The sequence below is a fragment of the Fodinicola feengrottensis genome (assembly GCF_039530045.1).
GTDB lineage: Bacteria > Actinomycetota > Actinomycetes > Mycobacteriales > HKI-0501 > Fodinicola > Fodinicola feengrottensis.
The window spans coordinates 1-56991 of sequence record NZ_BAAANY010000003.1 but is presented as its reverse complement, the minus strand read 5'-3'; the positions used below and the strand labels follow the sequence as shown (position 1 = coordinate 56991).

General features: G+C 66.1%; 52 protein-coding genes and 1 pseudogene (1 of these 53 only partly in view). 22 read left to right on the top strand and 31 right to left on the bottom strand.

What is annotated here, in order from left to right; genetic code table 11:
- Positions 1-2385, bottom strand: partial view of a Pls/PosA family non-ribosomal peptide synthetase gene (locus ABD301_RS04765; protein WP_344307768.1) — the 5' portion only. The gene continues 1704 nt to the left of window position 1, outside the view; the window shows 2385 of its 4089 coding nt (coding positions 1-2385); its start codon is at positions 2383-2385; its stop codon lies off the left edge, out of view.
- Between the two features lie 535 nt (positions 2386-2920).
- Between ABD301_RS04765 and ABD301_RS04760 the strand changes: the two genes are divergently transcribed.
- Positions 2921-4672, top strand: a complete 1752-nt coding sequence (locus ABD301_RS04760) for an NHL domain-containing thioredoxin family protein (RefSeq protein ID WP_344307506.1) — start codon at positions 2921-2923, stop codon at positions 4670-4672.
- 128 nt (positions 4673-4800) lie between these two features.
- On the opposite strand, the gene ABD301_RS04755 is transcribed toward ABD301_RS04760, so the two are convergent.
- The 3 genes from ABD301_RS04755 to ABD301_RS04745 form a co-directional block, all read right to left on the bottom strand.
- Positions 4801-5874: a CU044_5270 family protein gene (locus tag ABD301_RS04755; protein WP_344307504.1), complete on the bottom strand. Its 1074-nt coding sequence runs from the start codon at positions 5872-5874 to the stop codon at positions 4801-4803.
- Positions 5871-6482 carry an RNA polymerase sigma factor gene (locus ABD301_RS04750; RefSeq protein ID WP_163573161.1) on the bottom strand — a complete coding sequence of 204 codons (612 nt, stop codon included), beginning with the start codon at positions 6480-6482 and terminating at the stop codon, positions 5871-5873. The genes ABD301_RS04755 and ABD301_RS04750 overlap by 4 nt, the downstream gene beginning before the upstream one ends.
- A gap of 82 nt (positions 6483-6564) precedes the next feature.
- Positions 6565-6720, bottom strand: coding sequence for a hypothetical protein (locus ABD301_RS04745; protein ID WP_163573160.1), 156 nt, complete (start codon positions 6718-6720; stop codon positions 6565-6567).
- A gap of 84 nt (positions 6721-6804) precedes the next feature.
- On the opposite strand from ABD301_RS04745, the gene ABD301_RS04740 reads away from it, so the two are divergent.
- Positions 6805-7767: a GlxA family transcriptional regulator gene (locus tag ABD301_RS04740; RefSeq protein WP_344307499.1), complete on the top strand. Its 963-nt coding sequence runs from the start codon at positions 6805-6807 to the stop codon at positions 7765-7767.
- On the opposite strand, the gene ABD301_RS04735 is transcribed toward ABD301_RS04740, so the two are convergent.
- The 4 genes from ABD301_RS04735 to ABD301_RS04720 all read right to left on the bottom strand — a co-directional run bounded on the left by ABD301_RS04735 (position 7703) and on the right by ABD301_RS04720 (position 11511).
- The gene (locus ABD301_RS04735; protein ID WP_344307497.1) at positions 7703-8161 is read right to left on the bottom strand and encodes a hypothetical protein; all 459 of its coding nucleotides are present in this window, start codon (positions 8159-8161) and stop codon (positions 7703-7705) included. The two genes, ABD301_RS04740 and ABD301_RS04735, sit on opposite strands and share 65 nt — an antisense overlap.
- On the bottom strand, positions 8158-8928 hold the full coding sequence (locus ABD301_RS04730; RefSeq protein ID WP_344307495.1) for an SDR family oxidoreductase: 771 nt from the start codon (positions 8926-8928) through the stop codon (positions 8158-8160). The genes ABD301_RS04735 and ABD301_RS04730 overlap by 4 nt, the downstream gene beginning before the upstream one ends.
- Positions 8929-9006: 78 nt before the next feature.
- Positions 9007-9201: a hypothetical protein gene (locus ABD301_RS04725; protein WP_344307492.1), complete on the bottom strand. Its 195-nt coding sequence runs from the start codon at positions 9199-9201 to the stop codon at positions 9007-9009.
- 252 nt (positions 9202-9453) lie between these two features.
- On the bottom strand, positions 9454-11511 hold the full coding sequence (locus ABD301_RS04720; RefSeq protein WP_344307490.1) for an MDR family MFS transporter: 2058 nt from the start codon (positions 11509-11511) through the stop codon (positions 9454-9456).
- Positions 11512-11730: 219 nt separating this feature from the next.
- Here ABD301_RS04720 and ABD301_RS04715 point away from each other — a divergent pair, with 219 nt between their 5' ends.
- A complete protein-coding gene (locus ABD301_RS04715) occupies positions 11731-12954 on the top strand; it encodes an acyl-CoA dehydrogenase family protein (RefSeq protein ID WP_344307488.1) in 1224 nt (407 codons plus the stop codon).
- A 1-nt stretch (position 12955) separates the two neighbouring features.
- Positions 12956-14062 (top strand): acyl-CoA dehydrogenase family protein, encoded by a 1107-nt coding sequence (locus ABD301_RS04710; RefSeq protein ID WP_344307486.1) that lies wholly within the window; start codon positions 12956-12958, stop codon positions 14060-14062.
- On the opposite strand, the gene ABD301_RS04705 is transcribed toward ABD301_RS04710, so the two are convergent.
- On the bottom strand, positions 14043-14969 hold the full coding sequence (locus ABD301_RS04705; RefSeq protein ID WP_344307484.1) for a DMT family transporter: 927 nt from the start codon (positions 14967-14969) through the stop codon (positions 14043-14045). The two genes, ABD301_RS04710 and ABD301_RS04705, sit on opposite strands and share 20 nt — an antisense overlap.
- A gap of 65 nt (positions 14970-15034) precedes the next feature.
- Here ABD301_RS04705 and ABD301_RS04700 point away from each other — a divergent pair, with 65 nt between their 5' ends.
- Complete coding sequence (locus ABD301_RS04700) at positions 15035-15583, top strand: CGNR zinc finger domain-containing protein (RefSeq protein WP_344307482.1); 549 nt, start codon at positions 15035-15037, stop codon at positions 15581-15583.
- Between the two features lie 19 nt (positions 15584-15602).
- Here ABD301_RS04700 and ABD301_RS04695 read toward each other — a convergent pair whose 3' ends face one another.
- The 3 genes from ABD301_RS04695 to ABD301_RS04685 all read right to left on the bottom strand — a co-directional run bounded on the left by ABD301_RS04695 (position 15603) and on the right by ABD301_RS04685 (position 18870).
- Positions 15603-16595: a phospholipase D-like domain-containing protein gene (locus ABD301_RS04695; protein ID WP_344307480.1), complete on the bottom strand. Its 993-nt coding sequence runs from the start codon at positions 16593-16595 to the stop codon at positions 15603-15605.
- Positions 16596-16864: 269 nt separating this feature from the next.
- Positions 16865-18445 (bottom strand): long-chain-fatty-acid--CoA ligase, encoded by a 1581-nt coding sequence (locus ABD301_RS04690; RefSeq protein WP_344307478.1) that lies wholly within the window; start codon positions 18443-18445, stop codon positions 16865-16867.
- A gap of 221 nt (positions 18446-18666) precedes the next feature.
- The gene (locus tag ABD301_RS04685) at positions 18667-18870 is read right to left on the bottom strand and encodes a cold-shock protein (protein WP_163573150.1); all 204 of its coding nucleotides are present in this window, start codon (positions 18868-18870) and stop codon (positions 18667-18669) included.
- A gap of 338 nt (positions 18871-19208) precedes the next feature.
- On the opposite strand from ABD301_RS04685, the gene ABD301_RS04680 reads away from it, so the two are divergent.
- Positions 19209-20021, top strand: a complete 813-nt coding sequence (locus ABD301_RS04680) for a siderophore-interacting protein (protein ID WP_344307474.1) — start codon at positions 19209-19211, stop codon at positions 20019-20021.
- A 39-nt stretch (positions 20022-20060) separates the two neighbouring features.
- On the opposite strand, the gene ABD301_RS04675 is transcribed toward ABD301_RS04680, so the two are convergent.
- Together ABD301_RS04675 and ABD301_RS04670 are read right to left on the bottom strand one after the other, a co-directional pair.
- Complete coding sequence (locus tag ABD301_RS04675; RefSeq protein ID WP_344307472.1) at positions 20061-22463, bottom strand: hypothetical protein; 2403 nt, start codon at positions 22461-22463, stop codon at positions 20061-20063.
- Complete coding sequence (locus tag ABD301_RS04670) at positions 22418-24016, bottom strand: alpha/beta fold hydrolase (RefSeq protein ID WP_344307470.1); 1599 nt, start codon at positions 24014-24016, stop codon at positions 22418-22420. The genes ABD301_RS04675 and ABD301_RS04670 overlap by 46 nt, the downstream gene beginning before the upstream one ends.
- Positions 24017-24093: 77 nt before the next feature.
- On the opposite strand from ABD301_RS04670, the gene ABD301_RS04665 reads away from it, so the two are divergent.
- Positions 24094-24912: an RraA family protein gene (locus tag ABD301_RS04665; RefSeq protein WP_344307468.1), complete on the top strand. Its 819-nt coding sequence runs from the start codon at positions 24094-24096 to the stop codon at positions 24910-24912.
- A 130-nt stretch (positions 24913-25042) separates the two neighbouring features.
- A complete protein-coding gene (locus tag ABD301_RS04660) occupies positions 25043-26941 on the top strand; it encodes a hypothetical protein (RefSeq protein ID WP_344307466.1) in 1899 nt (632 codons plus the stop codon).
- A gap of 5 nt (positions 26942-26946) precedes the next feature.
- Here ABD301_RS04660 and ABD301_RS04655 read toward each other — a convergent pair whose 3' ends face one another.
- The gene (locus ABD301_RS04655) at positions 26947-28134 is read right to left on the bottom strand and encodes a citrate/2-methylcitrate synthase (RefSeq protein WP_344307464.1); all 1188 of its coding nucleotides are present in this window, start codon (positions 28132-28134) and stop codon (positions 26947-26949) included.
- Between the two features lie 85 nt (positions 28135-28219).
- Between ABD301_RS04655 and ABD301_RS04650 the strand changes: the two genes are divergently transcribed.
- Positions 28220-29365 (top strand): citrate/2-methylcitrate synthase, encoded by a 1146-nt coding sequence (locus tag ABD301_RS04650; RefSeq protein ID WP_344307462.1) that lies wholly within the window; start codon positions 28220-28222, stop codon positions 29363-29365.
- Positions 29366-29445: 80 nt separating this feature from the next.
- On the top strand, positions 29446-31443 hold the full coding sequence (locus tag ABD301_RS04645) for an ArnT family glycosyltransferase (RefSeq protein WP_344307460.1): 1998 nt from the start codon (positions 29446-29448) through the stop codon (positions 31441-31443).
- Here ABD301_RS04645 and ABD301_RS04640 read toward each other — a convergent pair.
- Entirely contained in the window at positions 31385-31912 is a 528-nt protein-coding gene (locus ABD301_RS04640; protein WP_344307458.1) for a gamma carbonic anhydrase family protein, read from the bottom strand. The genes ABD301_RS04645 and ABD301_RS04640 overlap by 59 nt on opposite strands.
- Positions 31913-31994: 82 nt before the next feature.
- Here ABD301_RS04640 and ABD301_RS04635 point away from each other — a divergent pair, with 82 nt between their 5' ends.
- Positions 31995-32756, top strand: a complete 762-nt coding sequence (locus ABD301_RS04635) for a crotonase/enoyl-CoA hydratase family protein (RefSeq protein WP_163572157.1) — start codon at positions 31995-31997, stop codon at positions 32754-32756.
- A gap of 76 nt (positions 32757-32832) precedes the next feature.
- Here ABD301_RS04635 and ABD301_RS04630 read toward each other — a convergent pair whose 3' ends face one another.
- From ABD301_RS04630 to ABD301_RS04610, 5 genes and pseudogenes are all read right to left on the bottom strand, one after another.
- On the bottom strand, positions 32833-33336 hold the full coding sequence (locus tag ABD301_RS04630; RefSeq protein ID WP_163572113.1) for an anthrone oxygenase family protein: 504 nt from the start codon (positions 33334-33336) through the stop codon (positions 32833-32835).
- 105 nt (positions 33337-33441) lie between these two features.
- A complete protein-coding gene (locus tag ABD301_RS04625; protein ID WP_279582261.1) occupies positions 33442-33978 on the bottom strand; it encodes an SDR family oxidoreductase in 537 nt (178 codons plus the stop codon).
- A 43-nt stretch (positions 33979-34021) separates the two neighbouring features.
- Positions 34022-34246, bottom strand: a pseudogene (locus ABD301_RS04620) (SDR family NAD(P)-dependent oxidoreductase); the annotation flags it as partial.
- Between the two features lie 202 nt (positions 34247-34448).
- Complete coding sequence (locus ABD301_RS04615; protein WP_344307454.1) at positions 34449-34661, bottom strand: hypothetical protein; 213 nt, start codon at positions 34659-34661, stop codon at positions 34449-34451.
- 109 nt (positions 34662-34770) lie between these two features.
- On the bottom strand, positions 34771-35457 hold the full coding sequence (locus ABD301_RS04610; RefSeq protein WP_344307452.1) for a VC0807 family protein: 687 nt from the start codon (positions 35455-35457) through the stop codon (positions 34771-34773).
- 49 nt (positions 35458-35506) lie between these two features.
- On the opposite strand from ABD301_RS04610, the gene ABD301_RS04605 reads away from it, so the two are divergent.
- Complete coding sequence (locus ABD301_RS04605; protein ID WP_344307450.1) at positions 35507-36322, top strand: hypothetical protein; 816 nt, start codon at positions 35507-35509, stop codon at positions 36320-36322.
- A 117-nt stretch (positions 36323-36439) separates the two neighbouring features.
- On the top strand, positions 36440-37129 hold the full coding sequence (locus ABD301_RS04600; RefSeq protein ID WP_344307448.1) for a glycoside hydrolase family 75 protein: 690 nt from the start codon (positions 36440-36442) through the stop codon (positions 37127-37129).
- On the opposite strand, the gene ABD301_RS04595 is transcribed toward ABD301_RS04600, so the two are convergent.
- The 3 genes from ABD301_RS04595 to ABD301_RS04585 form a co-directional block, all read right to left on the bottom strand.
- Complete coding sequence (locus ABD301_RS04595; RefSeq protein WP_344307446.1) at positions 37126-37806, bottom strand: YoaK family protein; 681 nt, start codon at positions 37804-37806, stop codon at positions 37126-37128. The two genes, ABD301_RS04600 and ABD301_RS04595, sit on opposite strands and share 4 nt — an antisense overlap.
- On the bottom strand, positions 37803-39536 hold the full coding sequence (locus ABD301_RS04590; RefSeq protein ID WP_344307766.1) for a pyruvate dehydrogenase: 1734 nt from the start codon (positions 39534-39536) through the stop codon (positions 37803-37805). Before ABD301_RS04590 ends, ABD301_RS04595 begins: the two co-directional genes overlap by 4 nt.
- A 65-nt stretch (positions 39537-39601) precedes the next feature.
- Complete coding sequence (locus ABD301_RS04585; RefSeq protein WP_344307444.1) at positions 39602-41056, bottom strand: FAD-dependent monooxygenase; 1455 nt, start codon at positions 41054-41056, stop codon at positions 39602-39604.
- A gap of 67 nt (positions 41057-41123) precedes the next feature.
- On the opposite strand from ABD301_RS04585, the gene ABD301_RS04580 reads away from it, so the two are divergent.
- Both ABD301_RS04580 and ABD301_RS04575 read left to right on the top strand, forming a co-directional pair.
- Entirely contained in the window at positions 41124-41768 is a 645-nt protein-coding gene (locus ABD301_RS04580; RefSeq protein ID WP_344307442.1) for a TetR/AcrR family transcriptional regulator C-terminal domain-containing protein, read from the top strand.
- A gap of 90 nt (positions 41769-41858) precedes the next feature.
- Complete coding sequence (locus ABD301_RS04575) at positions 41859-43508, top strand: glycoside hydrolase family 43 protein (protein ID WP_163572121.1); 1650 nt, start codon at positions 41859-41861, stop codon at positions 43506-43508.
- Here the strand turns inward: ABD301_RS04575 and ABD301_RS04570 are convergent.
- The gene (locus ABD301_RS04570; RefSeq protein WP_344307438.1) at positions 43492-44193 is read right to left on the bottom strand and encodes a class II aldolase/adducin family protein; all 702 of its coding nucleotides are present in this window, start codon (positions 44191-44193) and stop codon (positions 43492-43494) included. The genes ABD301_RS04575 and ABD301_RS04570 overlap by 17 nt on opposite strands.
- Positions 44194-44251: 58 nt before the next feature.
- On the opposite strand from ABD301_RS04570, the gene ABD301_RS04565 reads away from it, so the two are divergent.
- A complete protein-coding gene (locus ABD301_RS04565; RefSeq protein WP_344307436.1) occupies positions 44252-45244 on the top strand; it encodes an endonuclease/exonuclease/phosphatase family protein in 993 nt (330 codons plus the stop codon).
- Here ABD301_RS04565 and ABD301_RS04560 read toward each other — a convergent pair.
- Positions 45231-46085, bottom strand: a complete 855-nt coding sequence (locus ABD301_RS04560) for an HpcH/HpaI aldolase/citrate lyase family protein (protein ID WP_279582245.1) — start codon at positions 46083-46085, stop codon at positions 45231-45233. The two genes, ABD301_RS04565 and ABD301_RS04560, sit on opposite strands and share 14 nt — an antisense overlap.
- Positions 46082-47146 carry an HpcH/HpaI aldolase/citrate lyase family protein gene (locus ABD301_RS04555; RefSeq protein ID WP_163572123.1) on the bottom strand — a complete coding sequence of 355 codons (1065 nt, stop codon included), beginning with the start codon at positions 47144-47146 and terminating at the stop codon, positions 46082-46084. Before ABD301_RS04555 ends, ABD301_RS04560 begins: the two co-directional genes overlap by 4 nt.
- 145 nt (positions 47147-47291) lie before the next feature.
- Between ABD301_RS04555 and ABD301_RS04550 the strand changes: the two genes are divergently transcribed.
- Genes ABD301_RS04550 through ABD301_RS04530 form a run of 5 tightly spaced genes read left to right on the top strand, consistent with a single transcriptional unit; the run spans position 47292 to position 53254 of the window.
- Positions 47292-48737: a fumarylacetoacetate hydrolase family protein gene (locus ABD301_RS04550; protein WP_344307427.1), complete on the top strand. Its 1446-nt coding sequence runs from the start codon at positions 47292-47294 to the stop codon at positions 48735-48737.
- Positions 48734-49669 carry a 4-hydroxy-tetrahydrodipicolinate synthase gene (gene dapA / locus ABD301_RS04545; protein ID WP_344307425.1) on the top strand — a complete coding sequence of 312 codons (936 nt, stop codon included), beginning with the start codon at positions 48734-48736 and terminating at the stop codon, positions 49667-49669. The genes ABD301_RS04550 and dapA overlap by 4 nt, the downstream gene beginning before the upstream one ends.
- A gap of 1 nt (position 49670) precedes the next feature.
- Positions 49671-51155 (top strand): 5-carboxymethyl-2-hydroxymuconate semialdehyde dehydrogenase, encoded by a 1485-nt coding sequence (gene hpaE, locus ABD301_RS04540; protein WP_344307423.1) that lies wholly within the window; start codon positions 49671-49673, stop codon positions 51153-51155.
- A 12-nt stretch (positions 51156-51167) separates the two neighbouring features.
- Positions 51168-52208, top strand: a complete 1041-nt coding sequence (hpaD, locus tag ABD301_RS04535) for a 3,4-dihydroxyphenylacetate 2,3-dioxygenase (RefSeq protein WP_344307421.1) — start codon at positions 51168-51170, stop codon at positions 52206-52208.
- 17 nt (positions 52209-52225) lie between these two features.
- The gene (locus ABD301_RS04530) at positions 52226-53254 is read left to right on the top strand and encodes a hypothetical protein (protein WP_344307419.1); all 1029 of its coding nucleotides are present in this window, start codon (positions 52226-52228) and stop codon (positions 53252-53254) included.
- An 88-nt stretch (positions 53255-53342) separates the two neighbouring features.
- On the opposite strand, the gene ABD301_RS04525 is transcribed toward ABD301_RS04530, so the two are convergent.
- Positions 53343-53939 carry a hypothetical protein gene (locus ABD301_RS04525; RefSeq protein WP_344307417.1) on the bottom strand — a complete coding sequence of 199 codons (597 nt, stop codon included), beginning with the start codon at positions 53937-53939 and terminating at the stop codon, positions 53343-53345.
- 388 nt (positions 53940-54327) lie between these two features.
- On the opposite strand from ABD301_RS04525, the gene ABD301_RS04520 reads away from it, so the two are divergent.
- Positions 54328-55536, top strand: a complete 1209-nt coding sequence (locus ABD301_RS04520) for a sialidase family protein (protein WP_163572127.1) — start codon at positions 54328-54330, stop codon at positions 55534-55536.
- A 47-nt stretch (positions 55537-55583) separates the two neighbouring features.
- Here ABD301_RS04520 and ABD301_RS04515 read toward each other — a convergent pair whose 3' ends face one another.
- The 3 genes from ABD301_RS04515 to ABD301_RS04505 form a co-directional block, all read right to left on the bottom strand.
- On the bottom strand, positions 55584-56012 hold the full coding sequence (locus tag ABD301_RS04515) for a DoxX family protein (RefSeq protein WP_344307413.1): 429 nt from the start codon (positions 56010-56012) through the stop codon (positions 55584-55586).
- A gap of 167 nt (positions 56013-56179) precedes the next feature.
- Positions 56180-56707, bottom strand: coding sequence for a DDE-type integrase/transposase/recombinase (locus tag ABD301_RS42290; protein WP_425551885.1), 528 nt, complete (start codon positions 56705-56707; stop codon positions 56180-56182).
- A 29-nt stretch (positions 56708-56736) separates the two neighbouring features.
- The gene (locus tag ABD301_RS04505) at positions 56737-56868 is read right to left on the bottom strand and encodes a transposase (protein WP_163572128.1); all 132 of its coding nucleotides are present in this window, start codon (positions 56866-56868) and stop codon (positions 56737-56739) included.
- Between the last annotated feature and the right edge of the window lie 123 nt (positions 56869-56991).

The following is a 56991-nucleotide window of genomic DNA, read 5'->3' as shown; positions in this document are numbered from 1 at the left end:
GACCGTCACCAGACCGTCTTCGACCTTCCACGGCCGGATCGTGGCGCCATAGCCAATCGAGGCGTCCCGTCCGACGTAGACCATCCCGGGCAGCGAGACCGTGCTGGTCTCAATAGTCGTACGACGGCCGATATGCGCACCCAGGACCCGCAGATACATCGCCATCAGCGGCGATCCGCTGACCACCGGGAGCGGCCCGATCGCGAGCACCATGTCCAGCGCCCACAGCCGCAGATAAGTGATGCCCCATAACGGATATCGGCCGGGTTTGATTCCCCATGCCAGTGGCCTCGCCACCACCAGCGGGACGGCCCAGCGTACGCCGAGATAGCTGACCAGGATGGCGCAGAGCAGTTGGAGCAGCACCTGCACCGAAACGTCACCGTTGTTGATCGTGTAGACGTACGAAACCGGCAGGGTGATGACCAGCAACAGAAGGTAGATCACCACTGCCTGGGCGAAACCGGCTCGGGCGATCCGGCCGCGGCGGTGCCGCAGGCCCGGCGCCCGCGGTGCGGCCGGCATCGCGCCGCGTTGTTCCTCGGCATCCAGATACCCGGCCATCGAACGGACCGTCGGGTTCGCGTAAAGATCCCGTACGGCTGGGCTGGTGCCGATCTTCTCGGCCCGGAGCAACGAAACGACGGTGGCGGCGAGCAGCGAATGGCCGCCGAGGTCGGTGAAGAAGTTCGCCTCGACCGAGAGTTCCCCTGCGTCCAAGCCAAAAGCCTGGGCCCACGCGCCCCGCAGTCGGGTTTCCATCTCGGTGCCGGCCGCGATGACCGGACCGGAGCTGAGCGCCAGCCGCCGACCGCTCGGCGCCGGCAACAGCTTGCGGTCGACCTTGCCGCTGGGCATCGTCGGCAGTGCCAGCACGATGTCCATAAAGGACGGCACCATGTACGACGGCACCCGGTCGCGGATTTTTTCGTGCAGCCGCCGGACAACCGTCGCTTCGTCTTCGTTGGTGCCGGGCAACAGCACCACGTACGCGGAAAGTTCCGTTGCCGCGTCCGGATCCTGCCCCGCGGCCATCATCGCGGCGACCGCCTCGGCGACGCCGTCGTCCTCCATCAGGACGCTTTCGATCTCGCCCAGGTCGACCCGGTGGCCGCGGATCTTCACCTCGGCGTCGGCGCGGCCCAAATACTCGATGTCGCCGTCTTGGGTGAGCCGCCCGAGATCGCCGGTGCGATAAAGCTTGCTGCCGGCCGGCGCGAAGGCGTGGTCGATGAACTTGTCGGCGGTCAGGTCGGGCCGGCCGACGTACCCGCGGGCCACTCCAGCGCCACCGAGACAGATCTCGCCGACCTCGCCGTCCGGCACGGTGTGGCGGTCGTCATCGAGCAGAACCGCTGTGTACGTCGGCAAAGGCTTGCCGATCACCACCGGACGGCCCGGCAGCAGTTCGCACCAAATCGCCGTCACGGTCGCCTCGGTCGGCCCGTACGTGTTCAGGATCCGCCGCCCCGGCCGGCTCCACCGCTCGACCAGTTGCCCCGGGCACGCCTCGCCGCCGACCAACAGGCTGCGAATCTCCGGCAATTCACGCGGGATGGTGGCGAGCAGCGTCGGCACGCAGTACATCACCGTGACGCCAGCGGAATCCAGGAAGTCGGCCAGTTCGGCACCGAGCCGGCGCGAGTCGGTCGGGCCGACCACCAGCGTCGCGCCCACCGCGAAGGTGGGCCAGATCTCTTCGATGGAGAAGTCGAAAGAGATCGTCATGCCCTGATAGACCCGGTCGCTCGGCCGCACGTCGTACACGGTCGGGACCACGTCGAGGAAGTTGCAGATGCTCGATTGGGCGACCAGCACGCCTTTGGGGCGGCCACTGGACCCGGAGGTATAGATGATGTACGCGTCCGGGTCGCTGTTATACGCGTCTTCGCTGCGCAGATCCGGCCGGGTAGCCGGCAGCGTCCGCAGGTGGCTGGCCGCCGCGTCCAGTTCGACGACCTTGCATTCCAGTCCGACGGCCGCCGCGGCCAGATCCGTAGAGGTCAGAATCACGTCGACGTTGGCATCTTCAACGATGTACGCGACCCGATCGGGCGGTGAACCTGGGTCGATCGGAACGAAGATCGCGCCGGCTTTTCCCACCGCCAAAAGGGAGACATACGTCTGCAGGGACCGCTGGAGCAGGATCGCCACCCGCGAGCCGCCGGCACCCTGTGACCGCAGGTAGTGCGCGAGCTGATTGGCCAATGCGTCCAACTCGGCGTATGTCACGGTCCGGTTGTCTACAACGACGGCAATCGCCTGCGGGGTGCGATCGGCGCTCGCCTCAAAAACGTGATGAAGGCGTCTAACCCGAGAAGCGGAGACCCAATCCTGTGAATTGGCTGAGGAATCGACCGCAAAACTCGTTGTTTCCCCGGCCATGTTGACTGGCATAAGTCTCCCCCGGACCGTCCAGTGGCCCACGTGAAATATTTCGGCGTTGTTACGTAATCACGTTCGCGCCCACGGCAATATCCCCCGATTGTCTGAGTGCCGATAGGAAAACCGGTTTGAGACAGAACGGAAAGCTCTTGTTGGTGAACCGTTCAACAGTCGGTTACGAAGAGCTGTGGGGCGACTGTGTTCATCGCCAGAAGTGGCACCTGCGGAAATATCACCAGGTGCGGCCAAAAACCCGCCGTGAATGTCCATCGTGGACAAAGTCGGCGGCAAAATCCGTTCAACGAACCATAGCGGTGTGAGTGTGGTCACCCGTTGTGCTGGTCGCGTCGACGGCGAGTCGAGGGTCGAGCTTCTCGAGCGCCAACAGTACACAGGCGTGTGCGTACCGTGTCGGCGGGGCTGAAGTCTTAAAAATCCGTTCCGTCCTACGGAAAAGCCGCAGGTGACCGGCCCGTCACGGTGAGCCATTGGTGGCCATGGAACAGTCGGGCCGTCGACTTGGTTGGATACCGATGTGGCGACTGAGAGAGTGGCGCGAGTACGTGCACCGGAGCTGGTTGGCGCCGGCGGGTGGATCAACACCGGTGGCCGGGAGCTGACTCTTGCGGATCTGCGCGGCAAGATCGTGCTGCTGGATTTCTGGACCTTCTGCTGTGTCAACTGCCTGCATGTGATCGACGAGTTGCGGCCGCTGGAAGCGAAGTACGGCGACGTGCTCGTGACGATTGGCGTGCACTCGCCCAAGTTCGAGCACGAGCGCGATCACCTGGCCGTGCTGGCCGCGGTCGAGCGGTACGGCGTACACCATCCGGTGCTCGACGATCCGCGGATGGTGACCTGGCAGCAGTACGCCGTGCGAGCCTGGCCGACGCTGGCGCTGGTCGACCCGGAGGGTTATGTGGTGGCGCAGGCCGCGGGGGAGGGCCATGTCGCGGGGCTGGACCGGGTGATCGGTGAGGTGGTCGCCGAGCACGAGGCGCGCGGCACCCTGCACCGCGGCGACGGCCCGTACGTGCCGCCGCCGGCACCGCCGACCGTGCTGCGGTTTCCCGGCAAGATCGCTGTCACCGCTGACAAAACGTTCCTGGTGTCGGACTCCCAGCAGCATTCGCTGGTCGAGCTGGCCGCCGACGGCGAGACCGTACTGCGGCGGATCGGCAGCGGCGAACGAGGATTCACCGATGGCAGCGCGGAAACCGCGCGGTTCGCCGAGCCGCAAGGGGTGTTGGTGTTGCCAACCGGAGAGCTACTCGTCGCCGACACCGTCAATCACGCCCTGCGTACGGTCGACCTGGTCGACGGTCGCGTACGTACGGTCGCGAAAGCTCCCGACGGCGTGCCGCTCTCGCCGTGGGACCTCGCCTGGTATGACAACGCTGTCATCGTTGCCGCCGCGGGCATTCACCAGCTCTGGCGTTTCGATCCGACCGACGGTTCGTTCCTGCCGTGGGCCGGAACCACGGTCGAGGGCCTCAAAGACGGGCCGCTGGCCGACACCTGGATGGCGCAGCCGTCCGGGCTGGCCGCCGACGGCGACCGGCTGTGGATCGCCGACTCGGAGACGTCTGCCTTGCGGTACGCCGAAAATGGCGAGCTGCACACCGCTGTTGGCGAGGGGCTTTTCGACTTCGGGCATGTCGACGGGCCGGCCGCGAAGGCGCGTTTCCAGCATCCGCTGGGTGTCGCGGTGCTGGCCGACCATTCGGTGGCGGTCCTGGACACGTACAACAACGCTGTCCGGCGGTACGACCCGACGACCCGCGAGGTCAGTACGCTCGCCACCGGCGTCGCCGAGCCATCCGACGCCGTTGAGATGGACGGCCAGCTGGTGGTGGTCGAGTCGGCCACGCATCGGCTCAGCCGGCCGGTTTCGCCCGGAAAGATGCGGAAAATCAACGGACCGGCGATGCGGACCGAGCGGCCGGTCACCGATCTGGCGCCCGGTGCGATCACGCTCGACGTGGTCTTCAGCCCGCCGCCGGGCCAGAAACTTGACGAGCGTTACGGCCCGTCCACTCGTCTGCAAGTGAGCTCGACCCCACCGGAGCTGCTGATCGAAGGCGCTGGCGACACCACTGACCTCAATCGCGAGATTGTGTTGGCGGACAACATAAAAGACGGCGTCCTGCACGTCACCGCGCAGGCCGCGGCTTGCGACGAAGGCGTGGAACACCCGGCCTGCCACCTGATCCGGCAGGACTGGGGAGTGCCGATACGGGTGACCCACGGCTCGGCCACCCACCTCCCGCTGATCCTGCGTGGCTAGTGTCCCGCACTCGACGAAAATCACCTGGAGTTTGGAAAAACGCCAGGGGGGCTGGAAGTGTCACATCGGGTCGTACGAACGCGAAGGACCCTTGCGTGTGAGCGCACGCAAGGGTCCTTCGCAGACAGTTACTTCGTGGTCAGCGTCACCGTCGGGCGCTGGTCGACGATGGACCGGCTGAGCACGGCGGTCATCCCGATGAACGTACCGGCGGTGCCGCTCGGGCCGGTCTTGGCGATGACCGAGGTCGAGCCGAGGTAGCTGAAGGTCTTCTTGTCGAAGATCATCGTGTCGCGGATCGAGCCGGTGTAGACGACGCCGTCGCTGACTACCGCGACACCCACGCCGTGCCGGCCGGCCGCGTCGGTGACATCCGGGACCACCGTCATGCCGGGCAGCTTGGCAGCAGCGCGGTAGAGGCCCGCCGCGACCTTGGGCGGCACGATCGACTCCGCCAGGATGCTTTCGATCGCGTGGAACACCATCTCGGAGACCACCTGGGGCGACTGGTTGCCCTTGTCGGATTTGCGCTCGGCGGTGATCAGCTTCAGCAGCGCGTCCGGATCGGTCGGCAGCGCCGCGATGGCCTGGTAGTTACCTTGTTCGGCCAGGGTGATCGGGTTGCTCGAGCTGCCGTCGATCTCGGTGTAGCCATTTCGGTCATGGATCAGTGGACGGATCGCCGAATGCGGGTCGACTGGCAACCAGACTTCCCGCTGCTGCATGTCGCTGAGCGGCCCGACCGGGCTGGTCTGGGTCCCATCGACCTTTGTCGGGGTCTTCTGCCCAGGGTCGCTGTTCGAGACACGCTTGCCTGGGGCCGGCGGCTGGGTGGCGTCGCGGGATTCGGATTTCACGTACACCCACTGGCCGTTGTGAGCCGACTGCGTGGACGGCAGTTTTTCGCTGTAGGCGGCCATCTGCAACAGCAGACTGGACGCCGAGCCGGCGCGGAACTGCGCGTCGACGGCTGTTGACGACTTGCTGGGGGCCGCCCCGATCGTCTGGGTGGCAACGAAAGCGCCGCCGACCAGCACCGCGGTGGTGCCGGCGATGGCCGCGCTGATCGCGACGCGGGTACGAACAGACCTTTTCTCGGTACGGATTTCGCGCATTAACTGCTCCCTGAACAACCGGTGGCGACCGTTCGGGAGATCCCGCTCGGGTGGCGCCGCGAGCAGGCGATCGAGATCGGAATTCATGACTGTCTCACTCCGTCGGGCCGGGCCGCGCTTTCGCGGTTATCAATGGACTGTCCGCGGGCGACATCCGGTTCCCCGGATTCCTCGACGAGTTTTCGAAGCTTGGCCCTCGCTCGAGAAAGCCGGGATTTGACCGTACCCACCGGAATGCCCAATGCTTCGGCCGCTTCGATGTTGTCCAATCCGGACCACACGCACAACGCGAAGATTTCCCGCTCGTTGCGGCGAAGTTTGTTCACCAAGGAAAGCGCGAAACGCACTTGCTCGGTGTCGTCGAGGCGGCCGGCGAGTTCGTCGGCGAAATCCGGGATCGCCTCCGGCGGCGGAATGCGCGACACTGCGGCCGAATAACGGCGGGAGGCGCGAGTGAAATTCCGGACCATGTTGGTCGCGATGCCCAGCAGCCACGGCCGCAGCGGGCCGCCCTCCAGATCCACCTTGCCGCGCAACCGCCAGGCTTCCAGGAAGGTCAGCGCGACCGCTTCCTCGGCGGTGGACCAGTTCCCGGTCAGCCGGAAGGCATGGTTGTAGACGGCCCGGGCGCACTCATCGAAGAGCTCCCCGAAGGCGTCTGGATCCCCGTCTCGTACGCGGGCACGCGTAGTCATCTCCACAAGGTTGTACTGTCCGGGCCGACATGGCCAGTTCCCGGACTGCCCCCGGCCGCGTCGCCAGGGGCATGACCGCAGGTCAGCTCAGGTGGCGGAGGCGGATGGTGGGTTCTTCGGTGCGCTGCCAGCCGCCGCGCGGCTGCCAGTCCCGGCCGGTACGGCTGTCCGGAGTCCAGCCGAGCAGAGCGGCGATGCCAGTGCCGATGAAAATCGCGAGCAAGATGAGGATTCCCATGAGTAAAAGGATCCTCGCGGATCGGCCAACCCAACAGTGGCAGAATTGCCACCTTCCCTCGATATCCTGCCGTATGCTGGTGCCATGATTCGCTCCATCGCGGTGCCGGTGTTGCCAGGCGTGTCTCCGTTCGAGCTCGGCGTCCTCTGTGACGTGTTCGGGATCGACCGATCCGAGCAGGGCCTGCCCACGTACGACTTCCGGGTCTGCGGGATGCGGCCCGGCGAGCCACTGCCGACCAAGACCGGTTTTGACCTCGTACCGAAATACGGCTTCGACGCGATGGACGACGCCGACGTCATCGCGATGTCCGCGGGCACGGTTCGGCACGAGTATCCGGAGGAGCTGCTGGTGGCGATGCGCGCGGGAGTGGAGCGTGGCGCGCTGGTCATCAGCATGTGTTCGGGGGCGTTCGCGCTCGGCGCGGCCGGGCTGCTGGACGGACGTGCGTGCACGACCCACTGGATGTATGCAGACGATCTGCAGCGCGCTTATCCGAAGACCCGCGTCGACCCCGACGTCCTCTATGTCTGCGACGGACCGGTCTGGACCAGCGCCGGTACGGCCGCCGGCATCGACCTGTGCCTGCACCTCGTACGGGAGCGGCAGGGCACCGCGGTGGCCCGCGCGATCGCCCGCCGGATGGTGATGCCGCCGCAGCGTTCCGGCGGGCAGAAGCAGTACATCGAGACGCCCATTCCGCTGCGCGGCAGCCCCACCCTGGAGCCGCTGCTGACCTGGATGGTGGCGCACCTCGACCAGCAGATGACCGTGCCGTTGCTCGCCGAGCGCGCGCACATGTCGGCGCGTACGTTCGCACGCCGCTTCCAGGCCGAGACCGGCACCACCCCGCACGACTGGATGACCGCGCAGCGGGTGTTGCTGGCCCGGCAGCTGCTGGAGGGCAGTGACCTGACGGTCGACGCCATCTCGGTACGAGCCGGTTTCGGCAACGCCGCCGCGCTGCGCCACCATTTCGGGATCAGAGTGGGGACGACCCCGCAGGCGTATCGGGAGACTTTCCGGGTTTCCCAGCGGTCGGCCTGATCCGTAGGGCTGGGATCAACAGCAGGAGCGGGATCAGCACCGCGCCGAAAAGCAGGATGGTCTGGGCGATCGCGTCACCGGTCTGGAAGTGTTCCAGGTGGGTGGCGTGGAAAATCGCGTGTGGCAACGCGAAAGCCAGATAGCCCAGCAGGCTCCCGATCATCAGTCTGCGCTCCAGATAAATGGCCGCCGCGCCGACGAAAATCGCCAACGACAGGTTGAGCGCGCCCACGTCCCGCATCAGATGTTCGTTGTACGGCGGGAGCATCGACACCCACGGATCGCTCGGCCACGGGAAGTCTTCGTAGAAGACCTTTGGCAGCAGCAGCTGCACTCCACCGACCAGCACCTGGGTGACGGTCAGGAACCAAAGGCCAATTCGCAACCATTTCATCGCTTGCCTCCCACGGGGGTGCTCAACGCCTGCTCGAAGGTGATCCGGCCGACCGCGTGGTCCTCGCTGAGGTGATATCCGTTCTTGAAGGCCCGGAAAGCCTTTCCAGGTAACCGGATCGGTAGCAGCAGCCGGCGTTTTCCTTTTGACCGCAGGTAGATGCGTACGAGCTCGGTCGCGTCGCGGACCTGTGGACCGCCCATGTCTGGCACTGCGCCCGCGGGCGGGCCGGCCGCCAGCTCGACCAGCCGGTCAGCCACCTCGGCGCTGTCGATTGGCTGCACTGGTACGCCGGCCGGCAGCGGCACGATCGGCGAGCGGGAAAGCGCGTCTCCGGCACGAAAGACCAGGTCGTGGAACTGGGTGGTCCGCAGGATCGTCCACGGCAACCCGGATCCGATCACCACCTGCTCGGCGGCGAGCTTGGCTTTGTAGTAGCCGAAGGGAATCCGGTCGATCCCCACGATGGAGATGTAGATCAGGTGCGGCCGGTCGGCCGCGATCGCCACCGGCACCAGCGCATCCTCGACGGACGTGTCGAAGTAGCTGCCGGCGCAGTGCACGATCGCCGATACACCGCTCACCGCGGCCGCCAGCCCGGCGCCGGTCTTGTAGTCAACGGTGGCCCATTCGTACGGCACAGTGTCGCCGGCCGGGCGCTCCCGCCGGCTGGCGATTCGTACCGGCCGGCCGGCCGCGACCAGCTGGCTGACCACCTGCCGGCCGAGTGCGCCGGTGCCGCCGGTCACCAGAATCGGGTTGCTCACGTGTCCTCCCCAGAAGTGCTGTCCACATCACCTCGGACGGGACACCGCTGGCGGATGTGACGGCTTTCTAGGGTGATGTCACCGACGCGGTGGTTCCTCGGTCTCGGCGAGGTCGAGAGTGTCCAGGATGACGCGGAACGCGTGCAACTGCCCCGAGAAGAAGTCGACGGCCCGCTGATCGCCCCTGGTCCGGGCCAACGCGAGCCGACTCTTGATGTCCGTCTGCTGTTGTGCCAGCTGTCGGCGTAAGTCCTTGATCACCGGGTCACTCATTTATTGCCGTCCCCCCAGACGCGTTGGTCAAAACGTTGCTGACCACGCTACTGGGAGTCGCACCAACCGCGCGGAAGTTATCCACAGGTGGCCACTTTGTCAGGCTTGGGGCCGGTGGGGTCGCTGATACGGGTCGTACGAGGCAGACCTGGATCTGGTGCTGCTGGGACTTTGACGAGGGCTTGGTCGACGGCATCGACTCCGGTTGGGGAGCGCCAGGGTGGGCAAACCGAGCCCTGTCGTTACCTTCGCTCAGACGCCGGCGGCGACGAGGGAATGGCGGGCGTGGTAGAGGTCGTGCTCCTCACCCAACAGCCGCTCGGCGACTCGGCGCAGCGCCGCCTGGAGTTCGTCCTTGTTGTCCGGATCCCAGTCGGACAGCTGGTCCGTGACCCAGCCGCGCCAGGCGGTGGCGATCTTCTCGAACTCGGTCTCGCCGAGGGCGGTGAGGTCGTAGCCGGTGGTCGAGGTCGCCAGCAAACCGGCGCCGATCGCGCGCTCGAAGGCCGGCTGGAGGACCTCGTCGGGTGCGTTGATGCCGGTGGTGACCTGGGCGAGCGAGGCGGTGCCGTGCCGTAGACGGGTGAGCGCGACGCGGGTGACGCACCAGGCGTCGGCGATGCCGAGGGTGGACTGGGAACGGGCCAGTACCTCGATGCTCATCCGCCGCGGTCCGGCCCGCAGGATGCCGGCGATGGCGCTTTCGACCCCGCTGTCCTTGCCGCGGTGATCCGGCATCGCGAAGCCGTCGCCCATGTCGGTGGCGGTCGCTCGTACGGTGTCCCGCAGCGGCACCTGCTTGAGGAACAGGGCGAGGACGAAGGCCACGATCGCGATCGGGATGGCGGACAGGAAAACCACCTGTAGCGACTGCGCGTACGCGTGCTCGAACGGTCTGGCGATCGCCGCTGGCAAACTGTGCAGCCCGGTCACGCTTTGCAGGACTTTCGGGTTCACGCCGGCCGGCAGCGGCGTGGTTTTGGCGGTGGTCATGAGGTTTTCGGTCAGTCGGTTGGAATAGACCGTGCCGAAGACGGCCACCCCGAAGGAGCTTCCCATCGTACGAAGGAAAGTCACTCCGGAAGTGGCCACGCCGAGGTCGGCGTAGGCGGCGGTGTTCTGGACGGCGATGGTCAGCACCTGCATGCAGCTGCCGACGCCGAGTCCCAATACGAGCATGTAGACGGCGGACAGCCAGTAGTTGGTGTTTTCGTCCATCAGAGACAACAAAAAGAGCCCGAGGGCCATCCCAATGGAGCCCACGATCGGGAAGATCTTGTACTTGCCGGTTTTGCTGACCACGTTTCCGCTCAGAATGGAAGCGAAAAGTAGGCCGGCCACCATCGGCAACAGCCGGATTCCGGACGCGGTGGCCGAAACACCGTTGACGTACTGCTGAAAGGTCGGCAGGAAGGTGATTCCGCCGAGCATCGCGAAGCCGACGATGAAGCTCATCGGCGCTGAGACGGCGAAAACCGGGTTGCGGAACAGTCGCATCGGCAGCACTGGCTCGGCCGCGCGCAGCTCGACGAAGACGAAGAGGCCGAGCGCGACCACCGATCCGATCGCCATCCAGATGATCGTCGGGGAGTTCCACGCGTACGTCGTGCCGCCCCAGCTGGTGACCAGCGTCAGGCCGGAGGCGGCCAGCGCGATCAGCAGGATGCCCAGGTAGTCGATCAGCGGCCGGGCGGCCGCCTTGATCGCCGGAATGGCCGGGACCGCTACCAACAACACGACGATGCCGACCGGGATGTTGACGTAGAAGGCCCATCGCCAGGTCAGGTGGTCCACGAACAGGCCGCCCAGCAGCGGGCCGACGACCGTGACCACGCCGAAAACCGAACCCAGCAGGCCCTGGTAGCGGCCCCGGTCGCGGAGCGGGATCACGTCCGCGATCAGCGCGGTCGCGGTGACCAGCAGCCCGCCGGCGCCCAGGCCCTGAAAGGCCCGCGAGACGATCAGCCAGGTCATGCTGTTCGCGAAGCCGCAGAAGAACGAGCCGATCAGGAAGACGATGACGCTGATCAGGAACATCTGCTTACGGCCGAACATGTCGCCGAACTTGCCGACCAGTGCCGTCGAGATCGTCTCGGCCAGCAGATACGCGGTGACCACCCAGGACAGGTGGTTGCCGCCGCCGAGGTCCCCGACGATGGTGGGCAGTGCCGTCGACACGATGGTCTGATCCAGCGCGGAGAGCAGGATGCCCAGCAACACGGCCCCGAAAACGAGGTTGATGCGCCGCCGGGTCAAGGGCGCCGGCGCGGCGCTGGGGGCCGCCGAGGCGGGTGCTTCGGTAGTGGCCATGGCCCAACCTTCCGGGATGGATGGGTAAGCCGAGCGTATGCCCTCTCACCGTGAGCGCTGATCGTGCAGATTTGATCAGAGATGATCTCTTTGCGGCAACTTTTCGGCTGGCAACGCAGCTACCAGCAGCGTCTTATGGACCCTGCTCAACCACACCCGGCCCGCTTGACAGTCGCTGGGCGCTGAACGATCGTTCTTTTGAGCTCTGGGGAGGGTGCATTGCCTAACGAGACGGTCGAGCAGTTCGCGGCCCGGGCACGGTCCTGGCTGGCCGAGCAGGTCCAGGTCAGCGGCGGTTCGACAGCCGCGGGGCAGGATCCGGCCGGCGTCGACCTGGCGGAGCAGAAGCGGTTCCAGGCGGCGCTTTACGACGCGGGTTTCGTCGGCATCACCTGGCCGGTCGAGGTCGGCGGGCAGGGGTTGCCGGAGCAATACCAGCAGGCGTGGAACGACGTGGTGAAGGATTTCGACACCCCGACCGGCGCGTTCATCATCGGTATCGGGATGTGCGGCCCGACCGTTGCCGATCTTGGCTCGGACGAACTGAAACAGCGGTATCTGAAGCCGCTGTTGCGCGGCGAGGAAATCTGGTGCCAGCTCTTCTCCGAGCCGGGCGCCGGCTCCGATGTGGCCAGCCTGCAGACCAGGGCCGTGCTCGACGGCGGCGAATGGGTGGTGAACGGCCAGAAAGTCTGGACCTCGGTGGCCGCGTCCGCGAACTTCGGAGCCCTGCTGGCCAGAACCGACCCGACCAAGCCAAAACACGGCGGGATCACCATGTTCGTGGTGGACATGCATGATCCCGGTGTCACCGTACGCCCGTTGGTCGACATGAGCGGCGGCGCCCGTTTCAACGAGGTTTTCTTCGATGACGTAAGGATTTCAGCGGATGCGGTGATCGGCGAGGTGGACGCGGGGTGGGCGGCCGCGGTGACGATGCTCGGCCATGAGCGGGTTTTCATCGGCGGCCGGGTGGGGCCGCGTTCCAGCCCGCTGGATTTCGACTCGCTGGCGCGGGTCGCGCGCGAGAAGGACCGAGCCGACGATCCGGCCGTACGGGATGCGTTGGCCGAGGTTTACCTGCGCCAGCAGTCCCTTCGGCTGTTGAACGCGCTGATGCGCGAACAGGCCGACAGTGGGCACCCGCCGGGCGCCCGCGGCTCGATCAGCAAGCTGGTCGGTGCGCAGGCGGCCGCTTTCGCCGCCGATGTGGCCGCCGAGATCGCCGGTCCTTCCGCGATCGCCTGGGAGGGAGACGACACCGAGGCCACCGAGTTGGCCCGCTACGTGAATTCCGCGCCGGCCAGCGCGATCGCCGGTGGCACCAGCCAGATCCAGCGGAACATCATTGGCGAGCGAGTGCTGGGGCTGCCCAAGGAAACCCAGGTTGATCGGAATATTCCCTTCAACCAGCTCAAAATCGGCACGCAGGGGAGCGTCTGACATGCGGCTGTCGTTGACCGGCGAGCAGGATGAGCTGCGCGCCACGGTTTCCCGCTTCTTCGCGGAAAACTCGCCAATGCGGCGGATCCGTGAGGTGATCGACGGTGACCTGGGCTTCGATCCGGCGCTGTGGAAGCGAATGACCGGCGAGTTGGGGCTCGCGGGTTTGGCGATCCCGGAGCAGTACGGTGGCGCCGGCTATGGCGTGGTCGAGCGGTCGGTCGTCCTCGAAGAAGCCGGCGCCACGCTCGTACCGTCACCGTTTTTCGCCTCGGCTGTGCTGGCCGCGGAGGTTTTGCTGGGTGTCGGGGACGAAGCGGCGTGCGGCCGGTTGCTGCCGGGTATCGCCGCTGGCGAACGGATCGCGACGGTGGCGATCAGCGAGTCGGACGGCGGTTGGGGCACACCCGTACAGACCTCGGCCATTGAGCGGGACGGCGGATGGGCGCTCACTGGCGGGAAAACTCTCGTCGTCGATGGGATGGCCGCCGACTTTTTCCTGGTGTACGCACAGACTTCGGACGGGCCCGGATTCTTCGAGGTCGACGCCAGTGCCGCTGGGCTCGAACGAGTGGCGCTGCGGACCTTCGACCCGACCCGGCGGATGGCGCGGTTGTCGTTTACCGACTGTCCGGCCGTCCGCATTGGCGCCGACGTCACCGAAAAGCTGGCCGCGATCGCCGATCGGGTGGTGACCGCGCTGGCCGCCGAGCAGCTCGGCGGGCTGCGGCAGGCGATGCGGATGGCCGTTGACTACGCGAAACTGCGGGTTCAGTTCGGTCGGGTGATTGGCTCGTACCAAGCGGTGAAACATCTCTGTGTGGACTGTTATGTCGACTGGGAGCTGGCGAACGCGGCCGTACGCCATGCCAGTTGGGTGGCCGACGAGAGCCCGGCTGAGCTGCCGGCGGCGGCCGCTTTCACCGCGTCGCTGGTTGGCCCGGCGTATTTCCGAGTCGCCGAGACCTCCATTGAAATTCACGGCGGCATTGGCTTCACCTGGGAGCACGACCTGCATTTCTACTACAAGCGAGCGAAATCATCGCAACATCTGCTGGGCGGCACGGCCTCGCACCGATCCGCACTTGTCAGCGCGCTGGGCGTCTGACCTTTCTCTTCACCAGAACCAGAGTCACGCCGACCGCGGAAACCGCCATGCCCAGGAAAATGCTCGTCGTCACGGGCTGCCCGAGCAACGGGACCGCGAGCAGGGCCGTCACCGGCGGGACGAGATAGAGCAGGCTGGTCGCCGCTCCGCCCGAACTTCGGCGCAACAGGACGAACAACAGCATTAGCGCACCGATCGAGTTCACGATCGCCAGCCAGGCCAGCGATCCCAGAGCCGGCAGCGTCAACGGCAGGTGGAGTCCGCCGTACGCGGCCGCCAGGGGAAAGCAGGTGACCGTGGCGCCGAGCAGTTGGATCGTCGTCCCGGTCCGCAGGTCGACGGTCTGGCCGAACTTCTTCTGATAGAGCGTGCCGGCGGCGAAAGCGAGGACCGCGAGGCCGGTCGACACGTATCCGATGACGTTCCCGCTGTTGCTGAGTTTTCCAGCCAGCGAGATGCCGACTCCGAGCAGTCCGATGCCGAGACCTAGCCACTGCTGGCCAGCCAGTTTTTCGCCGAAGATGGGAACAGCGGCAGCGGCGACGACGAGCGGTGAGGCGCTGAGCACGAGCGAGGACAGTCCGGCCGGAACGCCGTTCCCCAGACCGACGTAAATGCCGCCGAGCTGCCCGGTCTGCAGCAACGCGCCGGTGAGCAGCAGGTGTGCGTACACCCGCGGATCCGTCGGCCACGGTGCCCGCGTCACCAGGGCGACCACCCCGATGACCACGAAGGCAGCAAGGAATCGCCACGCCGCGAGGGCCAGCGGTGGGCCGCTGTGCGCGCCGATCGTGCCGACCAGGTAGCCGCCGCTCCAGATGAGCACGAACAACACCGACAGGCCGACGGCCGCGAGCCACCCCTGGCTGCCGTTCCGTACCAATGGCGCGGACTCCACCTGAGTCACGATTCCTCCTGTAACAGCCTGGCCCGTTACAAGCACCGTAACACCTCAAGGCGTATCGTGGGGTTGTGGAGCTGGAGGGCGGGCACTGGCTGGAGTGCGAGAGCGGCGGCCTGTGGCTGGACCTGCTGATCACGGTCCGGCGGGCGTACGGGCCCACGCCGCACGACCGGCTCGGGACCGCCGAGCTACTCGGAAAGTGGTTCGCCCGCGAGGGTCTGTCGCCCGTCGCCGATCCGACCGAAGCGGACCTGAGATGGGCCCGCGACCTGCGAGAAGCCCTGCGTAGCCTGGCCCTGGCCACCTTCCACTCACAGTCCTGGCCGGCCGCCGACCTCGCCCTGCTCAACCGGGCACTCGCCGACGATCACCCGCTCGTCCTGGAAGGCGCGGCGGTACGAGCGCCCGCCACCGCCCGAGAAGCGCTGGCCCGGATAGCCCGGCAGGCCGCCGAGCACCTCGGCGGCCCGATGGCCGCTGACCTGGGCCAATGCGGCGATCCCGACTGCGGAATGCTTTTCCTGGACCCCACTGGCCGGCGGAAGTGGTGCCTCGCCCAAGCCTGCGGCGTCCGGCACCGCGTGCGCGCCTACCGCGAACGCCACGTCTCGCCGTGAGGTCTGGGCTGTCGGTCGACTAGCTCCAGGGTGTTCCGTCGGCCAGGTCCAGCTTCAGCGTCGAGTTCACCTGCGAGATGACGGCCGGGTTGGTGATGATGAGGCCGAGCTCGCGGTTGGAATTCAACGAGGTGGGGGTGAAATTCTCCGAGCCGAGGAACACCTTGGCTTTGCTGGTGTTCACGTCCGCGACGATTGCCTTGGCGTGGATGTAAAGGCTGTCGCTGGCGGCGTAGCTGACCACGGTCGCGCCGGCGCTGGCGAGCTTGTCGTAGTTGGAAGCGTACGAAGAGCTGTATTCGGCGACGATGTTTACCGTCACGCCGCGGCTTCTGGCACTGACCAAGGCGTCGACGATTTGGCTGGAACCCATTTCCAGCGAATAGAGGGTGAGACTGGTGGTGGCGCCGTTGATCAGCGTGAGGAGTCGGGACTGCGAGTCCGTCGGGCTCCACACCAGGTCGTCGCCGTCGGTGGGGGTGACCGCTTTTTTCGTGTAGTCGGCGGCGAAAACTTTTTCGTACGCGCTGGCGTCGGCGGTGTCGTTCTCGATCAGATCGAAGTTGCGGTCGGCGGAGTAGTAGGCGGGCGTCCAGTTTTCCGTCATGATCGCCGCGGTCGTACCGTCCACCACCATCGATTTTTCGTGTGTGTAGTAATATTTCGAATTCGAGTAGACGACACCGACGCCGTGGCCGCCAAGATAGCTGTAGGCGCTGGCGTTGGTCGAGCTTTGCCGGCCGTCCAGGATCACCCGCACGGTGACCCCGCGCGCCGCGGCGGCGGCCAGGTCCTGCTCGGCGGTGGTGTCGGTCAGCTCGTACATGGTGAGGTCGATGCTGGTCTTCGCGCTGGTGATCAGGGTGAAGAGCGCGGTGTGGCCGCCGGCGGGCTGGGTCACCAGCGTGTACGTGGTCGCGGCGGTGGCGGGGCTCGCGACCAGGGCACTGGCGAGCACGGCGGTGACCGCCAGGCCGGTGCGGAATCCACGGCGTGGGGCGAAAAATGGCATGACGAACTCCCGAGACGGGACAGCGGCGGGCAGGGCGCGGTCAGCACATCACGCGTGCGTTTCGGTGAAAGGTCTTGCGTACTAACGGACGAAGACACCAAAACATACAACCGGAACAATTGGCAAGGTTGTATTTTCCTGCCATAAAGTGGAAATTTTAACCATTACGGCGGAATTCATGACCGAGCGTCCGTGCATTACCGGCAAATCCGGCACTTTCCCCAGCGATTCACCGTTTCCAGCCCGGAGGTGAGCAAAGGAAGGGCCAATCAGGCGTTAGCCTGCTCGCGCAGCACGAACTTCTGGACTTTGCCGGAGGCGTTGCGGGGGAGCGCCTCGACGACGACGACCTCTTTCGGCCGCTTGTACGACGCGAGTCGCTCACGCAGGTGTTCGAGCACGTTTTCCAACGTGGGTGGGGAAGCCGGGTCGGCGGCCACCACGAAGGCGACTGGCACCTGACCCCAGTGCGAGTCGGCGCGACCGACCACCGAAACGTCGGCGACGCCTGGGTGGCTGTCGATCGCGGCCTCTACCTCGGCGCAGTATATATTCTCTCCGCCGGAGATGATCATGTCCTTTTTCCGGTCCACCACCCAGATGAAGCCGTCTTCGTCCATTCGTACGAGATCGCCGGAATGGAACCAGCCGCCGGCGAACGCTTCCGCGGTCGCCTCCGGCTTGTTCCAGTATTCGCGCATGGTGGTTGGCCCGCGATACACGATTTCGCCGACGTCGCCGGGCGCCACGTCTTTCATGAACTCATCGACGATCCGGACCTCGATGCCCGGCAGCGGCGTACCAACCGAGCCCATTTTCGTGACCGCGTCCTCGCCGCGCAAAACGCAGGTGGTTGGGCTCATTTCGGTCTGACCGAAGGCGCAATACGCCGGCGCTTGGGGAAACACCTCGGCCATCGCGGCCAGTACGGACGGTGCCGCCACCGCTGCGCCCCACGAGATCTTGTCGAGCGTCAGGTCTCGGTCTTTGATCCCCGGTACGGCACAGATCATCGCCCACTGGCTGGGCACGAAAAAGCAGCTGGTGACCCGCTCGGTTTCGAAGAGGTCGACGATCTGGGCCGGAACGAAGGTCGGTGACGAATAGAGCACCACCCGGCTGCCGGTGATCATCGAGCTCAACGACAGCGAAAGGCCGGCGATGTGGAACATCGGCACCGCCAGCAGGCTGGTGGCTGGCTCGCGGGCCACCCCGCCGGTGGCCAGGCCCTGGATGAGATGCGCCATCAGCAGGTTGAAATGCGTCAGCACCGCGCCTTTGGGTCGGCCGGTGGTGCCGGACGTGTAGATGATGAACGCCGCTTCGGACTCCGGCACGTCGATGTCCAGCGGGTCGGTGGAACCGGTGACCACGGTTTGTTCGTACGCCAGTGCATCCGGCCCGAAGTCGGCTTCCCCGCCGTCGGTCACCAGCACGACCTTCAGGCTGTCCACTGTGGACGACGCGGCCGCCGCGGTGCTGGCGAGGCCGCCGTCGACCACCAGTGCGCAGGCCCCTGAGTCGGCCAGGATGTACGAGATTTCCCCAGCTACCAAGCGGAAGTTGACCGGAACGGCGATCGCGCCGAGCCTCAGCGGAGCCAGCAGGGTCTCCGGGAATTCCAGTCTGTTGCGCATCAGGATCGCTACCCGGTCGCCGCGGCCAACGCCTTGCTCGGCCAACGCCGAGGCCAGTTGGGTGACTCGCTCGTCGAGTGCGCCGAAGGTCAGGTCCCGGCCGGCGAAGCTGAACGCCACCCGATCCCCGTACAGTCGCGCGGCCCTGGACAGTTGGGCGGCGAAGGACATCCGGCGGCCGGCGTTCACCGCGCTGAGGTCGGGAGACGTCATCTGCAGCACTCCTGGAAGCCCGGTGTTTGCGCTGCTCAGCGCCACTCCAGCCAGGAACGGCACAGACAACCGATCGATCGATCATTTGTCATCAGCGATCGCGTGTCAAGGCTGGCGTTTATACGGTATTCAATGAAAGCGCGAAGGCCCGGGTTCGCCGCGTGGGCAATCCCGGGCCTTCTGTCATCACAAAAATGTGATGCGCGTCACACTAGTAGTTCTTAGAGAACGTTAACGCCAGTGGCCTGCGGGCCCTTGGCGCCCTGGCCGATCTCGAAGCTGACCCGCTGGTTCTCCTCCAGGCTGCGGAAACCGCTGGCCTGAATCTCCGAGAAGTGCACAAACACGTCCGAGCCGCCGCCGTCCGGCGTGATGAACCCGAAGCCCTTGTCAGCGTTGAACCACTTGACAGTGCCTTCAGCCATTTCCTTGCTTTCCTTCCCAGGAGCTGACGGCCACCGCGGTTTGCGGCGGCCGGGTCTATCAGTCGTCAGACGGGGACTTTTCCGACCGCAACCTGGGGGAAAAACCAACGCCCGCAACATCGTATTGCGTGCGTGAACAACACGAACACAAAACCTCGCGACCGTCCAAGAGTGAACCACAGTCCAGCGTCCAGCGCTAGCGTCGGGGCCCCACCGGATTGCCCCATTACGGCCCCTGGTTCGGCCGTACGATCGCGCCGATGGCGGTGAATTCTCACGATGCCTCGCCAGCACCTTGGCGAGTAGGTAAGGCTTACCTAGCCGTGAGAGGAGCGCGTATGTCTGAGGTGACCGCCGTCCGAGGCCTGACCTCCCGCTCCGGGCGGGCCATGCGGTTGTACCGCGTCAGGGTCGCCGGCCGAGCCGCCCTCAGCCCGCACCTGGTGACGATCAGCCTGGCCGGTGACGACCTGCGGCACTTCGTCAGCGAGGGGCCGGACCAGAGAGTAAAGGTGCTGCTGCCGCAGCCCGGACAGGCAGAGCCAGCGGTGGACGACGACATGACCCCGCGAGGCATCCTCGGCCTGCCGGAGGACGTACGGCCGGTGATGCGGACTTACACCGTACGCCGGCACCGGCCGGCTGAGCGGCAGGTCGACATCGACTTCGTGCTGCACGAGGACGGCGGGCCGGCATCGCGGTGGGCGGCCACCGCGGCGATGGGGGACGCGCTGGCGCTCTGGGGACCGGTCAGCGCCTACCAGCCGGCGCCGGGGTGCCGCTGGCAGCTGCTGGTGGGCGATGAGACCGCGCTGCCGGCGATCGGGGCGATCGTCGAGGCGTTGCCGGCGGGCGTACGAGCGGAGGTCATTGTCGAGGTCTCCGACGCGGCTGACGAGCAGCGGTGGGCGACGGCCGGGGACGTGCGGGTGACCTGGCTGCATCGAGACGGCTCCGAAGACGCGGTGCTCGCGGCGGTGTCCAGTGTGGACATTCCGGCCGACGCCCCCCGGTGCTACGCCTGGATCGCCGGCGAGCAGTCGATGGCCCGGGCCGTACGGGCGCACCTGGTCCAGGACCGGCGGTTCGACCGGGAGGACGTCTACTTCTCCGGCTACTGGCGCCGGGGCAAGAGCGAGAACGAGGATTGAGCGCCACCGGGCCGCCGCGGTTAGTGCCCACTGTGGACGCTATGCCGTGACAGTGAACGTGTTGCTCTCTACGTTCGCATTCGCGTCATGGGCGGTGAAGCTGACTTTTTCGCCGGGCCAGGCACCGTAGAGATAGGTGCCATAGCTTTCGACATAAATCGGCGGGACGGCCGTTTTCGGGTCGACGCGGGCGCTGAGGTTCCCCGTCGCATCCGCTGTGCATTGCACCAAAGGACTGCTGTATCGCAGATCGTAAAGACTGTTGCCAGGGATCCAGCCGGCAATCGCCACGAAGACGTAGACGGTGCCGCTCGGTTTGAATCCGGTGCCCTTCAGTGTCAGGGTGTTCACGTCGTACCCCGTGAGCACCGGCGGCGGCGGGGGCGGTGGCGTGGGTTTTGGCCCGGTGTCGAACAGGGCCTGTTGGGACGTGACACCGTCGCCGCTGGAGTTTTTCCCTTTTACGGTCCACCAGTAGGTGGTCTTTTCCAGGAGGTCCGTGTCCGGACTGTACGAGGTGCTGGTAACCTCCTTGCTGAAAGCGGCTGCCCCACCGTTCACCGCAGCCGTGATGATGAAGCTGCTAGCTCGCCGCGAGTCGCCGGCGTACGGGTCATGCCAACGAAAACTGGGACGCAGTGGCTGGTTGCCGATATTGACCGGTGTGTCCAGCACCGGAATACCAGGCTTCCCGCGGATGATCTTGACGGCTGCTCCGAACTCGGTCTGCATTCCGCAGACGGCTTGCCTGGCCTTGACCAGACCGTCCAAGGGAAGCCGTACGTTGACTGGTACGCCCAGCAACCAGTTGGCGTCCTCGTCCATCCCCACCGCGGATCCGATGAACTGCCATGGGGCATTCGCGCTTTCCTGGAGAAATACCTCAACAAGCGCACCGGACACGACGTTGATGACTGTGACCACGGTGCTTTCGGCCGTCGGCGTCGGCGGGATCTGCGGCGGCCCAGGACTGTCCGGTCCGAGTACTGTGAGCGCGGCGGAGTCCAGTTTCTGGGTGGAACAAGCCCATTCTCGGACCACCACCTGGTCGCCCTGTCGAAGGTAGGGCGTGACGGGAATGAACTGCTGGGCGGGCTCTCGCGCCACGATGACTTCGGAAATGGGCGCGAACGACGTCCCGTGCTGGGCCCAGGCCTGCACCAGCGAGTTCTGGTGGAAATCGGCGATCCAGATACCACGGCCGCAGGCATGCAGTTTGGGATGGATCGTCGCGGCCTTGGTGACATCCTGGTGGCTGTCCACCCCCAGCGGTGGCTCCGACAATTTCCCGATGACACCGCAGATCTCCTGACGGACCTGGACATTCGCGCCGGCCGGCAGTGGGTCGACCTGGAAGTCGTACGAACCAGCGGCCGGCGGCATGCCGCGATAGACCGTCGAATCGATTTGCAGGCTGATGGTCGCCCCGGGGGCGTAATTGGCGACCCGTACCTTGTTGGAGCCCGCACACAACGGGCCGATGATCGACGGTGGGTCGACCTTGTCCGGCGCCACCACCCGCACCGACGGGTTGGTCGGGCTCGTTTTGTTGCAAGGTTGGGGAAACACTTGAGTAGCGGCGATGGTGTCGCCCTCGACCAGCGGTTGCACACCCATCCACAATGCCGAGCGGTCGAATCCGGCGGTCTGGGTGACGCCGGATTTGTGGGTGAGGGTCACTTGGGCGCCGTCGAGCACATCTGTCACCAGGACGGCCGTTTGGCAGCTCACCAGCGGTGCTTGGACGGTGGGCGCGGACAGCGTCGCTGGCAGCTGATCAGGCATGATCGGGACCGTGGGACCCGGACCGATCGGGGTGATCTGCCGCAGACTCACCGGCGAGCCAGCCGAAATCGGGGCGGCCAGCGTCAGCCGAGCCTCGCCCTCGTACGCGGTTCCTTGCGCTTGTACGACACCACTGAACGAAACTTCGATGGTGGCGCCGGGAATCGCGCCAGTGATCCAGACGTACCGTCCACATTGGAAAAGGTGGGTCAGCGCGCCCAGATAGCCAATCTCGTCGAGGCTCACCGGTGCCGGCTGTACTCCCATCGCCATGTCGGTGGGCGTCATCGAGCTCTTGTCCGCGCCCACTTCCTGGTACGCGACCAGTAAATCGTCGGATCGTAGCGGCGAGAGAGTGGTCAGCCGCTCGTCCCCGCCGAACTTCGCGATTTGCTGGGCGACCACCCGTGGCTTCGCGCCAATGGACTCCACGGTGACATGGGCGCCCTTCAGCGCGCCCTGCACCCGTACTGTGGTGCACAGTTCTGACACCGGCCCCACCAGCGTCGGAATCACCAGTGTCGGCGGCGGATCGGCGAAGGCCATCCTGGGCACTCCGACGGTCGCGGCGACCGCGACCGCACCAGCCCATCCCAGCGCGGCCCGCCGGCTCACCGCGCCGGACCGGGAACGTTCTTCATCTTCTCGCTGTGCCATAGATCCTCCCGCGTCACTGACCGAAAACGTCGGTCTCGGCGGACAGCTTCCGGGATGGCTCTGGATGTTCTCTGGATCCTCTGTAAGGCGTTAGCCAGGACTGGGCCGATTTCGGTCAGCGCTGCGGCCGACAGGAGGTCGTCGTGGCGGGCATGTACGTCGTGGCTCTCGATGCTGCCGCCGATGTAGGGCGTCCACTTCGCTGGCACCAGTGTGTCCGAGATCCGGTCCACCATCGACCGGAAGAACAACAGGTCTCCGTCGAATTTCTCGAAGGTCGCACTTTGCTGCAGAACGGCCGCGTTGATGAAGTTGTCGACAACCGCGGAGAGCGTGAAGTCTTCCAGCTTGGCGAGAATCCCGTCCTGCTCGCGGATGATCCGGGTGACCCGCTCGTGCCGCGGCGGCTCGTCGTCGAGCGCGCTGAGGTCATAGCCAGCCATGTAGAGCAGCGAGCGGAGCGCCTTTTGTTCGTAGTCCACCGAGAATGACTCCCATAGATATTTCGGGTAGGCGTCCAAAATGGACAACAAGGTGACCGGCTCGCCCAGGTTTCGCAGCCGGACGGCCATTTGCTGGACGAGCACCCCGCCAAACGACAGCCCGATCAGTCGGCACGGGCCGTGCGGCTGGATCGTCCGGATGTGGTCGAGGTATTCGCCGGTCATCTCGGCGAGGCTGCCGGCGAGGTCGCGGCGGCGGTCGAACCCGCGGGCCTGCAGGGCATACAGCGGAATGTCGGCGCTGAGGTATTTGCGCAGGCCGGCATACTGCCAACTCAGCCCGGTGGCGCCATGGACGCAGAAAAGCGGTAGCTGGGATCCTTCCGTACGAATCGGTAGGAGGACGCCCAACGCGGCGGTCTCGGTGGCCGTACGCTCCGATTCCAGCAGGCCAGCCATCTCCCGGACGGTCGGGTGCGTGAACAGATCCATCACCGGGATGTCCCCCGACATCCGTCGGCGCAGGATGGCCTGCACTTTGGCTAGCAGCAAGGAATGTCCGCCGAGATCGAAGAAATGATCCGTGGCGCCGATCCGGTCCACTCCAAAGACCTCCTCCCAGACCTGCGCGACCAGCTTTTCCGCGTCGGTGGCTGGCGGCACGTACGAGCCGTCGGGTCGGGTTGGCGCCGAACGTGCCAGCAGCGCCTTGCGATCGACTTTTCCCGAGGACAGCAAGGGGAAAGTCGGCAACAACACATATTCGGCCGGGACCATGCGGTCGGGGAGGTGGGTGGTCGACCACTGCCGGAGTTGTTCAGTGCTCACGTCCCGCGTGTCACTTTCGGCCACCGTGTACGCATAGAGCCGGGACTTCTTCGCGAGAACAACGGCCTGGCGGATGGCCGGGTGTTGAGCCAGCACCGCCTCGATCTCTTCCAGTTCCACCCGCATGCCGCGGATTTTGACCTGGTTGTCGGCCCGGCCGAGGAACTCGATCGCGCCGTCGACCCGGTAGCGGACGATGTCGCCGCTCGCATAGAGGCGGGCACCTGGCTCGCGGGCGAACGGGTCGGCGACGAACTTAGGTGACCCTAACTCGTACCGCATTCTGTTGTCGAGCAGGTCCCTAATTCGCCATCGGCGGGGCTCGTATGTGCTGGTGAGACGTGTGATAGGGATGAGACATGCGGATTGCCCCGAGCGTTGACGACCTGACCGAGCTGACCGCGGCCTGGACGGGTGAGAGGTCCGCCGACGGCCGGCCGCGGGTGTGCGACGCGACCTTGCAGAAGCTGGCCGGTGCCACCACCGAGCAGGCCTGGGATGTGCTGCGACTGCACGGATATCACCGCCAGTTCGCTGGCGGTTGGCGCCAGACGCACCCGGGCGCCATCCTGGTCGGCCGTGCGGTGACGGCCCAGTTTCTGCCGCACCGCCCCGATTATGACGCCGCCGTGGTGGCCGCCGGCGCGCGCGAGGGTCGGCTGGCCGGCGACCGGCAGAATTCGTGGATTATCGAGACACTGCAAACCGGTGACGTGATGGTGTGCGACATTTTCGGCAAGGTTCGCAACGGTACGGTGATCGGCGACAACCTCGGTTCGGCGATCGCGTCCCGGACCGGCGTGGGCGCGGTCATCGATGGCGGGATCCGGGACATGACCGGACTGTCCTCATTGGACGGAGTGAACTTCTTCTTTCGGGACAACGATCCGACCGCGATCGCGGACGTGACACTGGCCGGCATCAACGTGCCGGTCCGGCTCGGCGAGGCCACCGTGCTGCCCGGCGACGTGATTCTTGGTACGCCCAGCGGCATCATGACGATCCCAGCGCAGTTGGCCGACACGGTCGCCGAGGCCGCCGATGACATTCGGGTGCGGGACGTTTTCGGCAAACTCCGGCTGGCCGACCGGACGTACACCAGCGCCCAGATCGATGTGGCCGACTGGGAGCCGGCGATTGAGGCCGACTTCCAGACTTGGCTGGCCGCGCATGCATAAGAGGTATCGCCACAAGGGGAGACGATGAGGGCTGATCGCGCAAGCCTTTGAGCAGGGGGAAGACGCGAGGCGCGGGACTTCGTACGATATGGATCACCGAAGAACTGTGCCTTGGTCTGTGGGAGGACGCGTGGAATTGACGCCTACCGGAGCGGTGTCCGATCGTTCCCCAGCAGGTGCTCGACGACACCCGGTCACCACCGCGCCAGCTCGGAACGAGGGCCACGGCATGGCGCCGGTCGCGCGAGCACTGCTGGATCTGCAGCGTACAGCGGGCAACAAGGCGGTCACCACGCTCGCGACACGCCGAGTTCCGGTGCAGCGCGCCAACGCGGTCGTGTCGAAAAGCGGGATGGTCGGGGACATCCCCGGGCCGCAGGTGAACGACGCCGCCGATGTGCGGTTGGCGATCGAGCGGCTCATGCATCTCAACAGCATCACCATGCCTGGCTACGACGCGATTGCCGAGGTGTTGCGCCAGCACGACGCGGAGGTCGCCGCGCTGCCCAAAGCCGAGCAGGCCGCGGCCAGGAAGAAGCCGGTCGATGTCGCGTCGCTGGCGCCGCTGGTCGCCGCGCTCGTACGCAACGCAGAGGGCAGCATCAACCCAGGCGTGGCGCAGTGGCAGCTCGGCGTCCAGATCGGCGCACCGGTCGGCCCCGGGCTGGACAATGTCCCGTCCGATGTCGAGATGCTGGCTCGCGCGCTGCAGTTCGAGGGACTCGCGACCAATGTGACGGCCGATGCCGCGTCCCATCTGCCCGCCGTTCTGGAGGGCCTGGCCGATCTCAAGAACAGGATCTTGACGGGCGTACGCCCCGAAGGCCCCCGATTGCCCGGCGGATTGGCCGCGGCGGGTTCCGGCGACTACAGCAAAGTCACGGCGAGCCTGGATGGCGCCGACCGGGTGCCAGAGGAAACCGTGCTGGACTGGGCGAATTTGTTGTCCAAGACGGCAAGGGTGGCGCCGGCCGAGACACCTGGCAGCACCATCACGAAGGCGCAGATCTGCCAACAAATCGCTGCCAACCGAGCGAATATTCCGAATCGCCCCGGGGTTGGCCTGGCTTTCTCGAAGCCCGTCGCGCCCTACCACCAGGGCATTTCGTACACCCGGAGCAAAGAGCTGCTTCGAGCGGGCGCGGAGCCTCGACCGGCGTCATTAACGGAGGGCTCCGACAGTCGTACGGCCGCGAACAACGCCGCGTGGGACGAGTTGCTGACCGAGGGGAGCGCGGGTTCGGGCAACTCGTACGACTCGCAGCTCATGACGGTGGGGCGGGGTTTCGGTGTCCAGGGCGGGCAAGGCGCGGCTGTGCTGAATGCCTTCTTCTCGGCTGATGCCTCCGCGAAAAGTGCGCTGCTCCACGTCGGATTCACTGTCGAAGGCACCACCGCGGTGGTGGTCGACACCGAACACCAGGTCGTGCTGCGGGGCGACGCTGCCCTGAAATACATCACGCTGAACAAGGCGATTTACAGCCAATTGGCCAACACCGCCGAGTCACCTGCGCACATTGACAAGATGAGCGACGCCCAGTTCGGCGTGATGCGCGACAACGCCGCGAAGATCCCGCAGGAGGTCTTCGACGGGGGCACTTATGTGGAACCGGCTCAGAAGCCGAGCAAGGCGGTGCCCAAGCCGGGGCCACCGCGCAGTGTCACGATCACAGCTCCATGGAATGTGGACGTCATGCGTTTCGCTGTCCACCTCAAGCACGCGGCTGGTGGGATCACCTGGAACAGGATGATCACCGAGGGCACCGGTTCGGACGGACGCGGAGACATCAACAAGCTGGCCGGGTTGATTCTGCCGCATCTGCCGCCACACTCGGCCTACGGCGCCGGACAGCTGTGGGGTGGCGAGGAAAATCGCATGCTCGAATGGGGCGAGCACCTGGTGGGCAAACAGCTCAGCAAGATCGCCAAGCTGCCGGACGCGGCGACCGTGCCCGCCGGCACCCGCTATTTCGCGGTCACCGGTGGATTCAAGGTGTGGTCCGCCGGGGTTTCGCTCGCCTCCGAATAGCCCGTTCACGCTGGCGGCATCGGCCCGACGTAAATGCCGGAGGGGCGAAAGCGCAGTGGTTCCTCCGCGTATTCCTCCATGGCGTGCGCGGTCCACCCGATCAGCCGCGACAGCGCGAAAATAGCCTCGCCGGCGTCCGCGGACATGTCGAAGGCGTGCATGACCGCGGCAAGCGCGAGATCCACATTCGCGAAGGTCTCCGGTTGAGCGGTCCGGATTTCGTTGACCGCGCTGGAAACCGCGACGGCGGACGGGTGTCGGAGGCCGGCCAGCATATCCAGCAGCATTTCCGCGCGCGGATCGCGGTGCGCATAAACGCGGTGACCGAAACCCGGAAGTGGACCGCCGAGCCGTAGGCGGTCCGAAAGCGCGGTCATCGGGTCGGTCAGCGCGTCGGCCAGGAACTTGTACGCGAGCGTGCTCGCCGTCCCATGGAGCTGCCCGTCAAACGCGCCCAACCCGGCGGACAGCGCCGCGTAGAGGTTCGCCCGGCCGCTCGCGGCCACCCGGACGGCCAGCGTCGACACCGCGAGGTCGTGGTCGGCGAGCAGGATGAGCGCGGCCCGCAGGATCGCCACGCACGCGGGATGCGCGGGGTGCCGCGTGAGCCGCGACCAGACCGCGGCCGCGAAGTCGTGCGCCGGCCGCGGCTCAGCGGGCGGCAGTGCGGCCACGACCGACCCGAGCAGCGAGCGGGCGGTGCGTACGGACGCGGTCGCGGACAGGTCGAAACGCAGCGGGTCGAGCGCGCCGAGAGTCGCCACGATCAGCCGGATCCGGTCGACGGACCGGGCGTCAGCCGGTAACCCCGCAGTCGCTCGTACGGCCGCGGCCACCTGCTCCGGGACCACTGGAAACGGTTCCGCAGCAGCGAAATCCGCCGTCCAGAGCCACGACGCGACGGCTTCCACCGGGTGCTCCCGGGCCAGCTCGGTCACCTGGAGGCCACGGTAGTAGAGCGTGTCGCGGTCAAGCAGCGTCAGGCTCGTACGGATGCGCTCGACCACGCCGACCGCGCGTGCGTCGCGACCGTGCTCGGCCAGCCGTTCGACTTCATCAGCGGCGAACCGGCTGCCGCGCTGCCCGCTGGTCCGCAGGCTGGTCAGCAGGCCGCGGCTGACGTACGCATACACCGTTTCGGCCTTCACTCCGAGCCGGCGGGCCACCTGCTCAGTGCTGAGGTAACCGTCCATCTCGCCTCCGAACATTGATTAAATCAATATTGACAATACTTGATGGACGTATCGAGAGTAGAGGGCGACCCCACAAGGAGAATCCATGTCAGTGGCAACAGACCCGATCCAGGTCCCGCGCGGACTGAAGAACGTGGTGGTGACCGACACCGAGCTCGGCGATGTCCAGGGCAGTGCCGGTTTCTACCACTACCGGCAGTATTCGGCGATCGAGCTCGCCGAGAAACGCACCCTCGAAGAAGTCTGGTATCTGTTCGCGTACGGGCGGCTCCCGACCGCCGAACAGCTGGCCGCCTTCCGGGCCGAGGTGGCGCCACTGCGCCCACTGCCGGCCGAAGTGCGCCCGGTGTTGCGCTCGATCGCGCTCGCCGGCGCCACCTTCCACCCGCTGGCCGGCCTGCGTACGGCGTTGTCGCTGATCGGCGCGGCCCGCGGGCTGCGGCCGGTGTACGACCAGAATCCAGCCCAGCGACGCGTGGACGCGCTGCTCATAAGTGCCGTCACGCCGACCGTACTGGCGGCGCTGCACCGGATCCGCGAGGGCCTGGAACCGGTCGAGCCGCGAGCTGACCTGTCCGCGGCGGCGAACTGGCTCTACATGGTGACCGGGGCGGTGCCCGAAGCCGCCAAGGTGGCGGCCATCGAGTCGTATCTGGTGTCGACCGTGGACCACGGCTTCAACGCGTCCACTTTCACCGCGCGCGTGGTGGCCTCGACCGGCGCGGACGTGGCCTCGGCGGTGGCGGCCGCGATCGGCGCCTTCTCCGGGCCACTGCACGGCGGCGCGCCGGACCGCGCGTTGGAAGCGTTGGACGCGATCGGTACGCCGGACCGGATCGACGAGTGGGTACGGGCCGAGATGCTGGCCGGCCGCCGGATCATGGGCTTCGGGCACGCGGTCTACCGCACCGAGGACCCGCGGGCGCGGATGCTGCGGGAGATCGGCCAGCGCCTCGGCGGCGATCTGGTCGACTTCGCGGTGGCTGTCGAACGCCGCGTGCTGGCGCTGCTGAAGGAGCTCAAGCCGGGCCGCGAACTGCCGGTCAACGTGGAGTTCTACGCCGGCGTGGTGATGGAGCTAAGTGGCCTGCCTCGGTCAATGTTCACGCCCACTTTCGCGAGCAGCCGGGTGATTGGTTGGTGCGCGAACATCCTGGAACAGGCCGCTGACAGCAAAATCATCCGACCCATCGCACGGTACGTGGGACCACCGGCACCGCAGCCCCTCTGAGCGCGTGCCGCCTCATCGGCTAGGGTGCATTTTTGGCCCTGCGGGTGACCTCACCTGCCCGTCCGCGCGTCTGGATATATGTGATTGCACTGCTGCTCGTCGTCGTAGTGGCCGTCGAGGCGGCTTTTGTCGCGCGCCTGCACAAATGGTGCGGAGCGAAGGCGGTGGTCCGGGTTGCCGTGCTCGGCACCGCCCTGATCTTCACCTTCGTCGCGCTGTTCTCGGTGCCACACCTGCTCACCCGGACGGCCATGGTGGTGGCCTGGGCGGTCGCCGCGCTCGCGCTCGGCGGCTACCTGGCCTACCGGCTGCGTGACCGGTTCGGGGAGGCCCGCGACCTGCCGCGTAAGTGCTGGCAGGCGATCCGGCGTACGGCCGCGGGCTTCACCCTGGTCGAGTGGGTCGGCGGCGGATTCCTGGTGGTGATGCTGCTGGGCGAGTTCGTCTCGGCGATCTACGCGCTGCCGACCAGCCTCGACTCGCAGGCGTATCACCTGCCACGGGTGGAGCACTGGCGAGTGGACGCGTCGGTGGAGCCGTATCCGGCCGCGATCGTGCGCCAGGTGCTTTACACCCCAGGCGCCGAATACCTGATGCTGGTCGTACGGCTGCTGTCCGACTCGGTGCGCTTGGGGTCGCTGGTGGCATGGGCCGCCACCGCCGGGATAGCGGTGGTGTCGCATCGGGTCGCCGGGCAGCTGGGCCTCGGACGTACCGGCCGGATGGCGGCCGCGATAGTCGTGTCGACGGTGCCGATTTTGGTGCTACAGGCCTCCAGCGCGTTGAATGACCCGGTTTTGGCCTTCTTCTTGCTGTGTTTTGTCAGTCTGGTGCTGGAACTGCGCAACGGCGGCGGTGGCTGGCGGCTGGCCGCGATCACCGGTCTCGGGCTCGGCTGCTGCATTCTGGTGAAAAGTACGGCCTTCCCGATCTGCGCCGGTTTTGGCCTGTGGTGGGCATACCTGCTGATTCGCCGTGGTTGGCGCGGTGTCGGGTGGGGAGCTCTCGCCGGCGCGCTGGCCGGCGTGATTTTCGCCCCGTACATGCTGATGATGTATTCGGTGTGGGGATCTCCGCTGGGCGGCGGGGATTTCGTCACCGAGACCACGATGCGCCGGCACGGGCCGCTCAGCATCGCGTTGAACGCGATCAAGTTCGGCGCGAGCGAGATGTTCACGTCCAACGACAGCGCGACGCAGGTGGTCTGCTTGAACACTCGGCGGGCCGCCCGGATTTTCGGGCTGTCGCTGAACGATCCGCTAACCAGCTTCTTCAATGCCGATTTCCGCTGTCAATTCCAGCTTGGTGAGATGGTCGCGCCGGCGCCGCTGCAGGTGGTCCTGATCCTCACCGCGGTCATCGTGGTGCTGTGGCTCGGAAACGCGCTGCACCGGATGTACGCCGCGGCTGTCCTGGTTGGCGGGTTGCTGGTCATCAACATTTTGGCGTACCAGGTCTGGATCAACCGGCTGCTGATGCCGTTGATGCTGCTGGCACTTTTGCTCTTACCGGTCGCGGTTTCCTTGCTGGCCGCGAAAAGACCTTGGCTCCGGGAATACCGGCTGGCCATCGGCGGTGCGTTGGTCGCGCTGGTGATGATCGGCGGCGCCGAGGCGATGGCTTTCGGCGACCCGCGACCGGCGTACCGGCTGGGCATTCTGTTCTCCCAGCCGGCCGACCCGGTGCCGTCGCTGCTGCCCTCCACTCGTGCCCTGGTGGCCGGAATCGAACAGGTGAAGAAGTCCGGCGCGAAAGTGGTCGGGCTCTCCGAGTTCGAGAACAGCCAGGAATACGCGATCTGGGTTGGGCTCGGTGCCTCGCAGGACAAGGTCCGGTTGGTCGCCATGAAGAGCGTCATTCCCAAGCTGCAGGAAGACACTAGCCAAGTGGATGCGGTGTTGTGCGTACAGGTGAAGGTGTCCGACTGTGCGGACGTGTTGCCGGCCGGCTGGAATGTCCAGGTGCACACGGACCCGGAAAGCTCGGTGATCGCAGTGGTGGCGCTTTCCCCGAAACTGGCTACATCCGCTCCAGGGTCCGGTGCTGGTCAGCCAGGTAGCGGTAAACTTCCGCGTTGAGCGCGATTTTCTGACGGTCGGTGTCGGAAAGTTGGCGGACGACCCTCGCCGGTGTGCCGACCACCAGTGAGCCGGCCGGGATTTTGGTGCCCTCCAACACCACCGCGCCGGCCGCCACGATCGAGAAAGCGCCGACCACCGTTCCGTTCAACAGCGTCGCGGACATGCCGATCAGCACGTCATCCTCCACAGTGGACCCGTGGATGACCGCGTTGTGCCCGACCGACACCCGATCCCCGATGGTGGTGGGAAAACCGGGGTCGGCGTGCAGCACGCTGTGGTCCTGGATGTTCGTCACGCTGCCGAGGGTGATCTCGGTGGTGTCGGCCCGGATGGTGGTGCCATACCAGACGCTGGAGGCCGGCCCGATCCGTACGTCCCCGATGACCCGGCACCCGGCGGCCAGGAACGCCTCCGGGTCGATGCGCGGACGCCGATCGCCGATTGCGGCGACAAATGGTTCACTCATGGCGTTCTCCTTGGGGGACGGCTTTTCACAGCGTACGAGTGGATACATGAAGGTGCCGCTGGCGGGGCCTAGAATCCCGGGCATGGCGGAAAGTGTGCGGGTGGAACGCAGCGGGCCGGTGACCACCGTGGTGTTGTCTCGGCCGCAGGCGCGCAATGCGGTGGACGGGCGGACCGCAGCGCTGCTGGCGGACGCCTTTCGGGAGTTTGACGCCGATCCAGCTGCCGCGGTCGCGGTTTTGTGGGGCGAGGGCGGCACGTTCTGTGCGGGCGCGGACCTGAAGGCGATCGGTACGCCCCAAGGCAATGCGGTCACCGCGGACGGCGACGGGCCGATGGGCCCAACGCGGATGCGGTTGGGTAAGCCGGTGATCGCGGCGATCGCCGGGCACGCGGTGGCCGGCGGGCTGGAGTTGGCGCTCTGGTGTGATTTGCGGGTAGCTGACGAGACCGCGGTTTTCGGGGTGTTCTGCAGGCGGTGGGGCGTGCCGCTGATCGATGGCGGCACAGTGCGGCTGCCGCGGTTGATCGGCGTCAGCCGGGCGATGGACCTGACGCTCACCGGGCGGGCGGTGCCGGCGCAGGAGGCGTACGCGATGGGGCTCGCCAACCGGCTGGTCCCTGCTGGGCAGGAGCGGGAGGCCGCCGAGCGGCTCGCGGCTGAATTGGCCTCGCTTCCACAGACCTGCCTACGGGAAGACCGGCTTTCGCTGCTGGAACAGGAATCCCTGAATGAGCCGGCGGCATTGGCCAACGAACTGCGGCACGGCTGGGTATCGCTGGGCGCGGACGCGGTGGCCGGCGCGGCCAGGTTCGCCGGTGGCGCCGGTCGGCACGGCGGCTGACTTTCCTCACAAGATTCACCAAATGAGCCCGGATCGCGCCAAAGTCGGCGGGATCCGGGCTCCTTTGCCTTGCGGACTATGCGGTCGTACGCCCTGCCATGACCAGGGCCCAGGCCAGGCAGCCAAAGGCCGCGGTGTTGGTGAGTGCGCGTACGAGATTCCATCCGAGCCAGGCGTTTTCAAAGGCGTGCCGGACGGCGGCGAGGTCGCCGATCTTGGCGGGGTCGCCGGCGGCCATCAAGGCGTCGTTCAACGGGACGTTGGCGGCAATGGTGACCACGAAAGTGACCAGATAGAACAACACGGCGGCGAGGATCCAGGGGAAAACCCGCCACCCGCTGCCGCCCATGTGCAGCGCCGCGGCCACGATCGCGGTCAGTAGTGCACCCATGAAGGTGAGGAAGAACCAGCCGTTCAGGATAGCCACGTTGATGTTCTGCATTGTTTCGATGAAGGTGCGGTCGCTGCTGGCGGCCAGGCCGGGCATCACCGCGCAGCAGAACCCGTAGAAAAGCCCGGCGATCAGGCCGGTGGTGAGGGTGGCCGCGATCAGCGACAAAACCCGCAGAAAAGACAACATGGATCCTCCATGGCCGAATGCTTTGCGTTGCATTCAGTTAAGCGCAGCGGATCCGCGCGGGCCATGTTCCAGAAACTCACCCGCATGCGCGTACGTCCACCAGACCTACTTCCCGATCACCGGGCCGCCGGCCTGAATCGTCTGGTCGATCCAACGATCGGGGTCGGCGGCCTTGATCGCGTAGTCGGCGGCCACCGACGGGTGCGGCAGGATCAGGAATTCCTCGGTGGCCAGCCCGCGAACGGCGGCCTCGGCGACGTCTTCGGGGCGCAGCAACGGACCTGCCGCCGCGATCGCCAGCGCGGACGGATGACCGGCCGCTATGCCAGGCATCAGAAGGTCGGTGCGGACGCCCAGCGGGCACAGCGCGCTGACCCGGATCCCGCGCGGTTTGTAGGTCACCGCAAGCCATTCGGCCAGCCCGACCGCGGCATGTTTGCTGACCGTGTACGGCGCGTCGCCGGGCACGCCGAGCAGGCCCGCGGCGGACGCGGTGATCAACAGATAGCCCGAACCACGCCGGATCATTCCCGGAACGGCCGCCTGCGCCGCGTAAACATGCTGGAGAACGTTGATTTTCCAGGAACACTCCCACTGTTCCCTCGGTCGCGTGCAAGCCGGTTCCAAACGCCTGCCCGGCATTCGAGCAGAACAGGTCGAGTCCTCCGTACGATTGCTGAGCTGTCCGCACCAGCCGTTGCATCTCGGTTTTCGAGGAGGCGTCAGCGCGAACCGCGACGGCCTGCTGGCCTTGCGCTTCAATGCCGGCGGCAACCGCTTGCGCCGCCTCACCGTCAATGTCCGAGACGACCAGCCCGCGGGTGCCGGCCCGCGCCAACCGCCGGGCCAACGCGGCGCCGATGCCTTTTCCGGCGCCGGTGACGATGGCTATCCGGTCGGTCAGGATCATCAGAACTCCCCGTTGTGTTTCGTCGCTGGGCATGCGGATCATAGGTCGATGGCTGACTTGGATCGGATCCATGTCACGTTCGGCGCGATTCTTTGTTATGGCGATGACAAGGCGGCGGCAACCTTCGTTGTCTGTCGGACAGCGCAACGCCCCGCTGCGTGCGTGGGGCGCACGAAGCGGGGCGTTGCTTCCGGGGGACCGGCTAAAGGAGAGACGCGGTGGAGGACGGGATCCGCGCGCTCACGTAGTCGCTAACGGTCCGCCACTGCGTCTCCTGCTCCTCGGGTTTGACCAGCATCTGCCCGCAGTGCTGGCAGCGGGCCATCTCCAACGTCTCGTACGGGCGGCAAATGGCGCCGAGGGCGTTCCCGGGCTGATGCGCGTGGCGCTGGACAAAACGGGAGCTAGGTGACAAGGGTCGGTCCTCCGGCGTCTCGGATGTCACGAAGAGGATGTTGTCTGTCACTGTAAGTCGCTGCACGTGCACGATGCGCGTCCCGGCTGAAGATCATTCAGCCCGCGCATTAAACCGTCTGGAAGCCCCGGGCGGCGGCCATCCGCTGGCGGCGTCGTGCGTACCACATGGTCCAGCCGACCAGCCCGATGATCACCGCGATCGGGAGCTGCTGGGAGATGGCGACCATCACCGTCAGCGGCAGCAGGAACACCAGGACTGTACGCGTGCCCACCTCGGCAAGCAGGACGACACCCCAGACGACGGTCAGGAAATACTGCGTACTGCGAAAACCCTTGAGCTCCCACAGGTCGTTCCAGCCTTTGATGCCGGCCGGCGTGCCGTCCGTACCGAACCGGCGGCCGAAGAAGAACATCAGTGGCCGCGGGAAAAGCAGCGATCCCAGGCAGACGATGCCGAACAGCGCGGTCGGCGCGGAGTCCTTGATCAGCGCCACCTTCGGGCTGTTGAAGGCCAGCGAACTGGCGATCCCAATGACCAGCAAGATGAGCACGAACAGGCTTAGTTCGTCCAATCGGCGCTGTTTCGCGTACACGATGGCGAGCTCGACGGCCGGCCAGAGGCCGCTGATGGCGAGCGCCGCGACCGGGCCGATGCCGTACTGGGTCAGGACGAAATACGTGACGGTCGTCAGGATCAGGTTGAAGAAGATGGTCGGCAACATGCTTTTGAGGAAGGCGCCGAAGCCGGCGCGTTCGCCGGTCGGTGCGGTGGCAGTGGTCTGCTGCTGGGTCATCGGCTGGCTCCCGTGCGGAGAAGTAGATGTGACGTTTACGATGACGATCGTGAATCAGCACGTCAAGTCTGGGCGCGGACGCTCGGTGAGCTTTGTCCCGTTTGTGTTCGGGGTGTCCCAACAGGAAGAGCTGCCGGGGACGGTGCTGACCACCCTGCTGGGCGATCTGGGCCTGACCACCGCGGCGGCGCGGGCGCTGATCGCCCGGATGCAACGCGACGGCCAGCTGGCGGGTACGCGCCGTGGCCGCGGTGTCGACTACCGGCTGATCGGGGAGTTCCTTCGGCAGTTCAAGCGCATCCAGACGGCCGAGACACGGCCGCCGATGCGCTGGACAGGTGCGTACGATGCGCTGCTCTTCCAGGTGCCCGAGCAACACCGGGCGTATCGCGACGCTCTTCGCCGGCATGCGCTCTTCGCCGGCTACGGCATTCTCCAGCCGGGTGTGCTCATCTCCCTGTCGGACCGGCGGACGGTGCTGGAGAGCCGGCTGCCGGATCCGCCGGACGGGTCCCGGCTGCTCTCGGCGCGGCTGGAAATGTCCATCGAGGACGCGGCGGAGGCCGCTTGTCGCGGATGGGATTTGTTGGGGCTCGCTGAGATTTACCGCGCTCACCTGCGGAGTTTGCGGTCGGAGCTGGGAAAGAAGTCGCCGTTGCCGGCCACCGGTGCGACCCTGCGGCGCTGGAACGAGCTGAGCGTGGCGGCGCTGGTCGATGTCGGCCGGTTGCCGGACCTGCCGCCGGAGCTGCTGCCGCAGAACTGGCCGCGACCGGAGCTGTTGGACGCGCTGGCGAAGATTGAGGCGCGTTTTGGCGGGCCGTCGCGTGCCTATGTTGGCTCGTACGGCCGGCAGCTTCGCTGATTCTCGCCCGATTCCATCGCGCTGCCATCGCGCCTTCCTAGCCTGCGACGCGACGCCGGGTCGTCGTGACCCGGCGGGCGCCGGCTTCCAGGCCGGCCTCGGCAGGAAGGAAAGCCTGTGCGTAGATGGAAAACGCTGGTCGCGGCTGGCGGATTCGCGGTCGTGATGGTGCTGGCGTCGATGTCGCCGGTCGGCGCCGCTGCCGTACGTCCGCTGGATTCCGGCCCGACCGCGAGCCAGTTGCTCGCGAAGGTCGGCAACTGTACGACAAAGCTGACCAAGGAGCCGCTGCAGGAGGACGAGGACTCGCCGCGGAACGTGAACGTGTGTGGCGCCAACGGAGCGGTGTTCTACCAAGCGGACATGGATGTCGACTGCGACGGCCAGCGTACGGATCAGTGCAACGAGAACACCGACTGCTGCTATCAGGATGACACGACTTTCCACCAGTCGGACGGACAAGCGCTCAATGCCGCTCAGCTGCCGTATATCGTGATGCCGCGCGACAGCAGCAACTGGGACTGGCATCAGAATGGCATCGACGGCGGGTCGGTGGCGGCAGTGATCTATGACGGCAAAGTCGAATACGCCGTGTTTGGGGACACTGACTCACCAAACAAGGTCGGGGAGGCCTCGTACGCGACCGCCCAGGCTCTCGGGATCGACCCGGACCCGCGCTCGGGCGGTGTCGACGACGGTGTCACCTATATCGTCTTCTCCAACACCACTGCGGATCCCATCGAGTCACATGACTCCGCGGTGACCCTCGGACAACAAGCCGCGCAGAATTTCATCAATAACAACTAGGCTTTGCGTTCGTGCCATAATCCGTACGTGAGCAGGGCGAAGGCGGCGGTCAGGATGCCGGCGGCGATCCACAGTGCCCGGTCGCCCAGGGCCATCGTGGCCAGCGCGCCGATCGCGGCGCCGACCAGGAAAGACAGGCAGACCATCCCGAACCACAGCGTGAGACGCCAGTTCTTGGTGCGTACGGCTGAAAACGCGTTGCTGACCAGTGAACGCAGGTTGTTCGTGGTGACGATGGTGCTGTACGACTGATCGCCCACCTTTCGGAACGAGGTGGACTGCAGCGCGGCGGCAAACGAAATACCGAGCGCCAACCAGCCGGTCGTGAAGACCGTCGGCAGACCGGCGACCACCACCAGGAACACGATCTCCAGTCCCAGCGTGGTGGCCGCCGGCCAGCGGATGTATTTGCGGGCAGCGGGCTGCATAATGCTCTCGCCCACCAGTGCACCCACCAGGAACGCGGCGATCGGCAACGCGTGCTGGGCTGTGTCCGGCCAATGGCCGCCGGCCGCGGCTACCCCGGTGAGGATGATGTTTCCGGTCATCGCGTTGGCGAAAACCTGGCCGTGGTTCAGATAGGTCAGCGCGTCCAGGAACCCGCTGGCGATGGCCAGCAGCGCGGCAATCAGCAGCGACTCCTGGCCATCGCGGACCCGGTGCACCGGCACGGTCACGGGCGGGGCACGTTTCGCAGGTTCGCGCGGGCCATCTCCACCATGTCGCCGACGCCGCCGGTCAGCACGGTCCGGCTGATCGCGGCGGCAAAACCACGCACCTGTCGGCCGGTGACCCGCGGTGGCACGGCCAGCGCATACGGATCGGTGACCAGATCGACCAGGGCCGGACCCGGATGCGCGAACGCCTCCACCAAAGCGTCTCTTACCTCGGCTGGTTTTTCCACTCGTACGGCGTGAACTCCGGCGGCCCGGGCGATGCCGGCGAAGTCGACCGGCGGATGGTCAGTACCGTAGTCGGGGAGGCCGTCGACCAGCATTTCCAGTTTCACCATGCCCAGTGTCGCATTGTTGAAGACGACGACCTTGACCGGCAGATCCGCGGACGACAACGTGAGCAATTCGCCCATCAGCATGGCCAGCCCGCCGTCACCGGAAATCGACACCACCTGGCGGCCCGGGGCCGCCAGCTGCGCGCCAATCGCGTGCGGTAGCGCGTTGGCCATGCTGCCGTGCCGAAAAGAGCCGAGCACTCGGCGTTTTCCGTTCGGCGTCAGGTAACGGGCCGCCCACACGCAGCCCATGCCGGTGTCCACGGTGAAAACCGTGTCGTCGTTGGCCACCTCGTCGAGGACTTTCGCCGCATATTCTGGATGGATCGGCGTCCGGTGCTCGATGTTCTTGGTGTACGCGTCAACGACGACTTCGAGTTTGCGGGTGTGCTCTCGCAACATCTGGTGCAGGAACGACGGGTCGGTTTTCTGGGTCAGCTTGGGCAACACGGCCCGGATGGTTTCGGCGACCGAGCCGTGCACCGCCAGATCCAGCACGGTCCGACGGCCCAGGTGTGCCGGCTCGATGTCCACCTGGATGGTCTTGGCCTGCGGCAGGAACGTGTCGTACGGGAAATCGGTGCCCAGCATCACGATCCGGTCCGCCGCGTGCATCGCGTCGTAGCAGGCGCCGTAGCCGAGCAGGCCACTCATGCCCACGTCGTACGGATTGTCGTACTGGATCCATTCCTTGCCACCAAAGGAATGGCCCACCGGCGCCTGCAGCCAGCTGGCCAACTCCATCACGTCATCATGCGCGTTTTCGCAGCCGGCGCCGCAGAAAAGCATCACCTTCTCGCCGTTGTTGAGCAAGGTGGCGAGCTGGTCGACGGTGGTGGGTGGGGGCACCACCGCGCCCGGCTCTGCTGGCCGGAAATCCTCGTCGCTGCCATACGCTTTGCGTTCGGCGATGTCGCCAGGGATCGTCAACACCGAAACTCCGCGCCGGCCAACGGAAGTTTGCATGGCCGTACGCAACAGCCTGGCCATCTGCTCCGGCTGGGAGACCAGCTCGCTGAAATGGCTGCATTCGGTGAAGAGGCTTTCCGGGTGAGTTTCCTGGAAATAGCCGGAACCGATCTGTCCGGACGGGATGTGCGAGGCGATCGCCAACACCGGCGCGCCACTGCGATGCGCGTCGTAAAGGCCATTGATCAGGTGCAGGTTGCCCGGGCCGCAACTGCCCGCACACACCGCCAGTTTTCCGGTCAGCTGCGCCTCGGCGGCGGCGGCGAAGGCGGCCGCCTCCTCATGTCGTACATGCACCCACTCGATGCCTTCGGTGCGCCGGATGGCGTCGACGATCGGGTTCAGGCTGTCGCCCACGATGCCGTAGACTCGGCTGACTCCGGCCCGCCGCAGCGTCCGGACGAGCTGTTCGGCCACAGTTGGCACGATCGGCACTCCCTCATTGGTGACTGTCCTTTGTCGCCATCCTCTCCCACCGATATTCATGCGTCCAACTACCCGCCGAACCACGTTCGCAGAGTGATCGTCAGATCGTCCGGTGAGGTGTCCTCCCAACAGACATAGCCATCCGGCCGTACGAGCACACTGCCAATTTCGTCGGACTCACCGGTGATGATGTGGACCCAGTCGCCCCACCGGGCGGCGGCATGAGCGAATGTGCTGTCCGGGCTCAGATCCAGCAGGACCGGTCGTCCACTGTGGAGCAACTCGCGGGCCGCGACCGTGCCGTCGGGTGTACGAACTTTGGCCGGTGGCAGGAATTCGCCGCAGTCGTAGCGTACGTCCAGCGCCGTGATCATGGCGCCGAGGAACTGGTTCACCTCGGGGATGTCCATCATCTCGGTGAAAAGCTCGCGGAGCGGGGTGACCTGCGGACTGGGGTTCATCAGGGCGACCTGGGCGCGGGTGTTGTGCAGCACGCCGGCCGCGACCGGCCGGCGCTCGGCGGTGTACGTGTCGAGCACTTCGTCGCCGGCCCAGCCCTGCAGCGTGGCGGCCAGTTTCCAGCCCAGGTTCATCGCGTCCTGAAGGCCGAGATTCAAGCCCTGGCCACCAAAAGGGGAATGGATGTGCGCGGCGTCGCCGGCGAGCAGAACTCGGCCGCGGCGGTACGTGTCAACCAGCCGGGTGTTGTCGGTGAAACGGGACACCCACTGGGGTTCCGCGGGAATATCGACCGGCCGGCCGACCACTCGCGCCAGCGATGCGGCCAGCTCCGCCTTGGTCATCGGCTGGTCCCGGTCGGCCCTGTCCGTGGGCGGACTGTCGAACTCGACGGTCAGCACCCGCAGTGGCGTCACCTGGATCACGCCGCCGTCCAGCCGATGCCAGCCGGCGCCGGGGTTTTCCAGCAGCTCCGGCACTGCCACGTCGCCGAGCCGGCCGGTGATCGTGGGTTCGTGGCCGTCGAGGGGAAAGCCCGCGAGCGTACGAACGGTGCTCCGGCCGCCATCGCAGCCGACGAGGTAACTGGCCCGCAGGTCCGTGCGGCCGTCCGGGCCGATCACCGACACGGTCACTTGGTCCGCGTCCTGGTGGAGACCGACGATCTCGTGTCCACGTAGGAGGGTCGCGCCGAGCCCGATGGCCCGCTGGGCGAGGAAATCCTCCAGGTCGGCCTGCTGGATCCCGAGGAAGCCGGCCTGGTTGGTGGGCAGCCGGTCCAGCCGGATCGTCCGGATGCCGGCGAAATGCGCCAGCGGAATGCCCCGCGCCCTCGCCTGGTACGACCGGAGCCGGCTGGACTTGCGCTCGGCCCGCGCCCGCAGCCCCTCGACCATCCCGCGCAGCTCCGCTGACTCCACCGTACGCGGATGCAGCCCACCGGCCTTGGAAAAACCGGTCGACTCGGCCAGTTTCTCCACCACGGTCACGGTCACGCCGAACAGCCGCAGTTCGGCGGCCAGCATCAGACCGACCGGTCCGGCCCCGGCGATGATGATCCTCATCAGATCTCCTTAACAAGTTAAATGGCGTCTGTTGCCGATCGTTCCCTTAACTTGTTAAGGTGTCAAGGTGGCGAGTGACACCGAGCGGGAGCCGCTGACCAGAGACCGGGTGGTCGTGGTCGCCCTCCGGCTGCTGGACGAGGACGGCCTGGAAAAGCTGACTCTGCGGCGGATCGCCAAGGAGTTGGATGTGCAGGCACCGGCGCTTTACTGGCATGTGGCCAACAAACGCGCCCTTCTGGACTACCTGACCGACGCGATGGTGGCCGGCGGTCTGGCCGGGCTTCGCGGCCGGAAGGCGGATGAGCAGTGGTGGCAGTGGCTGCATCGGGCCGCCGCGCTGCTGCGCCGTGGCCTGCTCAAACATCAGGACGGCGCGCGGGTGGCCGCCGGCGCCGACCTGAGCAGGGCCGCCGCGCTCGCGACCTGGCTGGACCAGACCGTCACGGTGTTGACCGATGCGGGGTTCGACCTGCATGACGCGGTTTTGTCCGCAGGATCACTGATGAGCTTCGTGATCGGCCGTACGGCCGAGGAACAGTCGTTGCCGGACGGGAAAACGCTGCGAGATCTGCAGGACAGAGTGCGGTTGAAGGCGGTGGCTCGCGGCCTGGCGACCACCGACCGTCGGCAGTCAGCCGACGCGCGGGCCCGCCAGGCGGTGGGCATCTTCATCACCGGCCTGCGCACGATCCTGCGCGAGTCGCAGTGATGGTTTTCACTGTCGATTTCGATCCGTCCGGCTTTCAGGCTTGACGGCTGGCCGAAATATTGTGAGCCTGCGGGGCCGAGGGTGGGAGGCGTGGCCGTGCGCGTGGGTGCTGCTCAGAAGTGGTCTTTCCGGTGGATTGCGGTCGTCGTGTCGCTGCTGGCATTGGTAGCTGGCACGACCGGCGCCGCTGGCGCGCCGCGAACCGCCGCGGGGACTTTTACCAATCCGGTGGTCACCAACCGGTCCGATCCGCACATCATTTCGTCGGGCGGAAAGTATTACTACACCTCGACGGACGGCTGCGCCGGCGGCTATATCTGTGTGTGGTCCTCGGCCACCCTGACCGGCCTGGGATCGGCGACCCGGTTCACGGTCTTCCAGATTCCCGGCTGTCCGGCCGCCAACTGCGCTGAGGTGTGGGCGCCGGAAATCCACTCGATCAATGGCGCTTTCTACATCTATTACACCGCCGGCGCCGGCTCCGCCCACCGGCTTTTCGTGCTCAAGGCGAAGACCAGCGACCCCACCGGCGCGTACGCGGAAGCGACCACTGGCGCCGCGCATGGCCAGTTAACCGAGTCCAGCGGGCTGTGGGCGATCGACCCGGATGTTTTCCAGACTTCGGACGGCAAGCTTTACCTGACCTGGTCCGGATGGCCGGACAGCTCCGGATCGGAGCAGAACATCTACCTCGCGCCCATGAGTGACCCGCTGCACGTGAGTGGCAACCGGGTGTTGCTGTCCCAACCGGACCGACCATGGGAAACCGCCGGGCTGAAGGTCAATGAGGGGCCGGTCGGTTTCCAACACGGTGGCAAGACTTTCATCACGTACTCCGGCAGTTTCTGTGGCACCGACAGCTATGCGGTGGGACTGCTGACGAACACCAGCGGCAATCTGCTCGATGCGGCTGGCTGGACGAAAACCGGTCCGATTTTCAAATACCACAGTGGAGTGAAAGGTCCCGCGTCCTTCGTCCCGATTCGTACGGTCGACGGGGTCGAAGACTGGTTTCTGGTGCACTCCAACACGAACGCCTGCGACTCCGGCCGGGAGCTGCGGTTGCAGCGGCTTTATTGGGACACCGACGGAAGCCCGCTGCTGGGCTACCCGGTCGCCGACGGAGTTCCGTTGCAGGCGCCGTCGGGTGAGCTGGGTTCGACCGGCAGCCCCAACCCGTACAACCAGGGCTGGGGCGACGCGTTCGGCGATCTGGCCGAAGGCGTGAATGACGGCCGTTCGGTGGGAAGCTGGACCGTGACAAGTCCGGCTGGGGCGACCCTGACTTCTTTTGGTGGCGTTGGGTGGACCCGACTTTTCCGCGCTTCCAACCCGAATTACGAGACATATCGAGTGACGGTCGATACGACATGGACCGGCACCGGGACCACGTCCGGCTTCCCGAAATACGGGATCTACGCGTCGTACGACGACCGGAACAACCACGTCGAGGTTTTCATCGACCGCAAGAACAACGTGCTGGCGACCCACGCGGTTGTCCAAGGGACCGAGCAACCATGGCAGAATGCCAACCTGCCGGCCGGGTTCGATCCGACCGTGGCGCATCGGTTGAGCGTCCTCAAAACCGGCGCCTCGTACGAGTTTTCTCTCGACGGCACGGTGATGCAGCAACGCACTTTCTCCGGCACTTTCCCCGTGCTGCTCAACGGCCAGGTCGGCCTGGTCACCGAGGACAGCACGGCCGCCTACACCAACCTCGCCATCACCGATATGCGGTAGCGCGGCGGACCCAATACTGCCAGCCGGCTTCGATTTGGCTGGGGGCCCAGCAGATCGGCGCCTTTTCCAGGCTTTCCTCGTCGCTGGTCCAATGCCGCACCTCACCGGCGGACTGCGCGGCCAGTTGTACGGAACAGGCCCGTTCCAACAGAATCGCGGTCATCACCGCGTGCGCGGCATCGACACCGACGGCCACCAAACCGTGTTGCGGCATGAGACACGCGCGGGCCGCGCCGAGATCCGCCGCCAAAGCCCGCCCCAGCTCAGCCGTCCGTACGAGATTGGCCGTCGCGGTGTGGCGTGGCAGCCCGTGCTCGGTAAACCACACGGCGTCGTGGCTGAGTGGCCGCAGCGGCACGCCGAGCGCGCTGAAGGCGTTGACCGCGGCGGAATGCGTGTGGACGGTCACATTCACCTCCGTACGGGCCCGCATCACCTCGGTGTGAATGGGAAACTCCAGATGCAGGTGTGGATCGCCAGCCAGCGGCTGGCCGTCCCAGGACACCAGCCCGACCCGATCCGCGGTGATCTCTTCCAAACCCCAGCCGCGGGCTTTCATCCAGACACCGCGCCCCTGCGGGTCGCGCACCGCAAGGTGGCCCCACACCATGTCGCCCTGGCCGGCGGCGGCGAGAGCACGGGTCGCCAGCGCGGTCAATGTGGCGGTGTCATCCTCTGGTGGCATCAGACAGGTCCCTTCAGGCTGATTTTCGGCGCTGGCCGCCGACCTACAGTGAATCGTAATGACCAGAATCGATGATTACCCGCAGGTGGCGTCACAACGCCGGCAACCGACCGGTGTCGGAAGGGTGCTGCGTGGACTTTTGCTTTTCTGCTGTGGGTTTTTGCTGTTCTTTACCGCGGCTCTGACCGCTGTCCGGCTGCTCGGTCTCGACGACGGCACGTATCTCGCCTTGCCGATGGCCGGATTCCCGTACGCGGTGGCCGCCACCATTGTGCTCACGCTCGTGGTGCTGGCGGCCAGCGGGCGATTGCTTCTGGTGCTCGCGATCGCCCTGGTGGTCACGCAGCTCTTCCAAGTGGTGCCCCGATTCATCCCGCACAACACCACGGCCAGCTCGGTACGCCTGCGGGTGGCCGCCGCCAACACCGACGTGGGCAAGGCCGATCCGCAAACCATTATGGCGTTGGTACGGTCCGAGCAAATCGACGTGCTTTCGCTGGAGGAATTCACCGCGGCCGGTGTGCAGGCGCTCGACCGCGCAGGCATCGGGAAACTGTTGCCCTATCATGAGTTGCATCCCGAGATCGATTCCTCGATTTATTCCCGCTATCCGCTGGTCCTCAGTGGACTGCTGAAGGCCGCGACGAAATGGCAGCAGCCGACAGCGCAGATCATGGTCGGTGGTCGGACGGTGACCATCGTCGCGGTGCACACGTACTATCCGCCGGGCGACCCGCAAAGATGGGCGCAAGATCTGCAGGCGCTCGGTGGGGCGGCGAAGACCGCCGGCAAGGACACCGTCTTTCTCGGCGATTTCAATGCGACCCTCGACCATGCCACCATGCGCAACCTGCTGGCCGACGGGCTGATCGACAGCCACGCCGAGTTGGGCCGCGGCTGGGCGCCGACCTGGCCTTCGGTGCTGCCGGTTTTCCAGCTGGACCACGTGTTGCACGGCAGCGGTCTGACCGCGGTCCGAGCCGGCGAGCAGACGATTCCCGGCTCGGATCATCGAGCCGTCTTCGCCGAGCTCGCCCTTAACCAGCGCTGATCGCGTCCGCTAGAGCCAAAATTCGCTCAGCATTGCGTATGTGCAGGTTCTCGATCATCCGGCCGTCGACGGTGACCACACCACGACCTTCAGCCTGGGCTTGGGAGAAAGCGTCGATGATCCGCCGCGACTTTTCCACCTCGGCGTCTGATGGCGCGAAGATTCTGTTGCAGGGAGCGAGCTGGGAGGGGTGGATCAGGGTTTTCCCGTCGAAACCGAACTGCCGGCCCTGCAGGCATTCGGTCTCAAAGCCGTCCAGATCCTTGACGTCGTTGTAAACCCCGTCCAGGATCACCTTGCCCGCGGCGCGTGCTGCCAGCAGGCACAGAGACAACCCGGTGAGCAGCGGTGCGCGGCCGGGCACGTACTCGGCGTGCAGCTCGTTCGCCAAATCGTTGGTGCCCATGACAAGAACGGTCAGTCGCTCCGACGCGGTGGCGATAGCAGTGGCATTCAGCATCGCCTCGGGCGTTTCGACCATGGCCCACAACGCGATCCGGGACGACCCCAGCGAGCTTTCCAGGGCTCGTACGGCAGCGGCCGAGCTCACTTTGGGCACCAGGATCGCGTCCGGCTGGGCTGCCGCCGCCGCCGCCAGGTCTTCGGCGTGCCACTCGGTGTCGGCGGCGTTGACCCGAATGGCGATTTCCCGCTGGCCGTACGCACCGGAGGAGGCGGCCGCGCACACGCGTTTTCGGGCCTCTGCCTTGGCATCCGGCGCGACCGCGTCCTCCAGATCGAGGATCAACGCGTCCGCGGGCAGGGTTTTGGCCTTTTCCAACGCACGCTCGTTCGCGCCAGGCATGTAGAGGACGGATCGGCGCGGTCGTACGGATGTCACGCGTCCTCCTCGGAAGCCGCGTACGCCTTGGCCAGCTCGGGATCGCGTTCGGCCAGCGCGTCCGCCAACTCCGCGACCACCCGGCATTGCTTCACGCTCGCGTCGTCCTGCATTTTGCCGTCGATCATCACCGCGCCGGTGCCGTCGCCCATCTCCGCGATGACTCGTCGGGCCCACCGTACTTCGGCTGGGTCGGGCGAGAAAACCTTGCGGGCGATGGGAATCTGCGCGGGGTGCAGGCTCCAGGCGCCGACGCAGCCGAGCAGGTACGCATTGCGGAACTGGTCTTCGCAGGCGACGACATCCCGAATATCGCCAAAAGGCCCGTAATAGGGCAGGATTCCGTTGGCGACGCAGGCATCCACCATCCGGGCGACCGTGTAATGCCACAAATCCTGTTGATAGGTCGTACGACCAGAGGTCAGGTCGTCGCCGATGGGGTCGGATCGTACGAGATAACCCGGATGGCCGCCGCCGACCCGAGTGGTTTTCATCCGCCGGCTGGCGGCGAGGTCGGCCGGCCCGAGCGAGAGGCCCTGCATGCGTGGGCTGGCGCCGGAAATCTCCTCGACGTTGGCGACGCCAGTGGCGGTTTCCAGGATCGCGTGTACGAGGATGGGCCGTTCGATGCCGGCTTTTGCTTCCAACTGAGCCAACAGCCGGTCAACGTAATGAATATCCTCGGCGCCTTCGACCTTGGGCACCATGATGACGTCCAGTTTGCCGCCGATCGCTGGTACGAGCGTGAGCAGATCGTCCAGCGCCCAGGGCGAATCGAGGCTGTTGATCCGGGTCCACAGCTGCGTATCACCGAAATCGGTCGCTTTGCCGATGTCGACCAGCCCGCTGCGGGCGGCTTCCTTGTTGCTGGCCTGGACGGCGTCCTCCAGGTTGCCCAGCAGCACGTCGACCTTGGGCGCGAGGTCCGGCACCTTGGCGGCCATCTTCGGGTTGCTCGGGTCGAAGAAGTGGATCATCCGGGACGGCCGGAACGGGATCTCCCGGACCGGCGTCGGGGCGCCGACGGCCAGCGGCCGGAAGAAGTCCTTCGCCGAGCGCATGCTGCCTCCCGTGTGGCGGATCGGTTGGAGGGTCACTTTAAGGCCAGCGCGGCCGGCAGGCTCCCGACGGTGAGAAATGCAACGCTGACAGGGGGCTCCGGGAACGTCATATATGATTTCGTACACGAAGCTGAGGAGGTCGCGCATGCAGGATCCGGTCAGCGCCGCCCTGGGCAGTCGCCCGGGCGCGATCGTCGCCGTGCACGTCAACTACCCCAGCCGGGCGGCCCAGCGTGGCCGGACGCCGGCGCATCCGTCGTATTTCCTGAAACCCGTCTCGTCACTCAGCGCCACCGAACAGCCGCTGGTACGTCCGCAGGGCTGCGAGCTGCTCGGCTTCGAGGGCGAGATCGCGCTGGTCATCGGTCGTACGACCCATCGCGTCACGCCCGAGCAGGGCTGGGCGGCTGTACGCTGGGTGACCGCCGGCAACGATGCGGGCGTCTACGACATGAGGTACGCCGACCGCGGTTCGAACGTCCGATCCAAAGGCGGTGACGGCTTCACGCCGCTCGGTGTGGAGCTGCTGCCGGCCGAGAAAGTGCGGCCTGACCGGTTGTGGATCAGGACATATCTCAACGGCGAGGTTGTTCAGGACGACACCAGCGAGGGTCTCTTCTTCGGCTTCGGCCAGCTGGTCGCGGACCTGTCCGAGATGCTCACGCTGCAACCCGGCGACGTGATCCTGACTGGCACGCCGGCCGGCGCGAGCGTCGCGCAGCCGGGTGATGTCGTCGAGGTGGAAGTCGGCAGTCTCGACGATCCGGCGCTGACCACTGGCCGGTTGCGCAACCGGGTGGTCGCCGGCGACGGGCCGGTCGGTACGTACGGCGCGCCGCCCAAGGCCGATGACACGACTCGCGCCGAGGCGTACGGGCAACCCGCGAAGGGTCTGGATCCGGCCGTACGAGCCCAGCTGTCGTCGGTCAGTGTCGCGACTTTGAGCGCTCAGCTCAGAAAACGCGGCCTCAACACGGTGTCGATCGATGGCGTACACCCCCTGCGGCCGGGCAGCAAAATGGTCGGCACCGCTCGTACGCTCAGATATCTGCCGCTGCGCGAGGATCTGTCCGACTCTCGCGGGGCCGGCTTCAACGCCCAAAAACGCGCCATTGAGGCGGTCGGTGCTGGTGAGGTGCTGGTGATGGAGGCACGTGGCGAGGCCGGTTCGGGCACTATCGGGGATATTCTCGCTTTACGCGCGCAAGTCCGTGGCGCGGTCGGGATCGTGACCGACGGCGGCGCCCGCGACTCGGCCACCCTGTCCACATTGGATATTCCGGTTTTCGCCGGAGTGGCCCATCCCGCGGTGCTTGGTCGTCGGCATGTGCCGTGGGAGACCGATGTGGCGATTGGCTGCGGCGGCGCGCTGGTCGAGCCGGGTGACGTGATTGTCGGCGACGACGACGGGGTTTTGGTCATTCCGCTGGCCTTGGCCGCCGAGGTGGCCGCCGACACGGTTGAGCAGGAGCGGCAGGAGCGGTTCATCGTCGAGCAAGTACAGGCCGGAAACTCGGTCAAGGGGCTCTATCCGCTCGGCAAAGACTGGAAACCGGCGTACCAGCAGTGGCTGGAAGGTGGCGGGAAATGAAGTTTCGCAGTGATCCCAGCACGATCAGGGGCTCGATCGCGCCGGTCGTGACGCCTTTCACCGCCGAGGGAGCGGTGGACACCAACGGCCTGCGCAACCTGATCCGCTGGCAGCTGGCGAACGGATCGCACGGGATTTCGCTGGGTGGCTCGACCGGCGAGCCGAGCGCGCAGACGATCGCCGAGCGGGCCGCCGGAATGCGAGCCGCCGTCGAGGAAATTGGTGATGCCGTCCCGTTCGTACCAGGGACCGGATCGGCCAAGCTGGACGAAACCTTGGAGCTGACCGGCATCGCGCGAGAAGTCGGCGCGGACGCCGTACTGATTATCACGCCCTATTACGCACGGCCCACCCAGGAAGCGCTCTACCAGTGGTACGCGACCGTGGCGCGGGAATATCCGGACCTGCCGGTCATCGTCTACAACGTGCCATCTCGTACCGCCGTGGACATCGCGCCAGAGACGGTGGCCCGGCTGTTCCGCGATTTCGACAACATTGTCGGCATCAAGGAAACAACCAAGGACTTCGAGCACTTCTCTCGGGTACTTTACGCGGCCGGGCCGGAGTTGTTGGTGTGGTCGGGAATCGAGCTGCTGTCGCTGCCCTTGATGAGCCTCGGTGGCGTTGGTTTCGTTTCGGCGGTGGCCAATCTCGCGCCGGCCGCGGTGGCCCGAATGTATCAGGCCTGGGTGGAGGGCGACTTCGCGACCGCCCGCGACCTGCATTTCCGGCTGCACCCGCTGGTCGATTTGCTCTTTGTCGAGACCAATCCAGCGCCGGCCAAGTGGGTGTTGGAGCAGCGCGGCCTGATCGCCTCCGGCTATGTCCGGCCGCCGCTGATCGCGCCGACCGAGCCGGGCCTGGTGAAAATCAAACAGCTGCTGGCGCTGGGCGAGGACCTGCTCAGCCCGCTCCTTGACGAGAAGGCCTGAGATGACCCCGGAAAACCTGCCGAAGTTCCTGCCGCACCACATTGGCGGGCAGGAGGTGCCAAGCCGTTCCGGCGCCACCTTCGACATCGCTGATCCGGTGTCCAACCAGCCGTACGCGACGGCCGCCGCCGGCCAGGCCGAGGACATCGACCTGGCCGTACGAGCGGCTCGTGACGCTTTTGTCGGTGGGCCATGGCCGACCATGACGGCTCGCGCGAGGGCCCGGGTTTTGAACAATATCGGCGATGCCGTGGAGGCGCAGGGCGAACGGCTGGCCGCGCTGGAAACCTTCGACACCGGGCTGCCGATCACCCAGGCGCTCGGCCAGGCCAAGCGGGCCGCCGAGAACTTCCGGTTCTTCGCCGACCTGATCGTGGCGATGAACGAGGACGCCTACCGGGTTCCGGGTGCGCAGCTGAACTACGTTGTCCGCAAGCCGGTAGGGGTGGCTGGGCTGATCACCCCGTGGAACACGCCTTTCATGTTGGAGAGCTGGAAACTCGCGCCGGCGCTCGCCTCCGGCTGCACGATCGTGTTGAAGCCGGCCGAGTTCACCCCGTTGTCGGCCAGCCTGTGGGGTCCGATCTTCGCCGCTGCCGGCCTGCCGGCCGGAGTTTTCAACCTGGTCAACGGGATCGGCGAAGAAGCCGGCCAGGCGCTGGTCGAGCATCCGGGCGTACCACGGATCTCCTTCACCGGCGAGACCACGACCGGTCAGACGATTATGCGGACGGCCGCGGAAAACCTCAAAGGGCTGTCGATGGAGCTCGGCGGCAAGTCACCGGTGGTGATCTTCGCGGACGCCGACCTCGATGCCGCGCTGGACTCCTCGCTGTTCGGGGTTTTCTCGCTGAACGGTGAAAGGTGTACGGCCGGATCACGAATTCTCGTGGAGCGCAGCGTCTACGACGACTTCGTTAACCGCTATGCCGAACGGGCCAGCAAAATCGTCGTAGGCCCGCCTTCTGACAAGGCCACCGAGGTTGGCGCGCTGGTACATCCAGAGCACTACGCAAAGGTGCTCTCGTACGTCGAGATCGGCAAGACCGAGGCCCGGCTGGTCGCCGGCGGCTCTCGCCCAGCACATCTGCCCGAGGGCAACTACCTGGAGCCGACGGTGTTCGCGGACGTTCCGTCCACCGCGAGGATCTTCCAGGAGGAGATTTTCGGACCGGTGGTGGCGATAACGCCGTTCGACACCGAAGAAGAGGCGATTTCGCTGGCCAACGACGTGAAATACGGCCTCGCCGGCTATGTCTGGACCGAAAACCTGGGCCGCGCACACCGGGTGTCCAGCTCGATCGACGCCGGCATGGTGTGGGTGAACTCGCACAACATCCGCGACCTGCGGACGCCTTTCGGCGGCGTGAAAGCCAGCGGGGTCGGCCATGAGGGCGGTCACCGCAGCATCGATTTCTACACCAACGAACAAATCGTGCATGTGGCCACCGGCGACGTACACACTCCGCGTTTCGGCGCGCGTTAGAGAGGAATTCAGATGGCTTCGATCGCGCCGCCAGACGTGATTCGCTCGGCCTACGCTGAGCTGGTCGTCACCGACCTGGCCGCTGCTCGCTGGTTCTATGTGGACGTTCTCGGTCTGGTCGTGACCGCCGAGACCGATGACGCGCTTTACCTGCGTGCGTACGAGGAATACACCCACCACAGCCTGGTGCTGCGGCTCGGTGAGGCGCCCGCGCTGGCTTTGTTGTCCTACCGCGTGCGTGGCCTACAGGAGGTGGACGCGGCGGAGGCGTATTTCAGGGATTTGGGCGTACGCGTGCAAAGGGTGCCGGCTGGCACCACACTGGGCATCGGCGAGGCGGTCCGCATCGAGGATCCGCTGGGATTCCCGATCGAGTTTTTCTACGACTGCACGCATGTCGAGCGGCTGACCCAGCGGTATGACCTGCAGCCGGCGAACGCGTTGTCCCGGCTCGACCACTTCAATGTCCTCACACCGGACGTGCCAGCAGCCGAAGCGTACTATCGCAAGCTCGGCTTCGGTGTCTCGGAAACCATTGAGGACGCTGACAATCTTTACGCTGCCTGGCTTTTTCGCAAGCAAACCGTGCACGACATCGCGCTGACCAACGGTGACGGGCCACGGCTGCATCACCTGGCTTTCGCCGCCCACGAACGCGGAAACATCCTCAGCACCTGCGATTTGCTGGGAGCGCTGAACAAGCAGGGCATGATCGAGCGCGGCCCGGGCCGGCATGGCGTCTCGAACGCGTTCTATCTCTACGTACGCGACCCTGACAACCACCGGATCGAGCTCTACACGACGGATTACTACACCGGAGATCCGGACAATCCGACCGTACGCTGGGATGTGCATGACGACCGGCGCCGCGACTTCTGGGGCAATCCGGTCGTGCATTCCTGGTATTCCGAAGGAACGGTCGTGCTGGATCTGGACGGCAAACCGCGGGCGTTGGGCAGTGCGGCCGCCAGCGAGGAGAAGGTCCGGGTAGGCGCGGACGGCTTCAGCGTGGCTGAGGATCTGGGCGAAGGGAAGCTCGGCAACCAGGTCTGAGATGGCATGCTGGGCTGGTGATGGGGCAGGCGCGGCGGGTTTTGGAGCAGGTGCGGCAGGCGCCGGCGCCATGGCCTGGGCTGGAAAACCCCGAGCTGCGGGCCACTGTGTTGTGGGCGCTGCAGTACGACCGGCGGCCGACGGATCTGCTCCTGTTGCGGTGGCTGATGGACCAGGAAATCGCGTACCGGCGGGCCCAGGACGGGCTGGGTGAAGTGGCCGAGCTGGCCGGCTTTCTGGTGGCCGAGCACCGCCAGCTCCAGGACGTAACACGGCACTGGGGCCTGAAGCGAGCCAATTTCGACGCCGGCGCCGGCTATGACACGCAATATCTGTTCGCGGCGGGAGTGTCGGCAACCATCGCGTACGTCCGCGAGAGCGACCTTCCCGATCGGGAGGCCCTGCTCGACTATTTGGTGGACCGCGCGATCGATCTGACCGAGGCTGAGCTGGCGGACTGGTTCGCGGCCAGGCGCTCGTGGTTTCCGGCCGACGAGACGGCCGAGGATCCGATGACGTGGATCGATCGCGCGCAGCTCGTCGGCCGCTCGGACCTCGCGCGGCAGTGGCTGTACGAGTGGGCGGCCGGTCGGGAGCGGGACCGCGAGACGCTGTCCGGCCTGCGCTACCGGCTGGCCGAGATGGGCGACCCGGCCGGCGCCGCCGACGCGCAACGGGAGCTGATCGACCTGGCCGGCGAACCGATGGACGTGGCCGGCGGGTGGCAGGAGTTGGCCGAGCTGGAGCGTACGGCCGGCCGGACCAATGCCGCCTGGGAAGCGTTGCGGCGGTGTGGGTTGGCGCTGGCCGACGTGCCGGGCTGGGAGCGTTACGGGCTCGGCCGGTCGTACGTGTCGGAGCTGTTCTGGCTCGCCGGCGTGGCTGAGGCAGCGGTCGCGTCGCAGGCCTTCGCTGTCGCGGACGGCGCGGTCGTACGACTGACGTGGGTGCCGGCGGTGCTGCTCGATGCGGCTATCTCGGCGGCCGACCGGCTGGGGTATGCGCAGCGGAGTGCGCACTACCGGGCGGCGAGGTCGGCCTTGTAGGGCTGATATGTCCGAATGTCACGGCTGACGCAAAACCCGCAGGTCAGCGGCCACCTGTTGGTGCAATCGGATTCCGATTGTCACGACGCTAGGCGGCGATCGGGGTCTGCGGGACCGGGGCGGCGCCGATGCGGCCGGCGACGGCCTGCCGGTGGGCGGCCTGGCAGAGGCGGCCGGCGACGGCGGCCGCGTTCGGGGCGGGGGAGCGCAGGAGGACGCCGGCGAGGCACGCCAGCTGGTCGGCCAGCAGCAGCCGGCCGTCGTCGGTGGCCAGCTGCATCCGGACCCAGCCGCCGGTGTGTCGTACGAGCAGCACCGGGACCGCCCGGCTGACCCGGCTGAGCCGGTTGAAGTGCAGGTCAGTGCGGATGTCGGTGGCGGTGGCGAGGTCCACTCGGCGGGTACGGAAGCCGCGTACGACCAGCACGCTGCCCTGCAGCCAGGCACCCCTGCGCAGCCGCCAGACGGCGAACGGCAGCAGCGCCAGCAGGCCCGCCGCGAGCAGCGCGACGAACGGCAGCGCGAGGCTGGCCGGCGCGAACTGCCAGTGGTCCTTCTGCGCGTTCATCAGCAGCAGGCCGGCGGCCGGCACGGCAAGCAGTGGACTGATCCACAGCAGCCATGCCCGCGGCCGGGCGGTGGTGACGGCGCCGACGCCCAGCGGGACCTCGTTCAGGTGAGCCATGCAACCAAACTAGGGCTCAGACCCGTTGGTGGCATGGCCCCTTCGTGCCAACCTACGGGCGAAGCACGCGATGGGACATCGTGGGTAGTCCATAAGGGCAACGAAACACCCGCCATATGGCCGGGGCGAGCGTGATTTGCCGTTACCGAGGACTTTCCGAAAAGCCTTCCGACCGAATGAAGCTCCTTCTGTTCACGATGATGTGGACAAGTGGTATCAGCGAGGTCTGTGGTTTCTCTGAAAGTGCTGGTACGGGCCTTGTAGATGGTCCGCTGAGCGGAACCTGGGCACTTGACGACGAGGGCGTGCGCGCCTAAGTTCGGCGCAGGACAAAGGACGTCCCATGTCATATGTCCGCCGCCACCATCATCATCTGAAGGGAGGCCCGATGCACCGCAAGTTTTGGCCCGTTTTGGGCACTTTCGCCGGAGTCGCCGGCGTCATCGCCGCGGCGACCTTGTTGCCTACCGCCATAGGTGCGCTAGTGGCGCAATCGCCGGCGGCGCGCTGCAGCGGCGCGGTGCCGTACAAAAAGGGCGACGGCGGCTACAACACCTTCCGGATCCCGGCTGTCGTCAAGGCGCGCAACGGCATGATCCTGGCGTTCGCCGAGGGCCGTAAGGACTCGGGCGGCGACAGCGGCAACATCGACATCGTGCTGCGCCGTTCCGGCGACGGCGGGTGTACGTGGGGACCGCTGCAGGTGGTGGCTGACCAGGGCACCGACACCATCGGGAACCCGGCGCCGGTGGTGACGAACACCGGCCGCATCGTGCTGCTGTCCGTGCACAACGGTGGTTCGGTGACCGAGGCGCAGATCATCCGCGGCCAGGTGTCCGCGGCCGACACTCGTCGGCCGTTCGTGCAATACAGCGATGACAACGGCGCGACCTGGTCGGCGCTGCGGGAGATCACCGCGCAGGCGAAGAAGCCCGACTGGCGCTGGTACGCGACCACTCCCGGTCACGCGCTGCAGATCAGTCGCGGCCCGCACGCCGGCCGGCTGGTCGTCGCGGCGAACCACACCACCACGCCCGGCACCACGGACACCGGTGCGGAGGGTAAATACAACAGCGGCCACGACATCTACAGCGACGATCTCGGCCAGACCTGGCACATTGGCTATATCGACGAAAATCCCGACGGTTTCATCAACGTGAACGAGTCGACTGCCACCGAGCTGCCGGACGGCCGGCTCTATTTCAACACTCGCAACGACGCCACCGCACCCGGCCACCGCGCCGACGCGTATTCCTCTGATGGCGGCCAAACACTCGACAAGCCATTCCCGCCGAACGACACCATTGTCGCGGCCATTTCGCAGGGAAGTGTGCTGCAGCTGAGCCAGCCCGACCTGTTGCTGTTTTCCGGTCCGTACGATCCGAACAACAAACGGGCCGCGATGTCCCTTCAGGTCAGCCGCGACCAGGGCGTGAATTTCACCCTCGGTCTGACCCTTTCCGGCCTGCCGGCGGCATATTCGGACCTGGTGCAAGTTGACCAGAAGACCGTCGCGGTGTTGTACGAGACCGGCGACTTCAGTGCGTACGAGAACATCACGTTCACCCGAGTCCCGATATCTCGGCTCTCCAGCTGAAAAAAAAGTCCGGCCGTCCCAGGTGGGGCGGCCGGACTATCTAGGTGTCAGCGCTTGATCAAGGACCGCGCCATCCGGTAGAAGGCGACGGTGTGCGGCCAGCGGCCCCAGGCGACCAGCGCGAGGATCGCGCCGAGCAGCACGGTGGCGAAGGCGGCCGCTGCCATTCCCGGGATGAAGAACAGGTTGGCGACGGTGGCGCAGGCCATCAGCCCGACCAGCGCGATCGAGCCGGGGCCGCAGAGCCGCGGCACCAGCAGCGACAGGCCGCCGGCCACCTCGCAGGCACCGGTCAGATAGCGGAACCAGTCGCCGACGCCCATGGAGTGGAAGGACGCCACCGCGGTCGGGTCGCCGAAAAGTTTTGGTACGGCCACCAAAACGAACAGCGCGGCCAGGATGACCTGGGCGATCCACAAGGTGATGTTCAGGGCGCGGCCGCGCTTGACAACGGTCGGCTGCTGGATGGCGGTCATGTCAGTCTCCCTCTGGGCGTACGAGCATGTTACTCAGACAGACCGGGGTCGGATCGCAAACTCATCGCTCGCGCCGGAAGAAGTTTCAGCGGCAGGTTGGTGAGCTCCGGTCTCGCCGCCGACCGCAGGTTCAGCAGCCCGAACTCATCCACGCAGATCATTCGCCATCAGTCGGCGGCAGGTTGTAGAGGGCCAGAATGCGATTCATCTTCGCTACGAAACCAGCGTCCGGCCGGCTTTCCAAGTCCTTCGGTGCCTCTCGTCAGGTCATCGGTCTCATCAACGACCCGTCCTGATCCCACAGGCGCTGTGTCGTCTGCGGTGGTTGTAGTAGTCCGTCGTGGTGTACGTCGATCCGTGGTCGGTGTGAAGACGACCCCGTCAACGGCCCCGCCGCGGGCGGCGACGGCCATCCGGATCGCCGCGCAGGCCAGCTCGGCGTCCGGGTGGATGCCGGTGGCCGCGCCCAGTACTCGCCGGGAGTGCAGGTCGATCGCGGTCGCCAAGTAGAGTTTCCCTTCGTCAGTCACGATTTCGGTCATGTCACCAACCCAGCGCAGGTTCGGCGCCGATGCGGTGAAGTCTCGCTTGAGCAGGTCCGGTAAGGGGCGCGCGGCCTTGTCCGGTCGGGTCAGGCCCTTGCGGCGTTTCTTGGTCCTGGCCACCAGATTCTGCCTCGCCATCGAGTCGGCCACGGTGTTCTCCCCGACCCGCCCGCCTTCACTCAGTTACCCAACGTCTGGGCCACAACCCCCAGATCACGGGCCACCACCGCGACACTCTTATCAGTCTCCCGCACGATCCGGACCGCTCCCTCACCGAACGCCGCATCGAACTTCCTACGCACTCCCAGCATGACATCTCCTTATAGTCGATGCCTCCACGGAAGCGGGGGACCCTCAGCTGGAGTACTGGTAGACAAGGTTTGTGGGCCGCCGGGCGTGGTGGTGCCCGGCGGCCAGGTAGATGTTTATGCGGC

Bases quoted from the DNA above. Each gene is read 5' to 3' on its own strand.
- ABD301_RS04725 (WP_344307492.1), bottom strand. From the start codon at position 9,201: ATGAGTGACCCGGTGATCAAGGACTTACGCCGACAGCTGGCACAACAG.
- ABD301_RS04525 (WP_344307417.1), bottom strand. From the start codon at position 53,939: ATGGCTCACCTGAACGAGGTCCCGCTGGGCGTCGGCGCCGTCACCACC.
- ABD301_RS04740 (WP_344307499.1), top strand. From the start codon at position 6,805: ATGATTCGCTCCATCGCGGTGCCGGTGTTGCCAGGCGTGTCTCCGTTC.
- ABD301_RS04665 (WP_344307468.1), top strand. From the start codon at position 24,094: ATGCGGATTGCCCCGAGCGTTGACGACCTGACCGAGCTGACCGCGGCC.
- ABD301_RS04710 (WP_344307486.1), top strand. From the start codon at position 12,956: ATGCGGCTGTCGTTGACCGGCGAGCAGGATGAGCTGCGCGCCACGGTT.
- ABD301_RS04680 (WP_344307474.1), top strand. From the start codon at position 19,209: ATGTCTGAGGTGACCGCCGTCCGAGGCCTGACCTCCCGCTCCGGGCGG.
- ABD301_RS04630 (WP_163572113.1), bottom strand. From the start codon at position 33,336: ATGTTGTCTTTTCTGCGGGTTTTGTCGCTGATCGCGGCCACCCTCACC.
- ABD301_RS04655 (WP_344307464.1), bottom strand. From the start codon at position 28,134: ATGGACGGTTACCTCAGCACTGAGCAGGTGGCCCGCCGGCTCGGAGTG.
- ABD301_RS04505 (WP_163572128.1), bottom strand. From the start codon at position 56,868: ATGCTGGGAGTGCGTAGGAAGTTCGATGCGGCGTTCGGTGAGGGAGCG.
- ABD301_RS04570 (WP_344307438.1), bottom strand. From the start codon at position 44,193: ATGCCACCAGAGGATGACACCGCCACATTGACCGCGCTGGCGACCCGT.
- ABD301_RS04650 (WP_344307462.1), top strand. From the start codon at position 28,220: ATGTCAGTGGCAACAGACCCGATCCAGGTCCCGCGCGGACTGAAGAAC.
- ABD301_RS04640 (WP_344307458.1), bottom strand. From the start codon at position 31,912: ATGAGTGAACCATTTGTCGCCGCAATCGGCGATCGGCGTCCGCGCATC.
- ABD301_RS04675 (WP_344307472.1), bottom strand. From the start codon at position 22,463: ATGGCACAGCGAGAAGATGAAGAACGTTCCCGGTCCGGCGCGGTGAGC.
- ABD301_RS04520 (WP_163572127.1), top strand. From the start codon at position 54,328: ATGCACCGCAAGTTTTGGCCCGTTTTGGGCACTTTCGCCGGAGTCGCC.
- ABD301_RS04745 (WP_163573160.1), bottom strand. From the start codon at position 6,720: ATGGGAATCCTCATCTTGCTCGCGATTTTCATCGGCACTGGCATCGCC.
- ABD301_RS04695 (WP_344307480.1), bottom strand. From the start codon at position 16,595: ATGCCATTTTTCGCCCCACGCCGTGGATTCCGCACCGGCCTGGCGGTC.
- ABD301_RS04755 (WP_344307504.1), bottom strand. From the start codon at position 5,874: ATGAATTCCGATCTCGATCGCCTGCTCGCGGCGCCACCCGAGCGGGAT.
- ABD301_RS04685 (WP_163573150.1), bottom strand. From the start codon at position 18,870: ATGGCTGAAGGCACTGTCAAGTGGTTCAACGCTGACAAGGGCTTCGGG.
- ABD301_RS04735 (WP_344307497.1), bottom strand. From the start codon at position 8,161: ATGAAATGGTTGCGAATTGGCCTTTGGTTCCTGACCGTCACCCAGGTG.
- ABD301_RS04690 (WP_344307478.1), bottom strand. From the start codon at position 18,445: ATGACGTCTCCCGACCTCAGCGCGGTGAACGCCGGCCGCCGGATGTCC.
- ABD301_RS04750 (WP_163573161.1), bottom strand. From the start codon at position 6,482: ATGACTACGCGTGCCCGCGTACGAGACGGGGATCCAGACGCCTTCGGG.
- ABD301_RS04555 (WP_163572123.1), bottom strand. From the start codon at position 47,146: ATGCGCTCGGCGAAGGACTTCTTCCGGCCGCTGGCCGTCGGCGCCCCG.
- hpaE (WP_344307423.1), top strand. From the start codon at position 49,671: ATGACCCCGGAAAACCTGCCGAAGTTCCTGCCGCACCACATTGGCGGG.
- ABD301_RS04625 (WP_279582261.1), bottom strand. From the start codon at position 33,978: ATGCCGGGCAGGCGTTTGGAACCGGCTTGCACGCGACCGAGGGAACAG.
- ABD301_RS04585 (WP_344307444.1), bottom strand. From the start codon at position 41,056: ATGAGGATCATCATCGCCGGGGCCGGACCGGTCGGTCTGATGCTGGCC.
- ABD301_RS04515 (WP_344307413.1), bottom strand. From the start codon at position 56,012: ATGACCGCCATCCAGCAGCCGACCGTTGTCAAGCGCGGCCGCGCCCTG.
- ABD301_RS04610 (WP_344307452.1), bottom strand. From the start codon at position 35,457: ATGACCCAGCAGCAGACCACTGCCACCGCACCGACCGGCGAACGCGCC.
- hpaD (WP_344307421.1), top strand. From the start codon at position 51,168: ATGGCTTCGATCGCGCCGCCAGACGTGATTCGCTCGGCCTACGCTGAG.
- ABD301_RS04550 (WP_344307427.1), top strand. From the start codon at position 47,292: ATGCAGGATCCGGTCAGCGCCGCCCTGGGCAGTCGCCCGGGCGCGATC.
- ABD301_RS04720 (WP_344307490.1), bottom strand. From the start codon at position 11,511: ATGGCCACTACCGAAGCACCCGCCTCGGCGGCCCCCAGCGCCGCGCCG.
- ABD301_RS04635 (WP_163572157.1), top strand. From the start codon at position 31,995: ATGGCGGAAAGTGTGCGGGTGGAACGCAGCGGGCCGGTGACCACCGTG.
- ABD301_RS04565 (WP_344307436.1), top strand. From the start codon at position 44,252: ATGACCAGAATCGATGATTACCCGCAGGTGGCGTCACAACGCCGGCAA.
- dapA (WP_344307425.1), top strand. From the start codon at position 48,734: ATGAAGTTTCGCAGTGATCCCAGCACGATCAGGGGCTCGATCGCGCCG.
- ABD301_RS04670 (WP_344307470.1), bottom strand. From the start codon at position 24,016: ATGCGGTACGAGTTAGGGTCACCTAAGTTCGTCGCCGACCCGTTCGCC.